This is a genomic window from Brevibacterium sp. SIMBA_078, from assembly GCF_046534565.1.
GTDB lineage: Bacteria > Actinomycetota > Actinomycetes > Actinomycetales > Brevibacteriaceae > Brevibacterium.
In genome coordinates, this window is the sequence record NZ_JAWRYQ010000003.1 from 230,687 (window position 1) to 287,034 (window position 56,348).

Annotated in this window: 55 protein-coding genes, 1 tRNA gene and 1 riboswitch (2 of these 57 running past the window's edge); of the genes, 15 read left to right on the forward strand and 41 right to left on the reverse strand. The window is 64.6% G+C overall.

Translation table 11 applies throughout. The features are described 5' to 3' along the window. The 5 genes from hemA to SB749_RS12925 form a co-directional block, all read right to left on the reverse strand. Positions 1-1,019: the beginning of a glutamyl-tRNA reductase gene (gene hemA / locus SB749_RS12905; protein ID WP_410710652.1), read on the reverse strand. The gene continues 1,459 nt to the left of window position 1, outside the view; 1,019 of the gene's 2,478 nt are visible here — the first part of the coding sequence; the start codon lies at positions 1,017-1,019; the stop codon falls past the left edge of the window. After that, the gene (locus tag SB749_RS12910) at positions 1,016-1,711 is read right to left on the reverse strand and encodes a redox-sensing transcriptional repressor Rex (protein ID WP_410710653.1); all 696 of its coding nucleotides are present in this window, start codon (positions 1,709-1,711) and stop codon (positions 1,016-1,018) included. Before SB749_RS12910 ends, hemA begins: the two co-directional genes overlap by 4 nt. A 27-nt stretch (positions 1,712-1,738) precedes the next feature. Beyond that, positions 1,739-1,984, reverse strand: coding sequence for a glutaredoxin family protein (locus SB749_RS12915; RefSeq protein WP_410710654.1), 246 nt, complete (start codon positions 1,982-1,984; stop codon positions 1,739-1,741). Positions 1,985-2,056: 72 nt separating this feature from the next. Next, complete coding sequence (locus SB749_RS12920) at positions 2,057-2,155, reverse strand: 30S ribosomal protein bS22 (protein WP_009882927.1); 99 nt, start codon at positions 2,153-2,155, stop codon at positions 2,057-2,059. 230 nt (positions 2,156-2,385) lie between these two features. After that, positions 2,386-3,582, reverse strand: a complete 1,197-nt coding sequence (locus tag SB749_RS12925; RefSeq protein ID WP_410710655.1) for an acetoin utilization protein AcuC — start codon at positions 3,580-3,582, stop codon at positions 2,386-2,388. 59 nt (positions 3,583-3,641) lie between these two features. Here SB749_RS12925 and SB749_RS12930 point away from each other — a divergent pair, with 59 nt between their 5' ends. After that, a complete protein-coding gene (locus tag SB749_RS12930) occupies positions 3,642-5,060 on the forward strand; it encodes a TrkH family potassium uptake protein (RefSeq protein ID WP_410710978.1) in 1,419 nt (472 codons plus the stop codon). Continuing rightward, positions 5,053-5,715 (forward strand): potassium channel family protein, encoded by a 663-nt coding sequence (locus SB749_RS12935; RefSeq protein WP_169251660.1) that lies wholly within the window; start codon positions 5,053-5,055, stop codon positions 5,713-5,715. Before SB749_RS12930 ends, SB749_RS12935 begins: the two co-directional genes overlap by 8 nt. Before the next feature lie 197 nt (positions 5,716-5,912). Here SB749_RS12935 and SB749_RS12940 read toward each other — a convergent pair. The 5 genes from SB749_RS12940 to SB749_RS12960 all read right to left on the reverse strand — a co-directional run bounded on the left by SB749_RS12940 (position 5,913) and on the right by SB749_RS12960 (position 9,549). After that, a tRNA-Gly gene (locus SB749_RS12940) sits at positions 5,913-5,983 on the reverse strand. A 192-nt stretch (positions 5,984-6,175) separates the two neighbouring features. Beyond that, a complete protein-coding gene (locus SB749_RS12945) occupies positions 6,176-6,706 on the reverse strand; it encodes a hypothetical protein (protein WP_410710656.1) in 531 nt (176 codons plus the stop codon). A gap of 3 nt (positions 6,707-6,709) precedes the next feature. Further along, positions 6,710-7,144, reverse strand: coding sequence for a hypothetical protein (locus tag SB749_RS12950; RefSeq protein WP_410710657.1), 435 nt, complete (start codon positions 7,142-7,144; stop codon positions 6,710-6,712). Positions 7,145-7,558: 414 nt separating this feature from the next. Continuing rightward, complete coding sequence (locus SB749_RS12955; protein ID WP_410710658.1) at positions 7,559-9,211, reverse strand: cation acetate symporter; 1,653 nt, start codon at positions 9,209-9,211, stop codon at positions 7,559-7,561. Beyond that, the gene (locus SB749_RS12960) at positions 9,208-9,549 is read right to left on the reverse strand and encodes a DUF485 domain-containing protein (protein ID WP_173156295.1); all 342 of its coding nucleotides are present in this window, start codon (positions 9,547-9,549) and stop codon (positions 9,208-9,210) included. Before SB749_RS12960 ends, SB749_RS12955 begins: the two co-directional genes overlap by 4 nt. A gap of 107 nt (positions 9,550-9,656) precedes the next feature. Here SB749_RS12960 and SB749_RS12965 point away from each other — a divergent pair, with 107 nt between their 5' ends. Beyond that, entirely contained in the window at positions 9,657-10,538 is an 882-nt protein-coding gene (locus SB749_RS12965) for a LuxR C-terminal-related transcriptional regulator (RefSeq protein WP_410710659.1), read from the forward strand. A gap of 15 nt (positions 10,539-10,553) precedes the next feature. Here the strand turns inward: SB749_RS12965 and proC are convergent, their stop codons facing one another. The 10 genes from proC to SB749_RS13015 form a co-directional block, all read right to left on the reverse strand. After that, positions 10,554-11,390, reverse strand: coding sequence for a pyrroline-5-carboxylate reductase (gene proC, locus SB749_RS12970; RefSeq protein ID WP_410710660.1), 837 nt, complete (start codon positions 11,388-11,390; stop codon positions 10,554-10,556). 134 nt (positions 11,391-11,524) lie between these two features. Beyond that, positions 11,525-12,526, reverse strand: a complete 1,002-nt coding sequence (locus tag SB749_RS12975; RefSeq protein ID WP_410710661.1) for a sugar phosphate isomerase/epimerase family protein — start codon at positions 12,524-12,526, stop codon at positions 11,525-11,527. 95 nt (positions 12,527-12,621) lie between these two features. Continuing rightward, on the reverse strand, positions 12,622-14,154 hold the full coding sequence (gene glpK, locus SB749_RS12980) for a glycerol kinase GlpK (protein ID WP_410710662.1): 1,533 nt from the start codon (positions 14,152-14,154) through the stop codon (positions 12,622-12,624). 80 nt (positions 14,155-14,234) lie between these two features. Next, positions 14,235-14,957: an MIP/aquaporin family protein gene (locus SB749_RS12985; RefSeq protein ID WP_410710663.1), complete on the reverse strand. Its 723-nt coding sequence runs from the start codon at positions 14,955-14,957 to the stop codon at positions 14,235-14,237. Positions 14,958-15,088: 131 nt separating this feature from the next. Beyond that, the gene (locus SB749_RS12990; RefSeq protein ID WP_410710664.1) at positions 15,089-16,807 is read right to left on the reverse strand and encodes a glycerol-3-phosphate dehydrogenase/oxidase; all 1,719 of its coding nucleotides are present in this window, start codon (positions 16,805-16,807) and stop codon (positions 15,089-15,091) included. A 146-nt stretch (positions 16,808-16,953) separates the two neighbouring features. Beyond that, positions 16,954-17,931 (reverse strand): Ppx/GppA phosphatase family protein, encoded by a 978-nt coding sequence (locus tag SB749_RS12995; RefSeq protein WP_410710665.1) that lies wholly within the window; start codon positions 17,929-17,931, stop codon positions 16,954-16,956. A gap of 9 nt (positions 17,932-17,940) precedes the next feature. Then, positions 17,941-18,768, reverse strand: a complete 828-nt coding sequence (locus SB749_RS13000; RefSeq protein WP_410710666.1) for an enoyl-CoA hydratase/isomerase family protein — start codon at positions 18,766-18,768, stop codon at positions 17,941-17,943. A gap of 22 nt (positions 18,769-18,790) precedes the next feature. After that, on the reverse strand, positions 18,791-19,912 hold the full coding sequence (locus SB749_RS13005) for a bifunctional 2-methylcitrate synthase/citrate synthase (protein WP_259357103.1): 1,122 nt from the start codon (positions 19,910-19,912) through the stop codon (positions 18,791-18,793). After that, a complete protein-coding gene (gene prpB, locus SB749_RS13010; protein ID WP_410710667.1) occupies positions 19,909-20,814 on the reverse strand; it encodes a methylisocitrate lyase in 906 nt (301 codons plus the stop codon). Before prpB ends, SB749_RS13005 begins: the two co-directional genes overlap by 4 nt. Next, positions 20,814-22,310, reverse strand: a complete 1,497-nt coding sequence (locus SB749_RS13015; RefSeq protein ID WP_410710668.1) for an MmgE/PrpD family protein — start codon at positions 22,308-22,310, stop codon at positions 20,814-20,816. Before SB749_RS13015 ends, prpB begins: the two co-directional genes overlap by 1 nt. A 195-nt stretch (positions 22,311-22,505) precedes the next feature. Here SB749_RS13015 and SB749_RS13020 point away from each other — a divergent pair, with 195 nt between their 5' ends. Next, entirely contained in the window at positions 22,506-23,045 is a 540-nt protein-coding gene (locus SB749_RS13020; RefSeq protein ID WP_025777997.1) for a DUF4916 domain-containing protein, read from the forward strand. A 157-nt stretch (positions 23,046-23,202) separates the two neighbouring features. Continuing rightward, positions 23,203-24,120 carry a universal stress protein gene (locus tag SB749_RS13025; RefSeq protein ID WP_410710669.1) on the forward strand — a complete coding sequence of 306 codons (918 nt, stop codon included), beginning with the start codon at positions 23,203-23,205 and terminating at the stop codon, positions 24,118-24,120. A 36-nt stretch (positions 24,121-24,156) separates the two neighbouring features. Here SB749_RS13025 and SB749_RS13030 read toward each other — a convergent pair whose 3' ends face one another. Next, complete coding sequence (locus SB749_RS13030; RefSeq protein ID WP_410710670.1) at positions 24,157-26,097, reverse strand: fibronectin type III domain-containing protein; 1,941 nt, start codon at positions 26,095-26,097, stop codon at positions 24,157-24,159. A gap of 146 nt (positions 26,098-26,243) precedes the next feature. Next, a riboswitch (TPP riboswitch) is annotated at positions 26,244-26,352 on the forward strand. 22 nt (positions 26,353-26,374) lie between these two features. On the opposite strand from SB749_RS13030, the gene SB749_RS13035 reads away from it, so the two are divergent. From SB749_RS13035 to SB749_RS13045, 3 genes are read left to right on the forward strand one after another with little or no spacing between them, the layout of a single operon-like run. Then, entirely contained in the window at positions 26,375-27,004 is a 630-nt protein-coding gene (locus SB749_RS13035) for an ECF transporter S component (protein ID WP_410710671.1), read from the forward strand. Further along, positions 27,004-28,536 carry an ABC transporter ATP-binding protein gene (locus SB749_RS13040; RefSeq protein WP_410710672.1) on the forward strand — a complete coding sequence of 511 codons (1,533 nt, stop codon included), beginning with the start codon at positions 27,004-27,006 and terminating at the stop codon, positions 28,534-28,536. Before SB749_RS13035 ends, SB749_RS13040 begins: the two co-directional genes overlap by 1 nt. Then, the gene (locus SB749_RS13045; RefSeq protein WP_410710673.1) at positions 28,529-29,374 is read left to right on the forward strand and encodes an energy-coupling factor transporter transmembrane component T family protein; all 846 of its coding nucleotides are present in this window, start codon (positions 28,529-28,531) and stop codon (positions 29,372-29,374) included. Before SB749_RS13040 ends, SB749_RS13045 begins: the two co-directional genes overlap by 8 nt. Positions 29,375-29,446: 72 nt before the next feature. Here the strand turns inward: SB749_RS13045 and SB749_RS13050 are convergent, their stop codons facing one another. The 4 genes from SB749_RS13050 to SB749_RS13065 all read right to left on the reverse strand — a co-directional run bounded on the left by SB749_RS13050 (position 29,447) and on the right by SB749_RS13065 (position 31,936). Further along, positions 29,447-29,989 carry a hypothetical protein gene (locus tag SB749_RS13050; protein ID WP_410710674.1) on the reverse strand — a complete coding sequence of 181 codons (543 nt, stop codon included), beginning with the start codon at positions 29,987-29,989 and terminating at the stop codon, positions 29,447-29,449. 50 nt (positions 29,990-30,039) lie between these two features. Continuing rightward, positions 30,040-30,360, reverse strand: coding sequence for a putative quinol monooxygenase (locus tag SB749_RS13055; protein ID WP_039206485.1), 321 nt, complete (start codon positions 30,358-30,360; stop codon positions 30,040-30,042). 75 nt (positions 30,361-30,435) lie between these two features. Beyond that, positions 30,436-31,038: a class I SAM-dependent methyltransferase gene (locus SB749_RS13060; RefSeq protein ID WP_139468637.1), complete on the reverse strand. Its 603-nt coding sequence runs from the start codon at positions 31,036-31,038 to the stop codon at positions 30,436-30,438. Positions 31,039-31,060: 22 nt separating this feature from the next. Next, complete coding sequence (locus tag SB749_RS13065) at positions 31,061-31,936, reverse strand: LysR family transcriptional regulator (RefSeq protein WP_410710675.1); 876 nt, start codon at positions 31,934-31,936, stop codon at positions 31,061-31,063. 178 nt (positions 31,937-32,114) lie between these two features. On the opposite strand from SB749_RS13065, the gene SB749_RS13070 reads away from it, so the two are divergent. Together SB749_RS13070 and SB749_RS13075 are read left to right on the forward strand one after the other, a co-directional pair. Continuing rightward, positions 32,115-33,335 (forward strand): NAD(P)/FAD-dependent oxidoreductase, encoded by a 1,221-nt coding sequence (locus SB749_RS13070; RefSeq protein WP_410710676.1) that lies wholly within the window; start codon positions 32,115-32,117, stop codon positions 33,333-33,335. Positions 33,336-33,437: 102 nt separating this feature from the next. Beyond that, on the forward strand, positions 33,438-34,973 hold the full coding sequence (locus SB749_RS13075) for an aldehyde dehydrogenase family protein (RefSeq protein ID WP_410710677.1): 1,536 nt from the start codon (positions 33,438-33,440) through the stop codon (positions 34,971-34,973). Positions 34,974-35,148: 175 nt separating this feature from the next. Here the strand turns inward: SB749_RS13075 and SB749_RS13080 are convergent, their stop codons facing one another. Continuing rightward, a complete protein-coding gene (locus tag SB749_RS13080) occupies positions 35,149-35,382 on the reverse strand; it encodes a hypothetical protein (protein ID WP_410710678.1) in 234 nt (77 codons plus the stop codon). Positions 35,383-35,795: 413 nt separating this feature from the next. Between SB749_RS13080 and map the strand changes: the two genes are divergently transcribed. From map to SB749_RS13095, 3 genes are read left to right on the forward strand one after another with little or no spacing between them, the layout of a single operon-like run. Next, a complete protein-coding gene (map, locus tag SB749_RS13085) occupies positions 35,796-36,563 on the forward strand; it encodes a type I methionyl aminopeptidase (RefSeq protein WP_410710679.1) in 768 nt (255 codons plus the stop codon). Positions 36,564-36,609: 46 nt separating this feature from the next. Then, on the forward strand, positions 36,610-37,977 hold the full coding sequence (radA, locus tag SB749_RS13090; RefSeq protein WP_410710680.1) for a DNA repair protein RadA: 1,368 nt from the start codon (positions 36,610-36,612) through the stop codon (positions 37,975-37,977). 43 nt (positions 37,978-38,020) lie between these two features. Next, complete coding sequence (locus tag SB749_RS13095; RefSeq protein WP_410710681.1) at positions 38,021-38,413, forward strand: VOC family protein; 393 nt, start codon at positions 38,021-38,023, stop codon at positions 38,411-38,413. A gap of 4 nt (positions 38,414-38,417) precedes the next feature. On the opposite strand, the gene SB749_RS13100 is transcribed toward SB749_RS13095, so the two are convergent. Beyond that, positions 38,418-39,221 (reverse strand): hypothetical protein, encoded by an 804-nt coding sequence (locus SB749_RS13100; RefSeq protein ID WP_410710682.1) that lies wholly within the window; start codon positions 39,219-39,221, stop codon positions 38,418-38,420. Between the two features lie 36 nt (positions 39,222-39,257). Here SB749_RS13100 and SB749_RS13105 point away from each other — a divergent pair, with 36 nt between their 5' ends. Then, positions 39,258-40,289: an A/G-specific adenine glycosylase gene (locus SB749_RS13105; protein ID WP_410710683.1), complete on the forward strand. Its 1,032-nt coding sequence runs from the start codon at positions 39,258-39,260 to the stop codon at positions 40,287-40,289. Positions 40,290-40,413: 124 nt separating this feature from the next. On the opposite strand, the gene SB749_RS13110 is transcribed toward SB749_RS13105, so the two are convergent. Both SB749_RS13110 and SB749_RS13115 read right to left on the reverse strand, forming a co-directional pair. Continuing rightward, a complete protein-coding gene (locus SB749_RS13110) occupies positions 40,414-40,998 on the reverse strand; it encodes an amino-acid N-acetyltransferase (RefSeq protein WP_410710684.1) in 585 nt (194 codons plus the stop codon). A gap of 106 nt (positions 40,999-41,104) precedes the next feature. Then, on the reverse strand, positions 41,105-43,645 hold the full coding sequence (locus tag SB749_RS13115) for an ATP-dependent Clp protease ATP-binding subunit (RefSeq protein ID WP_139468746.1): 2,541 nt from the start codon (positions 43,643-43,645) through the stop codon (positions 41,105-41,107). 150 nt (positions 43,646-43,795) lie between these two features. Here SB749_RS13115 and SB749_RS13120 point away from each other — a divergent pair, with 150 nt between their 5' ends. Then, positions 43,796-44,686 carry a macrolide 2'-phosphotransferase gene (locus tag SB749_RS13120; protein ID WP_410710685.1) on the forward strand — a complete coding sequence of 297 codons (891 nt, stop codon included), beginning with the start codon at positions 43,796-43,798 and terminating at the stop codon, positions 44,684-44,686. A 294-nt stretch (positions 44,687-44,980) separates the two neighbouring features. On the opposite strand, the gene SB749_RS13125 is transcribed toward SB749_RS13120, so the two are convergent. From SB749_RS13125 to SB749_RS13180, 12 genes are all read right to left on the reverse strand, one after another. After that, the gene (locus SB749_RS13125; RefSeq protein WP_092015973.1) at positions 44,981-45,310 is read right to left on the reverse strand and encodes a histone-like nucleoid-structuring protein Lsr2; all 330 of its coding nucleotides are present in this window, start codon (positions 45,308-45,310) and stop codon (positions 44,981-44,983) included. 218 nt (positions 45,311-45,528) lie between these two features. Next, positions 45,529-47,088, reverse strand: a complete 1,560-nt coding sequence (gene lysS, locus SB749_RS13130) for a lysine--tRNA ligase (protein ID WP_410710686.1) — start codon at positions 47,086-47,088, stop codon at positions 45,529-45,531. A 44-nt stretch (positions 47,089-47,132) separates the two neighbouring features. Continuing rightward, positions 47,133-48,023, reverse strand: coding sequence for a Rossmann-like and DUF2520 domain-containing protein (locus SB749_RS13135; RefSeq protein ID WP_410710687.1), 891 nt, complete (start codon positions 48,021-48,023; stop codon positions 47,133-47,135). Continuing rightward, positions 48,020-49,864 carry a PH domain-containing protein gene (locus SB749_RS13140; protein WP_410710688.1) on the reverse strand — a complete coding sequence of 615 codons (1,845 nt, stop codon included), beginning with the start codon at positions 49,862-49,864 and terminating at the stop codon, positions 48,020-48,022. Before SB749_RS13140 ends, SB749_RS13135 begins: the two co-directional genes overlap by 4 nt. Before the next feature lie 2 nt (positions 49,865-49,866). Then, on the reverse strand, positions 49,867-50,367 hold the full coding sequence (locus SB749_RS13145; RefSeq protein WP_410710689.1) for a PH domain-containing protein: 501 nt from the start codon (positions 50,365-50,367) through the stop codon (positions 49,867-49,869). Further along, positions 50,364-50,825, reverse strand: a complete 462-nt coding sequence (locus SB749_RS13150; RefSeq protein ID WP_410710690.1) for a DUF3180 domain-containing protein — start codon at positions 50,823-50,825, stop codon at positions 50,364-50,366. Before SB749_RS13150 ends, SB749_RS13145 begins: the two co-directional genes overlap by 4 nt. Before the next feature lie 28 nt (positions 50,826-50,853). Continuing rightward, on the reverse strand, positions 50,854-51,810 hold the full coding sequence (folK, locus tag SB749_RS13155; protein ID WP_410710691.1) for a 2-amino-4-hydroxy-6-hydroxymethyldihydropteridine diphosphokinase: 957 nt from the start codon (positions 51,808-51,810) through the stop codon (positions 50,854-50,856). Beyond that, positions 51,807-52,688 carry a dihydropteroate synthase gene (folP, locus tag SB749_RS13160; RefSeq protein WP_410710692.1) on the reverse strand — a complete coding sequence of 294 codons (882 nt, stop codon included), beginning with the start codon at positions 52,686-52,688 and terminating at the stop codon, positions 51,807-51,809. Before folP ends, folK begins: the two co-directional genes overlap by 4 nt. A 23-nt stretch (positions 52,689-52,711) precedes the next feature. Next, the gene (folE, locus tag SB749_RS13165; RefSeq protein WP_172173815.1) at positions 52,712-53,335 is read right to left on the reverse strand and encodes a GTP cyclohydrolase I FolE; all 624 of its coding nucleotides are present in this window, start codon (positions 53,333-53,335) and stop codon (positions 52,712-52,714) included. After that, a complete protein-coding gene (gene ftsH, locus SB749_RS13170; RefSeq protein ID WP_410710693.1) occupies positions 53,335-55,521 on the reverse strand; it encodes an ATP-dependent zinc metalloprotease FtsH in 2,187 nt (728 codons plus the stop codon). Before ftsH ends, folE begins: the two co-directional genes overlap by 1 nt. A 179-nt stretch (positions 55,522-55,700) precedes the next feature. Further along, positions 55,701-56,252: a hypoxanthine phosphoribosyltransferase gene (gene hpt / locus SB749_RS13175; protein ID WP_025778026.1), complete on the reverse strand. Its 552-nt coding sequence runs from the start codon at positions 56,250-56,252 to the stop codon at positions 55,701-55,703. 47 nt (positions 56,253-56,299) lie between these two features. Next, positions 56,300-56,348: the end of a CynX/NimT family MFS transporter gene (locus SB749_RS13180; RefSeq protein ID WP_410710694.1), read on the reverse strand. The gene runs 1,223 nt beyond the window's last position; only the last 49 of its 1,272 coding nucleotides appear in the window; the start codon falls outside the window, past its right edge — the gene reads right to left on this strand; the stop codon is at positions 56,300-56,302.

The following is a 56,348-nucleotide window of genomic DNA, read 5'->3' on the forward strand; positions in this document are numbered from 1 at the left end:
ATGTTCTCCAGCTCGGCGGCGATGATGGAGCGCACCTCTTCGACAGTGCTCACGACCTTCGCGTCGCGTTCCTTGTCGGAGCCGCGCAGGAGTTCGCGGATCTCGCCGAGGCCGAAGAGGGCGACATGTTCGAACTCGCGGACGCTGGGGTCGATGTCGTGCGGCAGGGCGAGGTCGATGAAGGCCTTGTTCGCTGCGCCCTTCGGGTTCTGCGAGAGTCCGGCGACGATGTCGTCGCGGCTGACGACGACTCCGCGGGCGCCGGTGCAGGAGACGATGAGGTCGGCGTCGGCGATCTCCTCGGCCATGATGCGCGGAGTGAGTTCACGGGCACGTCCGCCCACCTCGGCGACGAGGCGTTCGGCCTTGTCGAGCGTCCGGTTGAGCACGGTGATGTGGGCGACGCCTTCCTTGTGCAGTCCGGACACGACGAGGCCCGACATGGCTCCGGCGCCGATGACCAGTGCATTCGCGGCACGCAGGGACCCGATGTGCGCGGCCGATGCTTCGATGCCTGCACCGAACAGGGACCGGGCGACGTCACCGAGGTCGGTCTCCGAATGCGCGCGCTTGCCCACACGCAGCGCCTGCTGCAGCGCCTGGGAGAGTTCGGAGGTCAGCGCCTTGTCCGACTGCGATTCCGTGAACGCCGTCCGGAGCTGACCGAGGATCTGGGCTTCGCCGATAGCCATGGAGTCGAGTCCGCAGGCGACCTTGAGCAGGTGCTCCATCGCCTGGTGGTCGTAGTGGGCGTAGAAGTGCCCGGCGATATCGGACCATTCTTTGTCGATCGACGACACGAGCGCGTTGCCGAGGTCGGCCAGTCCTCCGTGGAAGGCGGAGACGTCGGCGATGAGTTCGAGACGATTGCACGTCGAGAGCACGGCGAGTCCCTCGATGTTCTCTCCGGCCAAGGCGTCCCGTCGCAGAGTGCCGACCTCACCGGCGCCGAAGGCCATTCGATCGAGCATGTCGATCGGAGCCGACTGATGTGAAATGCCGAGAACCAAGAGAGTCAATTCCTGTGCTCCTCAAAACCAGGGTTGAGCGGTGCCGTGTCCAGCGCCGAATAGTATGCGAGTACTTGCAGCTCACTGGCCAAGTCGACTTGATGGACACGCACGGTATCCGGTGCGTCGAGCACGGTGGGTGAGAAGTTGAGAATGCCGCGCACACCTGCTTCGACGGCCTTCTGGGCCGCCGCGGGTGCCGCGGCCGCGGGGACGGCCATGACCACCAGGTCGATGTCTTCGGACCAGGCGGGAAGGTCGTCCAGGGAAGAGACGGTCAGGGCGCCGATGGAGGTGCCGATCTTCTCCTCGTCGATGTCGAAGACGGCGGTCAGGCGCAGGCCGCGCCGACGGAATCCGGCGTAGTCGGCCAGTGCCGAGCCGAGCCGTCCGGCGCCGATGATGGCGACGCGGCGGTCGAGGTCGAGGCCGAGGAACGTCCGCAGGGTCGCGGCCAGCTCCGGACAGGAGTAGCCGACCCCGCGGGTTCCCGATCGTCCCAGCTGGGACAGGTCTTTGCGCAGAATAGACGGGGACACACCGCTGCGGGCGGCAAGGTCCTCCGACGAAACTGTGTCCTGGCCGGTGGCGGCAATCGTCTCGACGGTCTGCAGATAGATCGGGAGTCGGGATATCACGCGCTCGGGTACGTCCTTGCGAACGACACCCTCAATCCTGTTGGCGGACAGAATCTCGCCCACGAATCCGCCTCACTCCTTCAATCGATCTCATGCGCCCAAGGCGTCGAGCGCCTTGGACAGCCGATCCCTATCGACTCGATGAAAACTGTGTTGTCGCCCGTTGAGGAGAACGACCGGAACGTCCCAGCCGTACTGCGCAGCCAGATCGTCATCCGTATCGATGTCGATCTCGGTCACGGCCACATCTCTGCCCGCAGCCACCTCGGTGACGGCCTGCAGCGCATCAGCGCACAGATGGCAGTCGACACGTGTGAGAAAGGTCAGATCGACCATGGCTCACTCCTCATCGGGTGCAACAAACCCCGCCGAGAAATCACTCGAGCGGGGGCGTAGGACCGTTGGGCCTTACTTCTTGTTGCGACGCTGGTGACGTGTCTTGCGAAGCTGCTTGCGGTGCTTCTTCTTCGACATACGCTTGCGGCGCTTCTTGATGACTGAGCCCACTCGGGTACCCCTTGTGCTTGTCGGTGGAGGGTGAACATCAGGTGCCCGCCCATTGAACTAACCGTGCAATTCTATCGCTTGGCCGCCTGCTTTCCCAAAACTGTGTCCAGATCCACAACGGCGGTGCCAGGCGATCCGCGCGGACGCGGGGATCGGGTTCGGCCCGGGTGGCGTGCACGGCAGGGCCGGACTCGCGTTCGGCTGGGTCGACGGGCGTCGACCGATATCGATCAGTCGAAGTAAGGGTCGAGTGCGAAGAAGGGGAAGATGTTCTTCCGGGTGCCCATCACGGCACGGTCGAGTTCGACTTCGGGGTCGAATCCCTTCGACCAGGGTTCGAAGGCCCCGTCGAAGCCGTCGGTCATCGACAGCGGCGCTTCCCGCCCGGTCTTCGTCTGCGCATAGGAGGCCCAGCGTCCGGGAATCCGGGCTCCGGGATCGATATCGCGGCCGGCGGCGACGGCCAGCAGGTTCGTCCAGGCGCGGGGCACGACGTCGATGATCGCGTATCCCCCTCCCCCGACCGACAGCCAGCGTCCATCGGCGTGATCGACGGCGAGATCGCGGATGCGTTCGGCAGCGGTGCGCATGGCGTCGACGCTCAGGCGCATATGGGTCAGCGGGTCGGCCCGGTGTCCGTCGCATCCGTGCTGGGAGACGATGACCTGGGGTTCGAATGCGGCGACGACCTGCGGGACGGTGGCGTCGAAGGCGCGCAGCCAGTCCGCGTCGCCCGTGCGTGGGGGCAGTGCGATATTCACCGCCGAGGCGGCCGCCTTGAGTCCCCCGATATCGGCGGGGAATCCGGTGCCGGGGAAGAGGAATTTACCCGATTCGTGGATCGAGATCGTGAGCACTCGCGGGTCGTCCCAGAAGAATGTCTCGACGCCGTCACCGTGGTGGGCGTCGATGTCGAGGTAGACGATGCGCTCGTACCCGGCGTCGAGGAATTCGGTGATCGCGCCGGCCGCGTCGTTGTAGACGCAGAACCCGCTGGCCTTGCCCGGCATCGCGTGGTGCATTCCGCCGCAGAAGTTCACCGCGCGCCGAAAGTCCCCGGAGATGATCGCGTTCGCGGCGTTGACGCTGCCTTGGAACAGCAGCGCCGAGGCGGTGTGCATATTCTCGAACCCGGGAACATCCTCGGTGCCGATTCCGTATCTGTTCGCGTCCTGCTCCTCGAGGCCCTCCTCGGTGCCGGCCTGCTTGACCGCGGCGATGTAGTCGGGGTCGTGGAGGCGGGCGAGCTTCGCCTCATCGATCTCACCGATGGGATCGACGTGGACGTTGTCTGCGTCGAAGAGTCCGAAGTCCTCGGCGAGCTTCGCTGTCAGGTCGAGCCTGAGAGGGTGCATGGGGTGGCTGGGACCGAAATTGTAACCGGTCACTTCGTCGTCCCAAACGACATACACATCATTTTCGGCCATGCCCACCATGCTATATGGCACAGCTCACTTGCGCCGATTCCGGGGCGACCGGCTCTACCATGGTGCTTGTGTCCAAGAATTCCTCGCCGCGCTTCGATCGGCTGCTGAAGCCGGGTCGGTGGGTCCGTGACTTCGTCGACGACCTCGCCGTGGCCTCACCGGCACGATTGGCGATCGGGTCCTTCGTCGCCGTCGTCGCAGCGTTCGCGATCCTGCTGATGCTGCCGGCGAGCATGCGCGACCCCGGTTCGGTCGATCAGGCCACGCACTTCGCGAACTCGGTGTTCGTGGCGGTCTCCGCCGTATGCGTGACCGGGCTGACCCCGGTCGTCACGGAGGAGTACTGGTCGGACTTCGGGATCTCGGTCATCACCGCCGGCATCCAGGTCGGCGGTCTCGGAATCCTCACCCTCGCCTCGGTGCTGGGTATGGCGGTCTCCAGGAGGCTGGGAGTCCGGCAGCGCCTGATCGCTCAGCAGGCCACCTCGGCGCTCAATCTGGGTCAGGTCGGCTCGCTGCTCAAGACAGTGGTCATCACCATCTTCACCGCCGAGTCGATCCTCGCGGTGCTGCTGTTCCCCCGGTTCCTCATCCGCGGGGAATCGCTCGGCGACTCCATCTGGTACTCGGTGTTCTATTCGATCTCGGCGTTCAACAACGCCGGATTCACCATCCACGAAGGCGGGGCGGCGTATTTCGCCTCGGATCCGTGGATTCTGTCACTGCTCATGGCGGGGGTGTTCGTCGGGTCGCTGGGGTTCCCCGTCGTGCTCATGGTCGCGATGTTCTGGAACCGGCCCAGCCGTTGGGATCTGCATACGAAGCTGACGTTGACGACCACGACGACGGTGCTGGCGATCGGACTGCTGCTGTTGGCGCTGTTCGAGTCGGCGAACCCGGCCACCCTGGGCGATAAGAACGCCGGCCACACCTTCGTCGAAGTGCTGTTCATGGCGGTCATGCCCCGGTCGGGCGGCTTCTCGACGATGGAGGTCGCGGACATGAGCCAAGCGTCGCATCTGCTCATGGATCTCATGATGTTCATCGGCGGCGGTTCGTCGTCGACAGCAGGCGGAATCAAGGTGACGACGGTGGCCGTACTCGTCCTCGCTGCGTATGCCGAGGCCAGGGGTCTGCAGGACGTGAATGTGTTCGGTCGGCGGCTGACGTCGTCGACGATCAAACTGTCGATCTCGATCCTGCTCACCGGTGCGATGATCGTCTTCATCGGCACCCTGACGATGCTGCAGATCAGTGCGGAACCGCTCGATCGGGTGCTGTTCGAGGTGATCTCCGCCTTCGGCACCGTGGGCCTGAGCTCCGGGGTGTCGGCGACCTCGCCGAACTCGGGACTCTACGTTCTGTCGGTGATCATGCTCATCGGTCGACTCGGTACGATTACACTGGCGGCTGCACTGTCCATGCAGGATTCGGTGCGCCTCTACCGCTACCCCGAGGAAAGGCCGGTCGTTGGCTAACGAACACACTTCAATCCTGGTCATCGGACTGGGGCGTTTCGGGTCCTCGACCGCGGCGACTCTGGCCAAACTCGGTCGCGAGGTCATGGCCATCGAGCACAATCCCGAGCTCGTCAAGGACTGGAGCGGCAAACTCACCCACGTCGTCGAAGCCGATTCGACGAACATCGACGCACTGCGGCAGGTCGGTGCCGGTGACTTCTCGACTGCCGTCGTCGGGATCGGCACTTCGATCGAAGACAGCGTGCTCACGACCGCCAACCTCGTCGACCTGGGCGTTTCGCAGGTGTGGGCGAAGGCGATCTCGCCGTCGCACGGCAAGATCCTCCACCGCATCGGCGCCCATCATGTGCTCTACCCGGAGTCGGATGCCGGTCGCCGCGTCGCCCACCTGGTCAGTTCGCGGATGATGGAGTACATCGAGTTCGATGAAGGCCATTTCGCCGTGGTGAAGATGCGGCCGCCGCGGGAGATCCAAGGCTTCACTCTCAGCGAGTCCGGTGTCCGCGACAAGTACGGTGTGACGATCGTGGGCATCAAAAGCCCCGGCCGCGACTTCACCTACGCCGATCCGACGACCCGCGTGGGCAAACAGGATCTGCTCATCGTCGCCGGACACGTCGAGCTGCTTGGCCGCTTCGCCGGCCGCCCGTAGGCTGCGAAGCGGTGCCAGAGGTAACCGCGGGTTCAAAGCGTGAATGCAGTGACTTCGATCGGGGCATCTGCATTTCGAAGCAGTTGGTGCACCGGTCAGGTCCGACACCACCGTGGCGGCACACGCTGCGAGCGGCGATCACCCCGCATCGTGGGTCTCGGATCGCTGGCATAGCCAGTGTGGGTGCGCGGTATGAGAGCGGGCGACGGGAATCGAACCCGCGTCGTCGGCTTGGGAAGCCGAAGCTTTACCATTAAGCTACGCCCGCGCGTCGCCACCGAATTCGAACTGTTCGCCCAGGCAGGGCCCGGTGCGATCATGCCGTGGTCAGCGACTCGGACCAGTCTACAGCGTCTGGCCCGAGGTACATCCGACATTCGCGGGTTCAAAGTGTAAAAGCAGTGACTTCGGTCGGGGCATCTGCATTTTCAAGCAGTTGGTGCCGTGGTTGGGTGCGAGCTCAGGAACGCACCCGTGGGGCGATGAACTCCCTCAGGTGCGGTGCCTGCCCTAAGAGTTTGGTCGCGCATTCTTCAAGGTGAGTCACGTCGGTGAAGTTGAGACGAACGATTCGGTAGCCCAGCTCCAGCAACCGGTTGTACTGACGAACCTCTTTGCGCATCAGCCCGACTCCGTTGTCGGCATATTTGGAGAAGCCGTCAACGAGAACGATCGTCCGCGATTCTCTGTGCAGAAAGTCCACACGAGCGATGACTGCGCGCCCATCCCAGACCCTGGCCTGCTGACTGAATCCGGTCAGCCTCAGCTGCGTGAGGTTGTACGCGAAGCGACTCTCTCCGTAACTCTCCGACAGCGGACCGATCGCCGACAGCAAGCGCTGCGCTCTCACCTGGCCTTTCGACAGTCGGCCCAGCACGGGCAGGAAATCCTCGGCGATTCGGCGCTCGGCCAATGCCAGCGTGTCCGGTGGGTAACCGAACCTGGCCGCGGCGTCCGCTCCTGCGTCGGAACCGAATACCGATCTGCGCAAACACTACTCCAGCACGGCGAAGCCCTCCGGTTCACCGAGTTGGCCGAAGAGGTCGAACGCGGTGCGGATGGGCGAGGTGAGCGCCATTTTGCCGATACGGACGACGTCCTCATCAGGAATGGTCTTGGAGGTCCTCGACACATCGGCACTGCTGTGCCGCCTCGTCGGATGAGCGATGAAGACCTTCCCCCGAGGCGGTCGATGCAGTGGAAGGTCATGGACGAATGCGGCGGAGACTCCCCAGATCACGTCGTCAAATCGGTAGTGCGGGTACGAAGCCACTCGCAGCTTCTCGAACATGTCGAGGAGTTCGAAACGAGGCCTCCCCGACTCCGGGTCGGTCTGCTCGACGACTCTGTGCATCCACGCTTCGTCCGTGATGAACTCCGCTATCGCACCATGTCTGGGATTCGAGCAGCGGGCGATGACAGAATACATCCCTTGAGTGAGTGCCAAAAGGCAGCAGTCTTTGGCGTCACGGATGCATCTGCTCTGCACCCCACGCGCCCTGAGTTCACTGGTGCGGACCACGTTGTACATGCGGCAAGACTGTCGCTGCGAATGAGACTCCGACAAGGCCTCCTCAACCGCCTGTGGAATCGCCCTCGGCATCCACACCCATAAGACGTCCGAGTCCGCATGCTGTCAACAGTCCACGGCGTTTGAGTCAGCGGCGCCTCCGCACCCGCGTGGTACTCGATTGCAGCCGAGTTCTCAGCGCAAGGGTGCGTGCGCCGAGATGGTCACGACGCGGCCATAACGCTGCGGTATCCACAACCGCGTGTCCGAAGTGCATGTGTGCTGACCGGAATCGGGTCGTCTGCACTTCGAACACGCGGATGGCGGATGGGATCAGTGCTCGACCGCCTCCTCGGCGCCGAATCCGGTATGGGCACGGACGTCCATTTCGGCGGCCAGCTCGGGACTCTCCACGGTCTTATCCGTCACCGAGGCGATCCAGCCGAGGATGAAGCCGAGCGGAATCGAGATGATGCCGGGGTTCGACAGCGGGAAGATCGCGAAGTCGGCACCGGGGATCATTGCGGTCTCGGAGCCGGAGACAACCGGCGAGAACGCGATGAGCACCATCGCCGAGATCAGTCCGCCGTAGATCGACCACACCGCACCGCGAGTGGTGAAGCGCTTCCAGAACAGCGAATACACGATCGTGGGCAGGTTCGCACTGGCGGCGACGGCGAAGGCGAGGGCCACGAGGAATGCGATGTTCTGTCCCTGCACTCCGATGCCGCCGATGATCGCGACCGCACCGATGACGACGACGGTGCGGCGGGCGATCTTGACCTCCGCCTCGGAGTCCTCGACGTGGCCCTTCTTGATGACGTTGGCGTAGATATCGTGAGCGAACGAGGCCGCCGCGGTGATCGCCAGACCCGCCACCACCGCGAGGATCGTGGCGAACGCGACCGCAGAGATGAAGCCCATGAGCAGGGGCCCTCCGAGCTGCAGCGCCAGGAGCGGCGCAGCGGAGTTCACGCCGCCAGGAGCGTTCTTGATCGCGTCGGCGCCGACGAGTGCGGCCGCACCATAGCCGAGCACGAGGGTGAAGAGGTAGAACGCACCGATGAGCCAGATCGCCCACACCACGGATCGGCGAGCTTCCTTGGCAGTGGGGACGGTGTAGAAGCGCATGAGCACGTGGGGCAGACCCGCCGTGCCCAGCACGAGCGCCAGTGCCAGGGAGATGAAGTCGAGCGGATTCTCGCCGTACTGCAGACCCGGGTTGAGGACGCCTTCCCCGACTCCTTCGGCTGCGTTGTCCACGGCCGAGGCCAGCAGGGTCGAGAGGTTGAAGCCATTGAGTGCGAGCACCCAGATGGTCATGGCGAAGGCGCCGGCGATGAGCAGGATCGCCTTGACGATCTGCACCCAGGTAGTGCCTTTCATTCCGCCGACGAGGACGTAGATGATCATCAGCGCGCCGACGACGGCGATGACCAGCGACTGGCCGACCTTGCCGTCGATGCCCATGAGCAGAGACACGAGTCCGCCGGCACCGGCCATCTGCGCGAGCAGGTAGAAGAAGCAGACCGCCAGGGTCGACAGGGCTGCTGCCATGCGCACGGGGCGCTGCTTGAGGCGGAAGGACAGCACATCGGCCATGGTGAACTTGCCGGTGTTGCGCATGAGCTCGGCGACGATGAGCAGGGCGACGAGCCAGGCGACGAGGAAGCCGATCGAGTAGAGGAATCCGTCGTAGCCGTTGACGGCGATCGCGCCGCAGATGCCGAGGAAGGATGCGGCGGAGAGGTAGTCACCGGCGATGGCGAAGCCGTTCTGCGGTCCGGTGAACGACCGGCCGCCGGCATAGTAGTCCGAAGCGGATCTGTTGTTGCGGCTGGCCCGCAGAACGATGAACATCGTGACCGCGACGAATGCGGCGAAGATCGTGATGTTGAGGACCGGGTTGTTCTCCACCTCGGTGGTCGCTGCGCTGAGGAGGTCGACTCCGGAAGCGACGAAGTCTCCGATTGCCAGAGTGCTCATGAGCGGTGTCCTTCCGATTCGGCCTGCAGTCGTTCACGGATCGCTTCCGCGGGAGGGTCGAGCTTCTTGTTGGCGAACGAGACGTAGAACATCGTGATCGCGAAGGTCGTCACGAACTGCAGCAGTCCGAAGACGAGTCCGACGTTGATCTCCCCCACGACCTTCGTCGACATGAAATCGTGGGCGTACGTGCTGAGGATGACGTAGAGGAAGTACCAGACGAGGAACGCGATCGACAGCGGGATCACCACCGAGAAGCGTTTGCGTTTGAGGGCCTTGAACTCCGGCTTCTCCTCCTCTGCGAGGAAGTCAACACCGGTGTTGACAGGGTCAGTCATTCTTTCTCCTTTGAATGGACAGAACATCAGTGTCCTGAATCACATGGCCCAAAGGTAACGTTCAGCATGCGCTAGGGAATACCACCGAAAGTTGGTAGCTTGTTCACATGAATGCGCACGCCAAGGAAACGCGGGCTCTCAAGGCCGAGACCCGTCGCCTATTCGTCGAAGCCGTCGATTCCCTGCACCAGAGCGGCACCGGTGACGTCGTCTTCGGAGGCATGGTCGAAGAGGATTCGGTCGCGGTCGAAGCCGTCGCCGGCGCCGACAAGAACCTGCTCTCGACCCTCATCGTCAGCACCGGACGCGGCCTCGGCGGACGGGCCATGACCGAAGGCACTCCGCAGCTCACCCGGGACTACGAGATCGACCCTCTCATCACCCACCATTACGACGAGGAGGTCCTCGGCGAGGGCATCCGCGTCCTCATCGCCGTCCCCACTCTGCACGGCGGTGAGGTCACCGGTATGGTCTACTGCGGCCACCGCGCGGACTACAACGCCGCCGCCCCGCAGACGGGAGACCTCGTCAGACGGGTACGACAGCTCTCGGTCGATCTCGCTCGCCTCGGATACCGGCAGGAACCGCGCGGCCCCGTCAAGGAGGAACCGCTCTACCCGGATCTGGATCCCTCGGGACGCGAAGCTCTCCGGCACACCTATGCCGAGCTGAGGGCCATCCGCTCCGGGATCGTCGATGAGGAGACCCGAGAGAAGCTCACCGGCATCGAGGCGCGCCTGGCCGATATTCTCTCCGGACACAATCCGGAGAACTTCCAGACGCCGGTGCCCGCAGTCAGGCTGTCGCCGAGGGAGACCGACATCCTCTCGCATGTCGCCTTGGGCTGGCCGAATGCCCGCATCGCCGAGGCGCTGTCGCTGCGCGAGTCGACTGTGAAGTCCTATCTCAATACGGCGATGGTCAAGCTCTCGGCACGGACCCGTCATGAGGCCGTGTCGATCGCCCGCTCATCCCACGTCCTCCCCTGAGCGGGGAGGATCCGCTCAGCCGTTGATGACCTCCGAGTTCTCCCGTTCCATCTCCAGGGAACGGTCCGCCGCCGCCTGCGCGGCCGCCTCGGCGATATCGAAGATCCCCGAGTCGAGGAACTGCTGGAGACCGGCCAAGGTCGTCCCGCCCTTGCTGCTCACGGCCTGACGCTGCGCGGCGGGGTCGGGCTTCTCGGTCAGGAGTCGACCGGCGCCGTCGGCGGTGGCCACGACCATCTGACGGGCGACGTCCTCGCTCAGGCCCTGCTTGACGCCGGCGGCGATCATGGCTTCGGCGAGGAGGAAGAAGTACGCGACTCCGGACCCGGAGATTCCGGTCATGGCCGGGATCTGGGATTCGTCGAGATCGACGACGAGGCCGGCGCCCGACAGCAGTGACTTCAGTGTATCCACGCTGGCGGCGGTCACCTCGGCGGTCGGGGCCAGCGCGATGACGCCGTGGCCGATGGCGCTCGGCGTGTTCGGCATGATCCGCACGATCGGATTCCCGGGGGCGAGCTTCGCAAGGTCTGCGGCGGCGACGCCGGCTGCCATGGACACGAGCACGGAGTCCCGGTCGAGGTCGTCGGCGAGTTCACGCAGGGTCTCGGCCATCATCCACGGCTTCACGCCGAGGAAGACGAAATCGGCTCCGGACACGGCTTTCCGATTCGCTTGGGCATCGTTCTCCAACGCGGTGACCGTGGCGGTGGGCAGATCGGTGCGGAGCCGCTGCGCCGAGGCGGTCGAATTCGTCGTCGCGCGGACGGTGATGCTCGCGTCGGCGGTGAGGATTCCCTGGATGAGGGCCGTGCCCATGTTGCCGGTTCCGATGGAGGCGATGGTGGTCAAAATGCGTCAGCCTTTCGATATCTGATGTGTGGTGGTCGGTGGGTGTCCATGCGCCGAAGCGTGCCGGTGCCAGGTCGGGCGAGTCGAAGCGAAGACGAGCAGGGTGATGTGCGACGTCGCGGTCGCTCGCAGCGTCAGCTCTCGGCGCCGGCTTTTCCGGATCGCGAGGGTTTGTGCTCGGAGGTGCGGGTGTGACTGTAGGCGTTGCGTCGCGGAGTGTCCGCGTCGAGGCCGAGGTGCTCACGGGCGAAGGCGATGGAGTCGGCGAGCATCTTCTCGCGCGCTGACTGTCTGCGGACGAATCGGGTGTTGACCTCGACGACGACGTCGCCCTGCCAATTGTGTTTGGCGAGGTACTGCAGGGTCTCGGCGACGGGCATGGTGCCTTCACCCGGAACGAGGTGTTCGTCCTTGAGTGAGCCGGCACCGTCGGTGAGATGGACGTGGCGGAGCTGGTCGAAGATCTCGCCCACCGTCTCCAGGGCGTTCATTCCGGCGGTGGAGGCGTGGGAGAAGTCGAAGGTGAGGTCGTCGTAGTCCTCGTCCAGGGGGTTCCAGTCGGGGTAGTAGACCTGGATCTCGCGCAGGCCGGCCCGCCAGGGGTACATGTTCTCCACGGCCAGTCTCACACCGGTCTCCTGGGCGACCTGGCGGACGCCGTCGACGAAGCCGAGGGCGTATTCTCCCTGCCAGCGGAACGGCGGGTGGAGGACAACCGTGTCGGCGCCGACTTCCTTGGCGAGGTTCGCGGTGATCCGCAGCTTCTCCCAATGGTCTTTGTGCAGCACCCGGGGCAGGAACAGCAGGGTCGGCGCGTGCAGGGAGATGACGTCGAGTCCAGTGTCGCCGGCGAGTCCGTTGATGAGGTCGACGTCGCGGGTCTCGGTGTTATGGGTGACCATGATCTCGACACCGTCGTAGCCGTGTTTGGCCGCTTGGGTGAAGGTCTCCTCGACGGTCATGGGTGAGACGGAGGAGCTGGAGAGGCCGAGCCTGATCCGGTTGTCGGAGACGTGGTGAGCGTCTTGCTCATACACGTCGTGTTTGTCGAAGTACTCCTTGTGGCGCTTCGAATTCGAGCGCGCAGAATTCTTGGTGGTCAACACCTTCCGCTGGGACTTCGACTTCTTGCTCATCTCTTCCAGTCTAACGCGGCTCCCCCTCCCCAGAACTACCTGACGGCGGCCCAGCAACCTCGCGCGAGGTTGCTGGGCCGCCGTCAGGTAGTAATTCAGGCGTAGAGGGCTTCGGTGTCGTCGTCGACCCAGTTCTTCGACTTCTCGACCGCCTTGTTCCAGAGGCGGTAGACGCGGGCGACCTTCTCCTCGTCCATCGACGGCAGCCAGCGCTTGTCCTCGCGCCAGTTGTTCTTCACATCTTCCTCACCGTTCCAGAACTTCACGGCGATACCGGCCGCATAGGCAGCACCCAGGGCCGTGGTCTCGACGACCTCGGGACGGATGACGGGCACGCCGAGGAGGTCGGCCTGGAACTGCATGAGCGTCTCGTTGGCGACCATGCCGCCATCGACCTTGAGTTCGGTGAGTTCGACACCCGAGTCGAGGTTCATCGCATCGAGGACCTCGCGGGACTGGAATGCCACCGATTCGAGAGCCGCACGTGCAATGTGGCTCTTGTTGACGTACCGAGTCAGCCCCACCATCACACCGCGGGCATCCGACTCCCAGTGCGGAGCGAAGAGACCCGAGAACGCGGGGACGATGTAGCAGCCGCCGTTGTCATCGACGTTCTTCGCCAGGGTCTCCACCTCTGGAGCCTCGGAGATGATTCCGAAGTTGTCGCGCAGCCACTGCACAAGCGAACCCGTGACCGCCACTGATCCCTCGAGGGCGTAGACTGCCTCGTCGTCGCCGATCTTGTAGGCCACGGTGGTCAGCAGGCCGTTCTTGCTCGCCACCGGCTCCGTGCCGGTGTTGATGAGCATGAAGTTGCCGGTGCCGTAGGTGTTCTTCGCCTGGCCCTTCTCGAAGCAGGCCTGACCGAAGGTCGCCGCCTGCTGGTCACCGACGATGCCGCAGATCGGGGTGTCGATGATGAGGCCGTTCTTGGCACCGTAGCCGTAGACCTCCGAACAGGACTTGATCTCCGGCAGCATCGAGACGGGGATGCCCATCTCACCGGCGATCTCCTCGTTCCAGTCAAGGGACTTGATGTTCATGAGCATCGTCCGGGAGGCATTCGTGACGTCGGTGACGTGGATTCCGCCGTTGACGCCGCCTGTGAGATTCCAGATCACCCAGGTGTCCATGGTGCCGAAGAGGAGCTCGCCTGCCTCGGCGGCCTCCTTGACCCCGTCGACGTTGTCGAAGATCCACTTGGCCTTCGGACCCGCGAAGTACGTGGCAAGGGGCAGCCCGACCCGTTCCTTGTACTTATCCGGACCTTCGTCCCCTGCCAGTTCGTCGCAGATCTTCTGGGTTCTTGTGTCCTGCCAGACGATCGCGTTGTAAACGGGCTTGCCCGTGTTCTTGTTCCAGATCACCGTGGTCTCACGCTGGTTGGTGATGCCAACGCCCTCGAGCTGGTGGCGGTTGATGCCTGCCCTGGTCAGGGCCTGGCCGATCGCCTCGTTGGTGTTCCTGATGATCTCTTCTGCATCGTGTTCGACCCAGCCGGCACGCGGGAAGATCTGTTCGTGCTCGAGTTGGCCCGAGGACACGATCTGACCGTCATGGTCAAAGACGATGGCCCTCGACGAGGTGGTCCCCTGGTCGATGGCGAGGATGTACTTTTCCTGGCTCATTCTTCACTCCTGTGTCTCGATGACGCTATGTCCAGATGGTGCTGTGTCTCGATGGTGAGGTGCTGTTGCCGCTGACCGACTCAGAGGAAGGCTTGGGAGGCCAGACCGGCAAGCACGCCGCCCACGAGGGGGCCGGCGATCGGCACCCACGAGTACGACCAGTCGGAGCTTCCCTTGTTCGGGATCGGCAGCAGCGCGTGGACGATACGGGGTCCGAGGTCACGGGCAGGGTTGATCGCGTAGCCCGTGGGTCCGCCGAGTGAGGCGCCGATGGCGACGACGAGGAGGCCGACTGCCAATGGTCCCAACTTGTCCGGGGTACCTCCGAAGAGCAGGATGACGAACACGAGGACGAAGGTTGCGATGACCTCGGTGATGAAGTTCCATCCGTAGCTGCGGATCTCCGGACCGGTCGAGAAGGTGCCGAGGATGTTGCCGGCTTCCTTCTCTTCGTCATAGTGCTTCTTGTAGACGGCCCAGGCCAGGAAGGCACCGATCATGGCACCGATCATCTCGGCGGCGAGATAGGCGATGGTATTGCCGAAGGTGACCGGAATTCCGTCCGCGTATTCCGAGGCTCCACTGGCGAGGATGCCGAAGGTGACGGCCGGGTTGAGGTGTGCGCCGGTCTTGAAGGCGACGAAGACACCGGCGAAGACCGCGAGGCCCCAACCGAACGAGATGAGGAGCCAACCGCCCCCGTTGCCCTTCGTCTTGCCGAGTACGACGTTGGCAACGACGCCGACGCCGAGCAGCATGAGCATCGCTGTACCGGCGATCTCATAGAGGAAAATGGTGCCCATATCTCACAAACTCCTATTGTTTGCATTTCCGGTGGGTGTTCCGGCCGATGGTCGACCCGGAGGGTGCTCCGGGTCGGTCGATATTCAGTTGTCGGTATTCCGTTGTGGTTCCGCACTTCGCTGTGCACGGTTCAGTGGAGAGTCTCCCCGACCAGGGCCGCCGCCGAGGCGTCGTCGTCGATGGCCTCGGCCGCGACCTGAGCGTCGACGTGAGCGTTGAATTTCTCAACCTCGGCCGACTGCCGATCGGCGCCCCATCCGAGGACGGGCGCGACGATGGCCGCGACCGCCTCGGCGGCGTTCTTGCCTCGGTCCGGGGCTTCGTAGTTCAGCCGCATCCGCCTCTCGAGGATGTCGCCGAGGTGGACGGCCCCCTCTGCTGCGGCCGCGTAGTGGGCCTCGACGCGCAGGTAGCGTTCGGCGCCTTCCAGCGGCTGACCGAGCTCGGGATCGTCATCAACGAGGTCGAGCAGATCCTCGATGAGGGTGCCGTAACGGCGGATGAGCCGCTTGACGCGGTCTTCGTCCCAGCCGTACTTCTCCGCGATCCCGGATTGGCCGCGCCGCAGCGCACCCACTCCCTGGGCGCCGAGCAGCGGCACGGATTCGGTGAGCGACCGGCGGTCCTTCGCATCGTCGCCGAGGACGAAGTCGACGGCGTCTTCGGCCATCACCCGGTAGGTGGTGAACTTGCCTCCGGCGATCGCGGCGAGGGCCGGTTCGACCTCCATCACGGTGTGCTCGCGGGAGACCTTCGTCGAAGCCTGCCCCTCCTTGACGACCGGCTGGAGCAGCGGCCGCAGTCCGGAGTAGACGCCGATGACGTCGTCGCGGGTGAGTTTGTCGGCGAGGATGGCGTTGGCGTGTTCGAGCAGGTAGTCGATGTCCTGCGAGGTCGCCACCGGGGCGTCGACGTCTTCGTTCCACGGGGTATCGGTGGTGCCGATGACCCAATAGCCTTCCCAGGGGATGACGAAGAGGACGGACTTCTCCGTCTTCGAGATGATTCCGGTGTTCGGGTCGGCCTTGATCTTGTCCTCGGCCACCGTGATGTGCACGCCCTTGGAGGCGAGCACCTTGAGCCCGGCGTCGGCCTTCGCCAGATCCTGCTGCTCTTCGGTCCAGACTCCTCCGGCGAGGATGGTGCGGCGGGCATGGATGTCGAACTCTTCACCGGTGATCTCGTCCCGGGCGTGGACGCCGGTGACCTGATCCCCGTCGTGGAGGTAGCCGATGACGGAGACGTGGTTGGCGGCTGCGGCCCCGTAGCTCACGGCCGAGCGGACCAGGGTCATGACGAAGCGGGCGTCATCGACCTTCGCGTCATAGTATTCGAGGGCTCCGACGGCGGCGTCGTCGGCCAGGCCCGGGAAGTGGGAGCTCAGTGCCTTCTTCCCCAGGTGGCGGTGCATCGGCACGGCCCGTTTGCGGCCCGGCCGAGTGGCCATCGTGTCGTAGAGGAGCACGCCGGAGCCGATGAAAGCGCGGTCGATGAGGCGGTGTTCGAAGGGGAAAACGAAGGCGACGGGTTCGACGAGATGGGGTGCGGTGTGCTGGAGCAGCAGGTCGCGTTCCTTGAGAGCCTCGGCAACGAGTTTGAAGTCGAGCATCTCGAGGTAGCGCAGTCCGCCGTGCATGAGCTTCGAGGATCGGGACGAGGTTCCCGAGGCCCAGTCCTTGGCATCGACGACGCCGACCTTGAGTCCGCGCGTGGCTGCGTCGAAGGCCGATCCTGCTCCGGTCACTCCCCCGCCGACGACGAAGACGTCGAGCGGGTCGGTCGCGCTCGTCTTCTTCAGAGTCTCCAGCGCCTGGTCGCGGAAGTTCGGGGACAGCTCACCATTTCGCATCAGCAGATTAGTACTTTCCGTAAGAAGATTCGGGCTTTCACCGATATCGGCACGGGCAGATCAGTGCGGGTGCTTCCTCGGCGACTAATCAAAAACTAGCAGGCGAACCTGAATTCCGGTAGCAAACCGACAGATGCGAAGGCTGCTCAGTCGAGGGCGGCGACGGGCTCGACGCGCATCGCCGATGACTGTTCGGCAGAGTCGAGGAGGTCGAGTTTGCGCATGATGATGCCTTCGCGCAGCGCCCATGGGGAGATGTTCATCACGCCGATGTCGAAGATCGTGAAGGCCGCCTCGGCGACGATCGCTCCGGCCAGCACCTGACCGGCACGCGCCTCGGACACGCCGGGCAGGGTCGCCCGCTCTTCGGGGGTGCGGGATGCGAGGGTGTCGATGATGCCTTCGAGGTCGCGGCGGAAGAGCTTCCTGGGAGCATAGATTCCATCGCCGCTCGGAGCGGCACCGGCGATGCGCGCCAGGGAGCGGAAGGTCTTCGACGAACCGACGACCTGGTCGGGCACTCCGACCCGATTGATGTCGCCGGCGATGCGTCCGATCTGCGCCCGGGCATGTTTGCGCAGGCGGTGGATGTCCTCGGCGGTGGGCATCGGGTCCGGGAGGAAGTCCGAAAAGGTGCGTCCGGCGCCGAGGGGAATCGACACGGCCGCCTGCGGGTATTCGTCCTGACCTGCCGCGATCTCCAGTGATCCGCCGCCGATGTCGAGCAGCAGGATCTTTCCGGCCGACCACCCGAACCAGCGACGGGCGGCGAGGAAGGTCACGCGGGCTTCGTCGCGGCCCGACATGACGTTGAGGGTGACCCCGAGCTGAGCGTTGATCGATTCGATGAGACCGATCCCGTTCGGAGCTTCCCTGACCGCCGAGGTGGCGAATGCGAGGATCTGCTCCGCTCCCTGATCCTCGGCGATCTCGACGGCATCGGTGATGAAGGAACGCAGCCGGTCCTGCCCTTCGGCATCGATCGATCCGTCATCGCCCAAGTACTCCGCGAGTCGGAGCACCTCCTTGTGCGAGGTGGCCGGCAGGGGCGGTGCTCCGACGTGGGCGTCGACGACCAGGAGGTGGACGCTGTTGGAGCCGATATCGAGGACTGCTAGGCGCATTCGCTCAGTTTATCCTCTCCGTGGGCCTCCGTGAGAACGAACCTGGGGACCGTTCTGCCAGGCGGATTTGGCGAAGCCGAATTCCGGCGGTTCCTTGGCGAAGAAGGCTTCCTGACCGCGGATGATCTCGTCCCGGTAGGCATCATCGAGCCACCGAGGCGGCTCCGTGTCCTCGGTCAGTTCACCGTCGAGAACTGCTTTGGCTCCGACCTGGCTGAGCCGGGACAGTCCCACGATCCGCTCCCCCAGGGCCTGCGCCGTTTCGAGTGGGGTGTCGGAGACTTCGTGGAAGAACCCGAGTTCGGCCATCTTCTCGAACTTCACGATCGAGGCCGTGATGAGCAGGTAGCGTGCCCAGGCGTCGCCGAGGATCTGCGCCAGCCGCTTCGTGGGTCCGGCCGGGTACACGAGTCCGAGCTTGGCTGCGGTGACGCCGAAGATCGATCCGGGGGCGGCGATGCGGATATCGCAGGCCGCGGCGATCTCCGTTCCCCCGCCCACGCAGTTGCCGGTGATCGCGGCGATCGTCGGGGTCCGGGAGTTCGCCAGTGCCGCCTCGGCGGTGGAGTTGAGTTCCCAGAAATCATCGAGCGGCACATTGAGGTCGGCGATGTCCGAACCGGCGGAGAAGTGCCCGCCGGCCCCGGTGATCACCAGCGCGCCGATCGAATCGTCGGCATCGACGTTCGCGATGATCTCCGGCAGCGCCCGCCACATGGGTCGGGAGATCGCATTGCGTTTTTCGGTCCGATCAATGACGAGGGTTCCGACCCCACCGGTGACGGTGAAGTCGAAACCCTCGAGATCGACCGGACGGTAGGAGCCGTCTGGTCTCATGTGTGTTCTGCCTTTCGAGAGGTCAGCCCCGGTTGTCGGGAACCTCGCGCTGGTCCTCACCGTCGTAGGCGCTCAGGGGACGGATGAGGGCGTTGTTCGCCTGCTGCTCGAAGATATGAGCGGTCCAGCCGGTGATGCGGGCCATCACGAAGATCGGGGTGAACTGCTCGGTGTCAAAGCCCATGAGGTGGTAAGCCGGGCCCGAGGGGTAGTCGAGGTTCGGGTAGATGCCCTTGCGCCCGACGAAGTCCTCTTCGAAAGTGTTGTACAGATCCAGCAGATCGTTCGCACCCTTGACGGCGACCATGTCCTCGAAGGCCTTGCGCATGGTGGGAACGCGCGAATCGCCGTTTTTGTACACGCGGTGGCCGAAGCCCATGATCTTCGCCTTCTTGGCCAGCGCCTCGTCGATCCAGGCCGAAGCCTTGTCGGCGGTGCCGACCTCTTCGAGCATCGCCATGACGGCTTCGTTCGCTCCGCCGTGCAGCGGGCCCTTGAGCGCACCGACGGCACCGGCGACGGCCGAGTACAGGTCCGATGTGGTCGAGGTGATGACGCGACCGGTGAAGGTCGAGGCGTTGAACGAGTGCTCGGCGTAGAGGATCATCGACACGTCGAAGCAGCGCACGACCTCCTCGGCGGGAACTTCGTCGAAGACCATCTTGAAGAAGTTCGCGGCGTAGCCGAGATCCTTCGTCGGGGCGACGGGGTCGAGGCCGTGACGGCGACGGTGGTCGATGGCCACGATCGTCGGCAGCTGGGCGTAGAGACGCTCGGCCTTCGCGAGGTTCGCCTCGGCACCCTCGGTGTCGGCCTCGGGGTCGACGGCGCCCAGGTAGGCCACAGCCGTCTGCACGACGTGCATCGGGTGGCAGTCCTTGGGCAGGCCGAGGATGAGGTCGACGAGCTTGTCATCGATCTCACGCTGGGAGCGTTCGCGTTCCTGGAATTCTGCCAGCTGCGCCTCGGTGGGCAGTTCGCCGTTCCAGATGAGGTAGGCGACGTCCTCGAAGCTGCGCTTGGCGGCGAGCTCCTGCACGGGGTAGCCGCGGTAGGTCAGCGAGTTGGTCTCCTGGACCACTTTGGACACTGCGGTGGTGTCGACCACGACACCGGCGAGGCCCTTCTTGATTTCTTCGGTCACTGGTGACCCTCCTGTGAGAAGTTGAAGACTGCGGCATCGAACTCGTTGTACGCCGCGTAGTCGATCGTGTCATACAGGTCCGCACGGGTCTGCATGCCCTCGAGCAGGTCCACCTGAGTGCCCTTGTCCCGAATGGTCTGCAGGCCCGATCTGATCGCACCCATGGCGATGCGCAGAGTCGTGACCGGGTAGATCACAAGCTTGACTCCGACATTCGCCAACTGTTCGGTGGTGAACAGTTCGCTCTTTCCGAATTCCGTCATGTTCGCCAGGATCGGCACATCGACGCTGGAGGCGAATCTCTCGAACTCTCCGAGATTTCGCATCGCCTCGGGGAAGATCATGTCCGCTCCCGCATCGGCGTAGGCCTTCGCCCGGTCGATGGCGGCGTCGAGGCCTTCCCCGGCGCGGGAGTCGGTGCGGGCGCAGATGACGAAGTTCTCGTCTCGGCGCCCCTTGACGGCGGCCTTGATGCGCTTGGACATCTCGGCCGCGGTCACGACCTCCTTGCCGTCGAGGTGGCCGCAGCGCTTCGGGTTGACCTGGTCCTCCAGGTGCATGCCCGAGATTCCGGCGTCCTCGAACTCCTGGACGGTGCGGGCCACGTTCATGGCTTCGCCCCATCCGGTGTCGGCGTCGATGAAGGTCGGCAGATTCGTCACTCGGGCGATATTGCGTCCGTGGTCGGCCACCTCGGTGAGGGTGGTCAGCCCGATGTCGGGCAGACCCATGGCCGCGGAGAACGCGCCACCGGAGATGTAGACGCCTTCGAAGCCGGTCTGCTCGATGATCTGAGCATTGATCGGGTTGATGGCGCCGGGGAACTGGACGATCTCGTCGCCTGCGAGCAGCTCGCGGAACTTGGCGCGGCGCTCGGCGGGGGTTGCCTGTGCGCCGAGCATCAGAAGATGCCCTTCGATCCGCTGTGCTCGAGTCCGTCGACCGTGAAGCTCAGTTCCGCAACGCCCTTGGCGTCGAGGCTCTCGAGATTCTCGGCGAGATCGAGGAAGCGGGTCTGCTCCGAATCGGAGACGATGCCCTCGGCCAGGGTCTTGAACTTCTCGATGTAGTTCGCACGGGCGAAGGGACGCGCACCGAAGGGGTGGGCGTCGGCGACGGCGATCTCGTCGGTCAGCGTCGAGCCGTCCTCGAATTCGATCTCCACGCGTCCGCCGAAGGCCTTCTCGTTCGGGTCGATCGAGTGGTAGCGGCGGGTCCACTCGGGATCCTCGGTGGTCTCGATCTTGTGCCACAGCTCGACGGTGTCGGGACGGCCGGCGCGCTCGGGAGCATATGAGTGCTCGTGGTGCCAGCCCTGGTCCTGCATGGCCACGGCGAAGATGTACATGATCGAGTGATCGAGGGTCTCACGGCTGGCCTTCGGATCCATCTTCTGCGGATCGTTCGCACCGGTGCCGATGACGTTGTGGGTGTGGTGCGAGGTGTGGATGACGATGCGCTTGATCTTCGACAGGTCCTCGATCTGCCCGCCGAGCTTGCGGGCGAGGTCGATGAGCGCCTGAGCCTGGTACTCGGCCGAGTGCTCCTTGGTGTAGGTGTCGAGGATCGCACGCTTCGCTTCGCCCTTGCCCGGCAGCGGGATGGTGTAGCGGGCCTCGGGGCCGGAGAGGATCCAGGCGATGAAGCCGTCCTCACCTTCGTAGATCGGGTTCGGGGCACCTTCGCCGCGCATCGCACGGTCGACGGATTCGACGGCCATCTTGCCGGCGAACGCGGGAGCGTGGGCCTTCCAGGACGAGATCTCGCCCTTGCGCGACTGACGGGTCGCGGTGGTCACATGCAGGGCCTGCTGGACGGCCTGGAAGGTGACCTCGGTGGGCAGGTGGAGCAGGGCGCCGATGCCGGCTGCGGCCGAGGGGCCGAGGTGGGCGACGTGGTCGATCTTGTGCTCGTGCAGGCACATTCCCTTGACGAGGTCGACCTGGATCTCGTAGCCGGTGGCGATGCCGTTGATGAGGTCCTTGCCGCCGATGCCCTTGTGCTGGGCGACTGCGAGCACTGCCGGGATGTTGTCACCGGGGTGTGAGTACTCTGCGGCGAGGAAGGTGTCGTGGAAATCGAGTTCGCGCACGGCCACACCGTTGGCCCAAGCGGCCCATTCCGGTGAGAAGCGGTCGGTCACCGGCAGGCCGAAGATGTTGGCACCGGGATTGAACGGGTGGGCCTGAGCCTGCTCGCGAGCGTGGGTCGGAGCGGAGCGGCGCACGGATGCGGCAGCGACGGAAGCGTTGTCGATGACGCGGTTGATGACCATTTCGGTAACTTCGGAATCGACCGGCGTCGGGTCGGATGCGACCTCGGCGATCTTCCATGCGAGCTGATCTTCGCGAGCCAGGTTCTCTGAGCTCTTGTAGGTGCGGACTTCATGATTGATCATGGATACCCCTTCATAGTCCTTGACCGGAAATGGTCACATAGTGCTGACACAACTGTAGGCCACGTCACTTGGCAGGTCCGTGCCGGTCGGAAATTTATCTCGACATCAAGATATTTTACCCGAAGCGTGTCCCAGTTCACCAACAGGGTCTCCATGGTCTTCTGCCGCGAGGGATGGTTGTGGGAATATTGGGTCATGACTCGGACTGCCCTGGACTTCGACGAGAACTGGTTCGACGACGCGGAATACGCTCGCCTGCGCAGACGCATGCCGATCCCCTACGTCAACGCCATCCCGGTGCGGGTGGGCGAGACCGGCAATGTCGAACGCATCGGCCTGCTGCTGCGCAGCCTCGAAGACGGCACCCTCGGACGGGAGGTCGTGGGCGGGCGGATCCGCTTCCACGAGACCATCCGCACCGCACTGGTGCGTCACGCCGAGAACGACCTCGGCCCGATGGCGCTGCCGGTGATTCCGCCTGCGATCAGCCCGTTCCACATCGCCGAATACTTCCCCACCGAGGGTTCGGCTCTCCTCCACGATCCGCGCCAGCATGCGATCGCCATGTGCTTCATCATGGAGGTCCGCGGCGAATGCACCCCACGGGCCGATGCCCTCAGCCTCGATTGGCTGACCCCCGAGGAGACCCTGCGTCCCGATATCGTCGGCGAGCTCTGCTACGGCCAGGACCATATCCTGCGCATCGCACTGGCCCATCTGGGCTTCCGGGTCTGAGCCAGATGCACGCCCGGGTGAGACGAACCCTCTCACCCCACGTTTTTTCTACATCTTGTAGAACCGACTTGGTAGACTGAAAGCGACGCGGACGATACCGCCAGTCGGGGCCGTCGTCGGCGTCTGGGTTGGACAGGCCCCGATCGAGAGGTGCGAGATGTCTGCTCAAACCAGTTCGTCCGAATCCGGCCTCAACCTCGAACTCGGCGTCCTCGTCGGCTTCGACGGCTCCGAACTCGCCGCTCAGGCCGTCCGCTACGGCGCAGTCGAGGCCGAACGCCGCAGAACCGTTCTCACCGTCGTCACTGCCTATGAGCTGCCGACGATGATCTACCCCAATATGGCCTCCATCCCCAGCGAACCCGAGGATGACAAGGCGAAGAAGGAAGCAGAGAAGACCCTCGCCGAGGCGGTCGAACTTCTGCACGCCTACCCCGGTGAGAAGTCCTTCCGCACCGCACCCGGCAATTCCGCCGGTGCGCTCGTCACGCTCAGCGCCGATGCCGAGGTCGTCATCGTCGGCGCCCGCGGCCGCGGCGGTTTCATGGGCCGAGTCCTCGGGTCCGTATCCACGGCTCTGCCTGCCCACGCTCACTGCCCGACGATCGTCGTTTCCGAACGGTCGATGTCAGCATCCGCGGACACAGGCCCGGTCGTCGTCGCCGTCGACGGCTCCGACACCGGTCGGGTCGCCATGTTCACGGCAGCCGCCGAGGCCGCCTTACGCGGCACAGAACTCGAACTCGTCGTGGTGCTGCCTGCCGGTGAGGAATGGCTCTACTGGTACCCCGACCTCGAGCTCAGCTCCGAGGTCACCTCGCGTCGGCAGAAACAGCTGACCGAAGGTCTGGAGAAGGAAGCCGCAACCCTGTCCGAGCAGTTCCCGGATCTGACGGTGACCACCTCGGTGCCGGTCGGCGATCCCACGGAGACCCTCGTCGAGATCAGCTCGCGCGCACAGCTGACGGTGCTGGGCACCCGCGGGCGCGGACGGATCCGCAGCGCTCTGCTGGGATCCGTCTCGCGCGGGGTCCTCAACCACGCCGAAGGTCCGGTCATGGTGGTGCCGAGCTGATCGGCGGCGCCGTGCTGATCAGGAAGGCTGTGCTGATCAGCTGAGCCCGGCATCTCGGCGGCGACGGCTCACAACGAGGAGCGTCGCGCCGAGTGCCAGCGCCCCCGCCCCGACGGCCAAGGGCAGTGCAAGCCCACCGCCGGTGCGGGGCAGGTCTCCGTCCCCACCCGCCGAGGCGGTCCCAGAGGAGTCCGAATCATCATCCGTTCCTGCGGCGTTCGCCTCGGTCGCATCTGCCTCGGCGCCGGAGTCGGCGGTGCCGGCAGTTTCCGCACCTTCGTCCGAACCGTCCGAATCGCTCTCCGAACCGTCGGCTTCGGCTCCCGCCGCGCCGGCGTCTGCGTCTTCTCCCGCGCCATCTGCATCGACTCCGGCGCCGGCCTCTGGTCCGGCATCGGAACCATCCGCTTCAGCCCCGACCCCCGCACCGGCGTCTGATTCGGCGTCCGAACCATCCGCCTCGGCGTCGGCTTCTGTTCCAGCCCCGCCATCCGCGTCTGCACCGGCGTCGTCATCCGGGGCTGGATCTTCCGCCTCGGCGCGCCTGAGTTCGACATCGTCGATCTGCTCGGCTGCGGCCTGCGCTTCCGCGCGTTCACCATCGGCCGGCGCTCCGCCTGCCGGCACCTCATAGGTCGTCGCTCGCAGCGCTTCGTCGCTGACTCGAACCCGGGTGAAGGCGGGCACGTCGTTGTGGACGCTCTTGCCTTCCCAGTCGAGGCCGGGAACGTAGCCATAGAACTTCGACCCCGATGACGAGGTCAGCGTGAGGTAGAGCGTCTGCCCGTCTTCCTTCTCCTCCTCGGCTCCCGCTTCGGAGCCCTCAACGGGCTTGCCTTCGCCGTCCATGAGGAAGGTGCGGTTGTAGATGTGGTCGTGGCCGGAGACGACGAGGTCGATGTCATTGCGGGCCGCGACCGGAGGGATCTCCTTCCGCAGCCGCTTCACATCGAGGTCATCCCAGTGCGTGGCCGTCGAATAGATCGAGTGGTGGAATCCGAGAACCGTCCAGCGTGCCTGGTCACCGTGCTCGGCGACGACTTCGTCGATGAAATCGGCGTGGGCGTCCATGTCCGAACTGTTCGAATTGATGTTGAGGAACAGGACTCCGTCCTCGATGAACCAGTAGTCGCCGCCGGAGGTGATGACGCCGCCACCGCCGTGGTCCTGGCTGACATTGGGTCGGTTGAAGTGCTGTTCGTAGGCTTTCGATGACACATCGTGGTTGCCGATCGTCGTCGCCTGCGGGATCGTCCGGGTGGCTTCCGGTGCCAGGTACTGTGCGTACTGCTCCTGGTTGCCGGCGGAGTTGACCTGGTCTCCCAGCGAGTAGAAGAAGCTCGGGTCGTCGGCGGTGGCCACGGCCGAACTCAGGGTCCGGTCCCAACCGGCGGCGTCGTCGGGGTCTCCGCCTCCGGCGCCGACCTGGGGGTCGCCGAAGACGAGGAATTCGTCGTCTCCTCCGGACGATCCTGTGGTGAACTGCTGCACCTCGGTGAATCCGTCCTCTTCGTTGCCGACCTGGTAGGCGTATTCGGTGTCGGGCTCGAGGTCGGTCATGTTCGCATGGTTGAAGTGACGCTTGAGGTCGGTGGCAAGGCCGGAGTCCGTGGTCACAGCCCTGTCAGCATCGGCGGGGAGCTTTCCGCCGTCGACCTCACTGGCCGGCGCCCACCGGACCTCTCCCCCACCGGAGCTCTCACTCATCCACGAGAGGTTGCGCGCAGTGGGGTCGGCGCCGACCTGCAGCACCGCATCGGTGATCGCTTCGCTTCCCGCATCCGCCTCGGCGGGCGAATCCGTCCGGTCCGGGCTGGGAGTCTGAGCAGTGTCGGCATTCGTGCCCTGGGTCGCGGTCGACCCTCCGGAACCGAGAGATGGTTCGGCACGCACGGGCACCGGGGCCGCCACCAGAGCGGCGAGCAGGGTAGCGGCGGACAGGGCACTGAGCGGTCTCTTCAGTCGATGCGTATTCACCCGCCTATTCCTACTGACCAGTAGTGTCCGGTCGTTCGAGGACCGTCGACGGGAAGGGAAACGGGAAGTGAATCCTCGATGACCGACCCCGGACTCCGCGTCGTTTCCGATCCCAGCCTCCGCGTCGCTCCCCTGTTGTACAGTGGTGGCTACGACAGGGGAGCGCCGTCAGGGGCGCTGAGAGTGCAGAAGAAGCTGCAGACCCTCGAACCTGATGTGGTTAGCACCGCCGAAGGAAGTCGAGACTCTTCACCCCTCCTTGAAATGAGGAGGCACGATGCCGAATACCACCACGCCGAACACCACCCCCACCTCTTCACGCGCCCTCACCGCGGCGCCGAAATCCAAACAGTGGCGGGTGGTCGACTATGTCACCACCGCCGTTCTCGGCATTGCCGTGGGGCTCGTGTTCTGGGTGTTGGCGCTGAGCTGGAAGGTCCTCGAACTCGCCTTCCAGGCATTCCCGCCGTCGATCGGTCTCATCGCAGGACTCTGGGTCCTTGCTGGCCCGCTGGCCGGGGCGATCATCCGCAAACCCGGTGCCGCGCTCCTGTGCGAACTCATCGCCGCCATCGTCGAAGCCGTCCTCGGCTCCCACTTCGGAGCGACAGTTCTGCTCTCGGGTCTCCTGCAGGGCCTCGGTGCCGAACTCGTCTTCGCCGCCTTCGGCTACAAGCGCTTCACCCTGTGGGTCACCGCGGCCTCGGGGATGCTGGCCGCGGCGTTCATGGCCGTGAGCGAGAACATCATGTACAACGCGGAATGGCAGTTCGGCTTCCAGGCGATCTACGCCGTCTGCGCGATCGTCTCCGGTCTCGGCATCTCCGGAATCGGCGCTTGGTTCGCCTACCGGGCGATCGCGGCCACCGGAGCGCTCAGCTCCTTCGCTTCCGGCCGTCTGCGCTGATGGCACTGCCGATCACGGCTTCCGGCTTCTCGTGGACGCACACCGACCGTGACGTGCCTGCGGTCGGTCCACTCGATCTGCAGATCGCCGCCGGTGAGAAAGTGCTGCTGCTCGGTGCCTCCGGGGCCGGCAAATCGACGTTCCTCCACGCCGTCGCCGGCGTCCTGCCCGAGGAATCGGGTGAGGCCACCGGTGAACTCCTCGTCGGCGGTGAGGAACCGAACCCTCGCCGAGACAGCACCGGGCTGGTCCTCCAAGATCCCGATTCGCAGGTGATCTTCTCCCGCATCGGTGATGACGTGGCGTTCGGGATGGAGAACCTCGGATTCCCGGCCGAGGCAATCGAGGCTCAGGTGCCCAGATCTCTGCAGGCGTTGGGGCTCGATCTGCCGCCGGAGCATCCGAGTGCTGCGCTGTCCGGTGGGCAGAAGCAGCGGCTGGCTCTGGCCGGGGTCCACGCGATGGCCCCCGAGGTCATCGTCCTCGACGAGCCGACGGCCAATATCGATCCCGCCTCGGCGACCGAGGTCCGCGATGCCGTGCTCACCGTGCAGGCCGCGACCGCGGCGACAATGCTCGTCGTCGAGCACCGGGTCGAACTGTGGATCGATCACGTCGACCGGGTCATCGTGCTCGGCCGCGAAGGCATCGCAGCCCAAGGTCCGCCCGCGCAGGTCTTCTCCGATCCCGACCTGACCGAAACACTCGTCAACTGCGGAATCTGGATGCCGCAGCACTCCCCCGCCCCGCGCCGAGGCGGAACCGCAGGAATCGGCGGAACGTCGGGCCGCCTCGGCGAGGTTCTGCTGCGCACAGATCGGCTCAGCGTTGCCCGACCGCGCATGGCCACCCCCGCTGCGACCGACCTGGACCTGAGTCTGCGCGCTGGTCAGGCGCTCGGAATCGTCGGTGCGAACGGGGCGGGCAAATCGACCACGGCCCTGACCTTGGCGGGCCTGCTGCCCGAATTCTCCGGGCAGGTCCTCGCCGAGGCGGCCCTGCGAGAAGGAGCCAAACGACCCCGGCCGTTCGCCTGGCCGTCGAAGCAGCTGGCGGCGCGTATCGGCATGGTCTTCCAGGAACCGGCCCACCAGTTCCTCACCTCGAGCGTGGCGGCCGAACTCGAGCTGGGTCCGCGGCTGGCCGGGTGGTCTGCCGCCGAGTCTCGAGCTCGGGTGGATGAGCTTCTTGAGGGACTCGGGCTCACCGGGTTGGCGCAAGCTCATCCGCAGAGTCTCTCCGGCGGGGAGAAGCGTCGCCTGTCGGTGGCGGCGATGCTGGCTCCCCGGCCCCGGGTGCTCATCGTCGATGAGCCGACTTTCGGTCAGGATGCGCTGACGTGGGCGGGGCTGGTGGAAATGTTCGTCGATGCCTTGGAACACGGTTCTGCGGTGGTCGCGGTCAGTCATGATCACGCGTTCCTCGAAGCCATCAGTGCCGATCTCCTCGAGCTCGGCGACCGCAGCAGCGCAGAACGTTTCAGCGACAGTGAGTCGGATTCGCATGTCAGGGCGGGTGATCGCGGTGAGTAAGGGCCTGGACCAACACGTTCACTCGTCCCCCGAGGTCGCCGTACAGGATCCGGGGCAGCTCATCCCCGTGGTGCGTTCGACCGCTTTGGGTCGGTGCAATCCGCTGACGAAGATCGCAGTGGCTCTCATCCTCATGGTCGGGGCGCTGCTGAGCATCGATCTCGTCTCTGCTGGAGTGGTGCTGCTGGCAGCATTGCTGGCTCTGCCGGCGACGGGACTCGATCTGGTGGCCGCGGCCAAGCGCCTGTGGTTCCTTCCGGCGGGCGCCCTGCTTGCGGCCTGGGGCACGGCGCTGTTGGCGGAGAAGACCGGGGATGTGGTCGTCGATGTCGGCCCCGTCCTGTTCACCACGGGATCACTGGCCGCGGCCGCGGCGATCTTCGTCCGTGCCCTGGCGTTGGCGATCCCACTCATTGTGCTCGCGTCGACGATCGATCCGCGTGACCTCGCCGATGCGCTCATTCAGCACCTGCGGCTGCCGGAGGTCGTCGTGATCTCCGTTCTGGCGGCTTCTCGCCTGCTCGGACTGCTCGTCAGTGAGTGGCAGATTCTGGCGATGGCCAGGCGGGCCAGAGGCGTCGCCGGCGGTTCGCTTCTGCGGCGCACGGGCAGCCTCTTCAGCGGGGTGTTCGTTCTGCTCGTGGTCTCGATTCGCCGGGCAACGACCTTGGCGATGGCGATGGAGGGACGGGCTTTCGGTCGTCCGGGCCGCACCTGGCGCCGGCGATCGAGTTTCGCGACCCGAGATGTCGTGGCGGTGTTTCTCAGTCTGGCTGTCTGCGGGATCGCGATCGGTGCGGCTCACATGCTCGGAGTCTGGAACCCGATCATCGGCTGAGGCGGATCGGGTGTCTCGGAGCTGCCGTGCTCACGAGAAGTCGGAGCCGTTCCGCTGCCGGTCGGTCAGAGCTCAGAGCTGTTTGAGGAGGTCCTTGCCGAAGGCCCGCCATTCCTCCAGGGCTTCGGGGCTGGGAAGCTTCGACGTGGTGAGGACGAAGAGGGTTTTGTCTTCGCTCTTCGTCTCAGCGGCGGCTTCGACCTTGATGCCGCCGTCGAGGTTGGCTCGCCAGAAGGAGCGCTTCGCCGTCTCCGAGGTGCGGGGATCACCGTCGAGGGCCACCTCGTTGAGGGTGTCGCCGACGAGGGACGCGAATTTTTCGATGAGTGCGGAACGATCGCCGGGGATGGTGCGGGACACGGCGACATCGAAGGTGCCGTCGGCCCGCTGGCCGGGGACGCGGCGTCCGATCTCCTGCTCATAGGCGACGACGGCTCCTTGGACCCACCAACCGTGGTTGTCGACCTTGCCGTCGAACTGGGGATAGAGAGCGTCGGCGAGTTCCTTGTGACTCGCCGACGCTCCTCCGGCCGCTTCCAAGCGAGCACGGGTGTCGGCCCATGGTTCGTCGAGGGCCTTTTCGATCGATGCGATGTTCTGCGCTTTGGTCGCCATGGCAGAAGTCTATGTGCTCGATCGACCCGTGATGAAGGTGTGGAAGGCGATCAGTCGATCTTGAGTTCGCCCATCTCGTCCCAGCCTTCACCGTCGATCTTGCGGGAGATGATCTTCGGGGTCGTGGCCAGGTGCGGGCGCATCGATTCGAGACCGGCGGCGAAATGGTCGCTCTTGACATGAGGTTCGGCACCTTCGTCGGTGAACGCTTCGACGAGCACGAACTCGTTCGGGTTCTCCAAGCTCTTCGACCATTCGAACCACAGGTTGCCGGGCTCTTCCCGCACGGCCTCGGTGAAGGCGCGCACCGCCTCGGGGAACTTCTCGACGCTTTCGGGTTTCACGTCATATTTCACGACGATGAAGATCATGATCATTCTCCTTCAGCTGATCAGCAGTACGGGTCGATCCCAGCTTAGTTCGGCCGCCATCGCGAATCGATCGGCTCACAGCCTTTCGGCGATGAGGACGAGGAAGTCGCTGTCAGCTTCGAAGGGACGGAGTTCCCAGGTGGAGAACTTCTGGTCGACGAACATCCCCGTGGCTTTGACGTCTTCGATGAAGTCGTCGAAATCGTACCCGCGTCCGGCACCGAAGCCGGACACGAATCGACCGCCGTGTTTGAGGGTCGATTTGATGTTGCCGAGGGTCTGCCGACGCGAGGCGGGATCGAGGAAGGACAGGACGTTTCCGGCGCAGAACGCCACGTCGATCTCGGTGATTCCGGCACCGGCGAAATCGAAGTCGGCGAGGTCGCCGGTGTGCCATTCCCCGCTGGGGAAGTCCTCCTCGGCGACGGAGATGAGGAACTCGTCGAGGTCGACGCCGAAGACGGTGTGCCCTTCGTCGATGAGCAGCCCGCCCGCCCGTCCGGTTCCGCAGCCGGCGTCGAGGATGCGCGATCCCCGCGGGGCCATGGCGTTGACGAACCTGGCCTCACCGCCGATGTCATGTCCAGCGGCCGCGAGATCACGCCACCGCTGCGCGTAGTTCGCCGAATGGTCGGGGTTGGCCCTGCGTACCTTGTTCCACTGATGGTCGAAGCTCATGCCCTCATCCTAGGCCGGAACCTCAGGCGAAGATGTCGGTGACCACCTTGGCGACGGCCCGGACCGGATCGCTGGGGTCCGGGGAGGTCAGCACGATGATCTCGCGTCCGCCCGCCTTCGCGACCGGGTGGAGGTCGACGTCGGACCCGCCCAACGACATCATGATCGGCGTCGCCAGGGTCAGGCCGAGCCCGGTTCCGGCGAGCGCCAACGCGACCGCGGTGTCCGTGACGATGTGGGTCTCCTTCGCATTGATTCCCAGCGCCGAGGTGGCCAACCGCATCGCGCGACCGAAGAGCTCCTCGGCCGGTGGGAGGATCCAGTCGGCCTCGGCCAGATCGTCGTCGCTCGGCCGGGACGTCCCCACGGGGACGACGATGCCGAAGTCCTCCTCGGCCACAGCCTCCCAGCGCAGCCCGCGCATCGGCGGCAGCGGCGCAGCTGGGTAGTTGATCCCGATGCCCAGATCGATGACCCCGTCGATGACGGCGGCCGACATGGTCTCGACATTGATCTCCCGCGCCCGGACTTCGATATGCGGATGGCGCTCGGCCAGCGCCCGCACCACCTTCGGCAGCGCCGTCGTCGATGCCGATCCGAAGACGCCGAGGGTGACGATGGCCTCGCTGCGGAAGTCCCGGCCGAGCATCGCCATCTCCGCCTGCTGCTGAGCGGCGAGGATGTTCCGTGCCCTGGGCAGCAGGGTGCGCCCGGCTTCGGCGAGGACGAGCCCGCGGCCGCGACGTCGGAACAGGTCGGAATCGACGACCCTGCTCAACGCTGAGATGTGCTGGGACACGGCCCCGACGCTGTAGCCGAGGTGGTCGGCCGCCCGCGTCATCGACCCGAGTTCGGCCACTGCGACGAACGTCCGCAGCTGTCCGAGCGTCCAGGTCATGGCGGCACTCCCCTGTCTTTAGGTTTCTTGAACACTATGTTCACAAACTCTCTCTTGTCCTTAAGTGTGATGGCAACCACAATGAAGTCAAGACGCAAACGCCGACATCGCCGTCGGCACTCTTCGTTTCCTGGGCGACCAACGACGGTCGCCCCGGCAGCAGACAGCGAGGTGAACCGTGGAATCCCCCACCGCATCAACCACCACCCCTGACACCGACGGGGTCCCCGACACGTCCAGAGCCTTGCCCACCGAAGCCTCCGTCGTCATCATCGGCGCCGGCGTCATGGGAGCGGCCATCGCCTACCACCTGGCCGAACGCGGAGTCCGCGACATCGTCATCGTCGAGCGCGACACCCCCGGAGCCGGATCGACGTCGAAGGCCGCCGGAGGTGTGCGCTGCCAATTCTCCGACGAGGTCAACATCGCCTTGGCCGCCCGCGGGCTCGAAGTGCTGCGGAACTTCGAGACCGATTTCGGCGTCGACATCGATCTGGTCAGCAACGGCTATCTGTTCCTCCTCGACAACGATGACGACGTGCGCGCGTTCACCGACAATGTGGCCCTGCAGCAGCGGATGGGCCTGGATTCGCGGATGCTCACCGTCGCCGAGGTGGCCGAACTAGCCCCATTCGTCAACACCGACGGGCTGATCGCCGGGGCGTTCAACCCCGGCGACGGCCACTGCACCCCCGAGGCCGTCGTCGCAGGCTTCGTCACCGCCGCCCGCGAGCGCGGGGTCACGGTGGTCAAGAACTGCGAGGTCACCGGATTCGACACCGACGGCGGGACGGATCGCAGAGCCACCTCGGTGATCACGAATCAGGGCACGATCAGCTGCGAACAGGTCGTCGTCGCGGCGGGAGCCTGGTCCGGCCCCATCGGCGACACGGCCGGGGTCGACCTGCCCGTGAAGCCGCTGCGGCGGGAGATCATGGTCTCCGAACCCGTCGATTTCGACACCTCGCGGATGCCCTTCACGATCGACTTCTCCACCAGCTACTACGTCCACCCGGAAGGGTCCGGGCTGCTGTTCGGCTGCCCCGATGAGGTCGATGACTGGTCCTTCAACGACAAACGCGACCCGAACTGGCTGGCCGCCCTGGCCGAGCACATCGAAGCCCGCACCCCGGAACTCGGCGATGTCGAAGCAAAACACGGGTGGGCGGGACTGTATGAGATGACGCCTGACCACAATGCCCTCATCGGCGAGGCCGAGGAGAGGCCGGGATTCTTCTACGCCTGCGGGTTCTCCGGTCACGGCTTCCTCATGGGCCCGGCCGTCGGGGAGGTCGTCGCCGACCTCATGACCGGCCGCACCCCCTTCGTCGACGTGACCCCCATGGACAAACGACGCTTCACCACCACCGGACTGCGTAAGGAGCTCAACGTGATCTGAGTCCTCGCACACCCGCCCCTCACATCCCGCCTCCCCACAACGACTGAACACCGCCGACCGGCCAAGCCGCCGATCGACACAGCGGAAGACGAAAGGACAGCAATGACCGCACTGCCCACCGATCAGACCATCACCGACCTCCTCACCTCAGGACTGAGCGCCTGCGGAGTGGACGCATCCGTCCTCAAGGGGTCGGCCGCCTCGGCGAGCCTGCCTGCTCGCTCCCCCATCACGGGACAGGATCTCGGCACGATCGCCGCGGACACCGCGCAGACGGCGGCGGACAAGATCGCCGCGGCCCAGACCGCGTTCGAGACCTGGCGGGACGTGCCCGCTCCGGTCCGCGGTCAGCTGGTGCAGCGGTGGGGACAGCTGCTCGGCGAGCACAAGGAGGATCTGGCCAAGATCATCACCGTCGAAGCCGGCAAGACCCCCTCCGAGGCAGCCGGCGAAGTCCAGGAGATGATCGACATCTGCGAGTTCGCGCTCGGTCAGTCCCGGCAGCTGTGGGGCAAGACCATGCCCAGCGAACGGCCGGGTCACCGACTCATGGAGACGTGGCATCCCCTCGGCATCGTCGGCGTCATCTCCGCCTTCAACTTCCCCGTGGCCGTGTATTCCTGGAACACTGCCCTGGCCCTGGTCGCCGGTGACGCGGTCGTGTGGAAGCCTTCGGAGAACGCCGTGCTCGCAGCGCTGGGGGCGCAGTCCCTGCTGGCCCGGGCCGCCGCCGAGGTGGGGGCACCGGAGAACCTCGCGCCTGTCCTCGTCGGCGGCCGGGACGTCGGCGATGCCATGGTCCGGGATGAACGCGTGGCCTTGGTCTCGGCGACGGGATCGGTGCGGATGGGTCGCGAGGTCGGTCCCGTCGTGGCCGAGCGCTTCGGCAAGATCCTGCTCGAGCTCGGCGGCAACAACGCCGCCATCGTCGCCCCGAGCGCCGACATCGACCTGGCGCTGCGCGGAGTGGTCTTCGCGGCCGCCGGAACCGCCGGCCAGAGGTGCACGACGCTGCGGCGGCTCATCGTGCACGAGTCCATCGCGGACGAGTTCGTCGACAAGGTCGTCGCCGCGTACAAGACGCTGAGCATCGGCTCGCCGACTGATGAAGGAGTGCTCGTGGGACCGCTCATCAATTCGGGTTCGTACGAGGCAATGCAGGCGGCCCTCAAGCAGGCAGAGGCAGAGGGCGGCGAGATCCTCTGCGGAGGCGGTCGAGTGCTCGCCGATGAACGCCCGGATGCTCACTATGTCGAACCCGCCGTGGTGCGGATGCCCAGTCAGACCGCAGTGGTCAAGGAAGAAACTTTCGCACCGATCCTCTACGTCGTCACGTATTCGGATCTCGATGAGGCGCTCGAGATTCACAACGGGGTGCCGCAGGGGCTGTCTTCGGCGATCTTCACTGCCGAACTCGCCGAGTCCGAGAAGTTCCTGTCCCGTTCCGACTGCGGAATCGCCAACGTCAACATCGGTACCTCCGGTGCAGAGATCGGCGGTGCCTTCGGTGGTGAGAAGGAGACCGGCGGCGGACGCGAGTCGGGTTCGGATTCGTGGAAGGCCTATATGCGTCCGGCCACGAACACGATCAACTACTCCGGCGAGCTGCCACTGGCGCAGGGAGTCGAGTTCCTCTGAGAGAGCTGTGTCCCCTGAGCGCGGTGAGATCCTCGTCCGGTGGGTTGCTCGAAGCGCGGACGGGCCCACCGGCGACTCTTCACGTCGTTCAAGGGCCAGCGCTGATATCACGTGGTACACGACGCGATATCCGCGCTGGCTCTTGAACGATCGACTCTCGTGCAGGACTGTGTCCTCAGCGTTCGCTGCTCACGCTCTCGCCTGTCTCTGCAGTCGAGGATGCAGAATCATGCTCACGCTGGCCGTCCGCACGCTCCCGTCGCCGGTGGTTGCGGAGAATGAAAGCGAGGCAGAGCAGTGAGCAGGCGGGAAAGACTACGAGCGAGAGAACCCAGGGCCCGCCCGAGCGGAGGTCCTCTTCACCCGACAGCGCCGAGGTTGCCAAGGCGATGCCTGCCCTGAAAGCCATGATGATGTTCCTCATGCTGCGCACCCTACGTTTCAAGGTCACAAAACACAAGACTCCTTACCTGCAAGACAGCACTTTAAGCGTCGATCAAGGCTAGGCGCGGATATCGTTCCGTACACGAGGCGATATTCGCGCTCAGCCTTGAACGACGGAGTTTCTTGAGCGAAATGCCGAGCCAGCGATCGGGCCGGCAAGAAGCGCACATTGCCTGGCACCGGTACGACCTCAGGAACCGGACGGCTCTCGACTCAGCTGTCCGGTAGACCGAACCGAGTGACGCTGAGCTCGGCTCGGGCCTGTCTGCTTGACCACAGATCCGGGTGCGGCCGCGACTTCACAACCGCCGAGGACTAAAATCGAGTCTGGACCAGTGAACGCCGACGAAACCCTGCACCCCGCCTAAGGAGACCCCTGTGATTGAGCTGAAGACGCCCGCCGAGATCGACAAGATGGCGGTGACCGGCCGTTTCGTCGCGAAGACCTTGGCCGAGCTGACCTCGATCGCAGAACCGGGCATGGACATCATGCACCTGGAGAAGACCGCGCGGAAGCTCATTGAGGATGCCGGAGCGAAGTCCTGCTACTGGGACTACGCCCCCTCTTTCGGCTCCGGCCCCTTCCGCAACGTCATCTGCCTGTCCGTCAATGACGGCGTCCTCCACGGCAAACCGCACAGCTATGTCCTCAAGGACGGCGACCTGCTCACACTCGACTTCGCCGTATCCATCGACGGCTGGGTCGCCGACGCCGCCCGCTCCGTCGTCGTCGGCAACGGCAGCGACGAGGACCAGCGCCTCATCGACACCACCTGGGCCGGTCTCGAAGCCGGAATCGGTGCCGCCCAAGCAGGCAACCGCCTCGGCGATATCTCGAAGGCCATCGGTGACGTCGCCGATGCCCACCGCATCCCCGTCAACCTCGACTTCGGCGGCCACGGCCTCGGCCACACGATGCACGAGGATCCGCACGTGCCCAACCGCGGCAAGGGCGGTCGCGGGCTGGTCCTCAAACCAGGCCTGACCCTGGCGATCGAACCCTGGTGGTCGTTCACCTCGAAGAAGCTCTCCGTCGACAAAGACGGTTGGACCCTGCGTCTGGCCGATGGTTCGAATGGTGCCCATTCGGAGAACACGATCGCCATCACCGAGGATGGTCCCCGAATCCTCACCGCGCTCGACTGATCGAGCTCCGGGCTCCCATGTCAGCGGCCCGTGCCAGAATTGCGGTATGTCTTTCACATGCTCGGAATGCGGCTATTCGACGGTCAAATGGTTGGGACGCTGCCCCGAATGCCAGGCCTGGGGCACCCTTGAGGAAAAGGGCGCGAACTCGTCGAAGGTGAAGACTAAGGTCAAGAAGTCCAATGCGGCGAAGCCGATCAGCGAGATCGACTCGACCCTCGCGCAGGCGAGATCGACGTTCGTCCCCGAGTTCGATCGGGTGCTCGGCGGTGGCATCGTGCCCGGCGCCGTTGTCCTGCTCTCCGGCGAGCCGGGGGTCGGCAAGTCGACGCTGCTGCTCGACGTCGCCGCGAAGATCGCCATGTTCGGGGTCAAGGTCCTCTATGTCACCGGTGAGGAATCCGCCGGTCAGGTGCGACTGCGCGCCGAACGGATCAATGCCCTGGCCGACTCACTGCTCCTCGCTGCTGAGACCGATCTGGGTTCGGTCCTGGGAATGATCGAATCCGAACAGCCGGAGCTGCTCGTCGTCGACTCGATCCAGACGTTGGCATCGTCCGAGGTCGAAGGCATCCCCGGCGGGGTCACCCAGGTCCGCGAAGTCGCGTCCGCCCTCATCAGGGAAGCCAAGGCCCGGTCTCTGCCGACTGTGCTCGTCGGCCACATCACGAAGGACGGCACGATCGCCGGTCCTCGCCTTCTCGAGCATCTCGTCGATGTCGTGTGCACCTTCGAAGGTGAGAGGCATTCGCGTCTGCGCATGCTGCGAGCGGTGAAGAATCGTTTCGGCCCCACCGACGATGTGGGCTGCTTCGATATGGAGGAGAACGGGATCAAGAGTCTCGAGGACCCTTCGGGGCTGTTCCTCTCGCGCAGCGGTGCGAACCCGCCCGGCACGTGCCTGACGGTGACGCAGGAGGGCAAGCGTCCGCTCCTCGTCGAAGTCCAATCACTCATCACAGAATCCGCCGGCGGCCAGTCCCGTCGTTCGGTCTCCGGAGTCGATTCCTCCCGGGTGGCGATGATGCTGGCTGTGCTCAGCCAGAACGTCGCGCAGGCGAACCTTGCCAAGAGCGATGTCTTCACCGCCACCGTCGGCGGAGCGAAGCTCTCCGAGCCGGCCAGCGACCTCGCGATCTGTATGTCCCTGGCCTCGGCACTGCTCGGCAAGCCGCTGGCCCGCCACCTCGTCGCGATCGGCGAGGTCAGCCTGTCAGGGGAGATTCGCAATGTCCCCAATCTCGGCCAACGCCTCAACGAGGCCAAACGGCTGGGCATCACTCACGCTGTCGTCGCCAAGGGAGCGATGACCAATGTGGCGGCGCCGGACAAGATGGAAGTCGAGGAGTGCGAACACATCGCCGGAGCGGTCGAACTCATGCTGACGAAGAAGGCTCTTCGGGGTCAGAAGTGAGAAAGTCCGGGACTTTCGCTTGGTTTTGGAGCATCCTGGTGTCATGACCACGACAGTTTTTCCAGCCTTCCGGACCACCGATGCCGCAGCGACGATCGACCTGCTGGTCACGCTCGGGTTCACCGAAAGACTGATCGTGCGCAATGAGCACGATCCGGCGCTCGTCGAGCATGCCGAGTTCGCGTTCGGTGACAACGGCGGCATCATGTTCGGTTCGGTTCGCAACGACGGGTCGGCCCTCGATTCGGTGGGCGGCAGCTCGATCTACGTCGTCGTCGACACCGAACGCGAAGTCGACCAACTCTACCAGGAGATCGTCGACATGGGGCATGCGATCGTGCGACCTGTGGCGACTCAGGTTCACGGCGGCCGCGAATTCGACTTCCGCGACCACGATGGAAACTCGTGGGGAGTCGGCTCCTACCGCGGTGCCTGAGGACTCAGTCCTGCGGTTCCTCTGACTGCTTCTCATCCGAGGAGTCCTTCTCGCCGGATTCCTTTTCCGACTTCTTCTCCTCGTCGGCTTTCTTCTTCTCCTCCGCGGCCTTCTTCTCCTCGGCCTTTTCGGCGGCGCTCTTCTCGAGCGTGAACTTCGTCGGTTCGCTCTTCTTGTCATCGAGCTTCACAATGAGCTCATAGTCACCGGGGGCGAAGTCATCGTCTTCGCGGTTGCAGTTCTTGTCGACCTTGATCCGGTTCCACTTGAGCTTCGCGGTCTTCTCCGACTGCGGTGCGAACTCCGTGGAAGCTTCGGCATTCTCGTCTTTCGCCGCCGCGCAGTACTCCGACGACCACACGACGTCACCGTTCTTCTCGACGATGAATTCCTGCTTGTCGGTGCCGACTTCGATGAGGCAGGTGGCGGTGTGCCCGTTCTCGATGACCATGCCGAATTCGGGTTCTTTCCCGTCCTTCACCTTTTTCGGATCGACCTTCGCCTTCAGTGAGACCTTGTCCTCCGGGCACTTTCCGCTCGCTGCCTTCTTATCCGGCACGGGTGCCGCGGTCGTCGATTCGGCCGGGGTCGTCTCTTCGGCAGCGACCTTGTCCGATCCTTCGCTACGGCCGCCGATGGCTTTGACGATTCCGACGATTCCGAGGACGAGAAGCCCCAGGACGAGGAGGCTGGCCACAGCAAGCGTGATGCGGCGTCGACGGTACACGTGAGCAGGCAGCTTCCCGCTAGACTGGCGAGGCTGTCCGGCAGCTCTGTTCGGCTGCGAACCACGATTGGAAGGAGTCATCGCTTTGAGCCTAGGCCGAAGCGAATGAGCATCCAAATGACACACCGAGCCGGTCCCGAATCGAATCCCTCCGGGTCGACCTCCACCTTCCCCGAGGTGTCCGAACCTGTGCTCAGACGAGTCCAGGACACCATCATCGCCTGGTTCGAGGACACCGCCAGGGACCTGCCGTGGAGGCACCCGAAGACGAGTGCCTGGGCAATCCTCGTCAGTGAGATCATGTCCCAGCAGACCCCTGTCGCCCGAGTCGAACCGCGATGGCGTGCGTGGATGGACAAATGGCCGACACCAGCCGACCTCGCCGCCGCCCCGACCGCCGAAGTCCTCCACTCCTGGGATCGCTTGGGCTATCCGCGCAGAGCGCTGCGACTGCAGGAAGCCGCCGAAGTCATCGCCGCGGACCTGGACAACCGGGTTCCCGAAACCACCGAAGAGCTCGAACGACTGCCGGGCATCGGGTCCTATACCGCCGCCGCGGTCTCCTCCTTCGCTTTCGGTCGAAAGACGACCGTGCTCGACACGAACGTGCGTCGGGTCCTCATCCGCCTCTTCGCGGGCCGAGAACGCCCCACCACCTCACCCGGCCGGAAAGAGACCGCTTGGGCGGCGGCCCTCGTACCCGAGGATAAGCACGTTGAGTGGAACGCCGGAGTCATGGAATTCGGGGCTCTCGTCTGCACGGCACGCAATCCCGACTGTCCCGCCTGCCCGCTCCAGGACATCTGCACATGGAACCGATTGGGAAGACCCGCCTCGGCGACGAAACCGAAGACTCAGAAGTGGGCAGGCACCGATCGACAGCTGCGCGGTGCGATCATGGATGCCCTCAAGGCAGCGCACGTCGCCGGAGACGACCGACACGGTGTCCGGCTCGACGTCTTCACCGCTTCGGTGACCGACTTCGACCCGGTGCTTCTCGACTCACTGGCCGAATCGACGGCCACGGCGGTGGCGCGAGTGCGTGAACTCAGTGCGGACCCGGACAGGATCAGTCGGCTCATCTCCGACCTCGTCGACGACGGTCTGGCACAACAGGTCGATGGCCGATTGGCACTGCCGAACAGCTGAATCAGGACCCGAACGCGGCAAACGTCGCCACTGGACGGTGCGTGTGCGGCAGTCGCCTACACCGACCGGTGAGAGCGTGGCCAAGACCGACGCCCGCCTGTGACGGGCAGGATCAGGGTCTGGCTCAGAGGTATTTGATCATCCGTGAGTTGCCCAGGGTGTTCGGTTTGACCCTGGCCAGGTCGAGAAACTCTGCGACGCCCTCGTCGGTGGAGTGAAGCAGCTCGACGTAGACCTCGGGTGAGACGGGGATGCCCTTGATCGGTTCGAAGCCGAGCGAACCGAAGAAGCCGGTCTCGAAGGTCAGGCAGAACACCCGGTCGACTCCGATCTCACGGGCATCGGCGAGCAGCTGCCTGATGATCGCCTTGCCCACTCCCCTGCCGCGGTAGTCCGGTGACGTGGCGACCGTGCGCGCCTCGGCGAGATCCGCCCAGATGATGTGCAGGGCGCCGCAGCCGGCGAGGATCTCGGAACCATCGGGCTGTGGGTCGACGACCAGCCAGAACTCCTGCAGCGACTCGAAGTAGGTCACCGTGTCCTTGGCGAGCAGGATCCGCTCACCGGCCAGTGGGGCGACCAGGGCTTCGATGCCTTTGACGTCGCCGGTCCTCGCTCGTCGCAGGTACAGACCTCCGCGGAGTTCGTGCTTGGAATGGTGGTCCTCGGAGATCCGTCCGTGATCGAAGTCGCCTGCGTGTGAGCTCATACCGACATTCAACACCATCACCGGAGGCGAACACGAAAGAGTCCGGGGAGCCGGCTGCTGCCGACTACCCGGACTCTCACGCGTTATCCGAGAAGGTGATGAACGATCAGGCCGAGGTCTCCGAGGATCCGCTCGAACCTGACGAACCCAGACCTGCGAGTTCGCCTTCGTCATCCTCAGCGGGCTTCAGGCTCTCGGTCTCGATGCCTTCGAAGGTGAACTCAGCGTCCTTTCCTTCGCCCTTGACGTCGACCTTGATGGTCTGACCGCGGCCGATCTCCTTGAACAGGATCTTCTCCGACAGAGTGTCCTCGATCTCGAGCTGGATGGTCCGACGCAGCGGACGGGCACCCAGGACGGGATCGTAGCCGCGCTCGGCGAGCAGATCCTTCGCCTTGGCCGTGACGTCGACCTTCATGCCCTGATCGGCCAGACGGACGTCGAGACGCTCGAGGAAGAGATCGACGATCTTGATGATCTCGACCATGCTCAGCTGCGGGAACACGATCGTGTCATCGACACGGTTGAGGAACTCGGGACGGAAGTGCTGCTTGAGCTCTTCGTTGACCCGCTGCTTCATCCGGTCGTAGTTGGTCTTCGTGTCACCCTCGACTTGGAATCCGAGCTGGAGTCCGCTCGAGACATCACGCGTACCGAGGTTGGTTGTCATGATGATGATGGTGTTCTTGAAGTCCACCTCACGACCCTGCGAGTCGGTCAGTCGACCATCTTCGAGGATCTGCAGCAGCGAGTTGAAGATGTCCGAGTGGGCCTTCTCCACCTCGTCGAAGAGGACGACCGAGAACGGCTTCCGGCGGACCTTCTCCGTGAGCTGACCGCCCTCTTCGTATCCGACATATCCCGGAGGTGAACCGAACAGTCGCGAAACTGTGTGCTTCTCCGAGTATTCGGACATGTCGAGGCTGATGAGCGAGTCCTCATCGCCGAAGAGGAACTCCGAGAGAGCCTTGGCCAGCTCGGTCTTGCCGACGCCGGTGGGGCCGGCGAAGATGAACGAGCCGGAGGGGCGCTTCGGATCCTTCAGCCCGGCGCGGGTACGACGGATCGCCCGCGAGATCGCCTTGACCGCATCGTCCTGACCGATGACGCGCTTGTGCAGCTCGTCTTCCATCCGCAGCAGACGCGAGGACTCTTCCTCGGTGAGCTTGAAGATCGGAATGCCGGTGGCAGAGGCGAGCACTTCGGCGATGAGATCGGCGTCGACGACCTTCGAGGTGTCGGTGCCGGACTTGCGCCACGCCTCGGTCTGCTCTTCCTTCTCCTTCTGCAGCTTCATCTCGGAATCGCGTTCCGAGGCCGCCAGTTCGAAGTCCTGAGCATCGATGGCGGCTTCCTTGCGGTGGCGGGCCTCGAGGATCTTCTCCTCCAGGTCACGCACCTCCTGGGGAACCGACAGACGCGAGATGCGCAGCTTGGCACCGGCTTCGTCGATGAGGTCGATCGCCTTGTCCGGCAGGTACCGGTCATTGATGTAGCGATCGGACATGTTGACAGCCGCAGCCAGAGCTCCGTCGGTGACGGTGACCTTGTGGTGCGCTTCGTACTTGTCACGCAGACCCTTGAGGATCTCGATCGAATGCGCCAGCGACGGTTCGGGAACCTGGATCGGCTGGAACCGGCGCTCGAGAGCGGCATCCTTCTCGATGTGCTTGCGGTACTCGTCCAGCGTGGTCGCACCGATGGTCTGCAGCTCTCCGCGAGCCAGCATGGGCTTGAGGATCGAAGCGGCATCGATCGCACCTTCGGCGGCTCCGGCACCCACCAGGGTGTGGATCTCGTCGATGAAGAGGATGATGTCGCCGCGGGTGCGGATCTCCTTGAGCACCTTCTTCAGACGTTCCTCGAAGTCACCGCGGTAGCGGGAGCCCGCGACCAGCGAACCGAGGTCGAGTGTGTAGAGCTGCTTGTCGGCGAGGATCTCGGGGACATCGCCGTTGACGATGGCCTGTGCGAGTCCCTCGACGACAGCCGTCTTGCCGACACCGGGTTCGCCGATGAGGACCGGGTTGTTCTTCGTCCGGCGCGAGAGGATCTGCATCACGCGCTGCATCTGCTCGTGCCGGCCGATGACCGGGTCGAGCTTGGCCTCGCGGGCCGCAGCGGTGAGGTTGGTGCCGAACTGGTCGAGCACGAGCGACCCCGAGGGAGTTCCCTCTTCGCGGCCGCCGGCGGACACGGGTTCCTTGCCCTGGTAGCCCGACAGCAGCTTGATGACTTCCTGGCGGACGCGTCCGAGGTCCGCGCCGAGCTTGACGAGCACCTGCGCAGCAACGCCTTCGCCCTCACGGATGAGGCCGAGCAGAATGTGCTCGGTGCCGATGTAGCTGTGACCCAGCTGCAGTGCTTCACGGAGGCTGAGCTCGAGGACCTTCTTCGCCCGCGGGGTGAAGGGGATATGGCCGCTCGGAGCCTGCTGTCCCTGACCGATGATCTCCTGGACCTGGTCGCGCACCTGCTCGAGGGAGATGTCCATGCCCTCGAGTGCCTTCGCTGCCAGACCTTCACCCTCATGGATGAGGCCGAGCAGAATGTGCTCGGTGCCGATGTAGTTGTGTTTGAGAAGTTTCGCTTCTTCCTGCGCGAGCACCACGACGCGTCGTGCTCGGTCGGTGAACCGCTCGAACATATTCATCCTCCTCGGTCTTCTGATTCTTCTGAGCCTAACCACCACGACCGCGGTTCTATTGCAGTTTTCGCCATCAGCCGAAACCGTTTGGCTGTGGGCGAAATTCTCTAGACTCGAGACCCACACAGCAACGTCAGAGAGGATGCAGACATGCCCACCGATCCCACGATCATCCGGGACCTGGCCCGGGCCCACGGTCTCGACATCATCACCGATTCCATCGTCATCAACGAGCTCGGCCTCGACTTCCAGGTCGCCATCGCCGAGGCGGTCGACGGTCGATCCTGGGTGCTCCGGATACCCCGACGTCCGGATGTCTCCGCCCGAGCCGCCGTCGAGGGCCGGTTCCTGGGCGCCGTCGCACCGCATCTGAGCGTCGCGGTCCCCGATTGGCAGATCCACTCGAATGACCTCATCGCCTACCCGCTGCTGCCGGGTACACCCGGACTGACGATCGATGACAGTGGTCAGCCGCAGTGGCATTTCGATGTCGAATCCCCCGAGTATGCCGCATCTCTGGGATCGGTCCTCGCCGAACTTCACACCGTCGACCCGGCTGTCGTTCGGGACACGGGCATTCCGGAGTTCTCCCCCACGCAGATCCGACGGCGCAAGCGCGAAGACATCGAGCACGTCGCCGCCGAGTTCGAGGTGGCGCCGTCTCTGCTCCGGCGGTGGACCGCATGGCTCGACGATGACAGCTATTGGCCGTCGTTCTCAACCGTGACTCATGGCGAGGTGTATCCGGCGCATCAGCTCATGGACGGACCCGTCAATCTGAGCATCCTCGACTGGACGACCGCTGCAATCGGCGATCCGGCCAGAGATTTCATGTTCCACCACGCCAGCGTCTCGGCCTCAGCGTTCGAGAACACGACAGCGCGATACGTGGAAGCCGGCGGTCGGATCTGGCCCCGGTTCGCCGAGCACTGCGGCGAGCTCTACTCGACTTCGCCCGTCGAATTGGGGCTGTACGCTCTGCAGACCGGAGTCCCGGAGCATATGAGTGCGGCACGAATTCAGTTGAACCCGCAGATCTGAACCGACTTCAATTGCCGTGCGATGAGCACAGGCATTTCATCGGCCACAGTGCAGGTTCCCTTGATTCGTGAGCCACTTCATCGAATCATTTGGCTGCGCCATCGTTCGATATGATTTTCAACTACTCTCCACCTGGCAATTGTCTGTGATGTTTCATCACTGTTGTGTTGCCGCATCGCCGGAAGAGGGCAATTGATATTACCGAGGCCGAGCGCAAAAAGTCCGAGGGGCCAGCGAATCAATTCGCTGGCCCCTCGGACCTAATCGGAAGTTATCGGCTTTCGAATGAGCCTCTTACTTCTCCGCTGCTTCGTATGCTTCGACGATCTCCAGCGGGATCCGTCCACGATCACCGAGCTGGTACCCGTTGTTCTGAGCCCACTCGCGGATCTTCGCCGTGTCCCGCTTGGGGCCCGACGAACCCGCACGGCGGCCACGGCCACCGGTGTTGGCTACACGACGTGCTTTGGCGATGAATGGGGCGAACGTCTCACGGAGCTTGTCTGCATTCTCGGTTGAGAGCTCGAGTTCGTACGTTGCCTGGTCGAGGCTGAAACGAACGGTTTCCGCCGCTTCGCTTCCGTCGAAATCATCCGTGAGAACGAGGCGCATTTCCCTTGCCATGTTCACTCTTTTCGTAATCAGAGGATTTTGTCGCTGTCATCTTAACATCCGTTCGGGGATTATCGTCGACTTCGCTAACTTCAATCTCTGAATAGTATTTATCTACCTGTTCGCGTTCATTGCGATCTGCGCGGACGATATTCCGGAACACATACCAGAACAGCAATCCCACACAGATCGACGGGAGCAGTGCTTTGAGGATATCCAACATAATCAGATCAGCCCTCCTGAGCCGAGTCCTCCTGCGAAGAAGCCAACGGCTTGGTGAATGGGAACAGAATGGTTTCACGAATTCCCAAACCGGTCAGCGCCATGAGCAGACGGTCGAGTCCCATGCCCATTCCGCCGGTCGGCGGCATTCCGTGCTCCATCGCCATGAGGAAGTCCTCGTCGAGGCCCATCGCCTCGTCGTCACCGCGAGCGGCGTCCGCGGCCTGAGCCTCGAAACGCTGACGCTGGATGATCGGGTCGACGAGCTCCGAGTAGCCGGTGGCCAGCTCGAAGCCGCGCACGTACAGATCCCACTTCTCCACGACGCCCTTCTTCGTCCGGTGCTCACGCACCAGCGGTGAGGTGTCGACCGGGAAGTCGGTGACGAAGGTCGGAGCCCACAGCTTGTCCTGGTAGAAGTGCTCCCACAGCTCTTCGACGTACTTTCCGTGTGAGCGGAAGACTCCGCCCATGTCGACGCCGTTGTCGGCGGCGATCTTGTCGAGGACGTCCAGCCCGGTCTCCGGGGTCACCTCGACGCCGGACAGCTCGGACAGGGAGTCGTACATGCTCACGACCGGCCAGTCTCCGCCGAAGTCGTAATCCGTGCCGTCGTCGAGAGTCACGACGAGCGATCCGGTGGCCTCCTGGGCGGCATTCTGGATGAGGGTCTTCGTGAGATCGGCGATCGAATGGTAATCGCCGAAGGACTGGTAGGCCTCGAGCATCGCGAATTCCGGGGAGTGAGTGGAGTCAGCGCCCTCGTTGCGGAAGTTGCGATTGATCTCGAAGACGTTCTCGATTCCGCCGACGATCGCCCGCTTGAGGAACAGCTCCGGGGCGATGCGCAGGTACATGTCGATGTCGTAGGCGTTCATATGCGTCTTGAACGGGCGCGCCGAGGCACCGCCGTGCATGGTCTGCAGCATCGGCGTCTCGATCTCGACGAAGTCCTGGTCCGCGAACGTCTTCCGCAGCGACGACATCACCTTGGCGCGGGTGAGCATCGTCTCCCGAGCCTGCTCGCGGGTGATGAGGTCGAGGTAGCGCTGGCGGACGCGGGTGTCCTCGGCGAGTTCGGTGTGCAGTCCGGGCAGCGGACGGAGGGCCTTCGACGCCATGGTCCAGGAGTCCGCGAGGACGGAGAGCTCACCGCGCTTGGACTTAATGACCTTGCCGTGCAGGAACAGGAAGTCACCGAGGTCGACGTCGGTCTTGAAGTCATCCAGACGCTCCTGGCCGACTTCGCGCAGCGAGAGCATACCCTGCAGACGGGTGCCGTCACCGGACTGCAGTGTGACGAAGCAGAGTTTGCCGGTGGTGCGGACGAAGACAACGCGGCCGATGACGCCGACGATGGCCTCGGTCTCCTCCCCCGCCTCGAGTCCGTCGTGGGCGGCGTGGACCTCGGCGAGGCTGTGGGTGCGGGGCACCGTCACCGGGTAGGCATCGGTTCCGTCGTCGAGGAGACGCTGGCGCTTGTCCTTTCGAATCCGGATCTGTTCCGGATCGAGGTGTTCGGGTGAAAGGTCTGCGTTCTCAGGTGTCTTCGAGTCGGTATTCGCCATGCATCAAGGCTACCGTGGACGGGCCGTACGGGGGAATTCGGCGGTCAGTCCAGAGCGCTCAGAATCTGCTGTGCCTGGGCCTCTGTGATGCGTCCCATCGCCAGCGCTTTCGCGGCCGTCGATCGGGCGAGTGCGATGTAGCTGTTGCGCACGGTCGGGTTCGATCGGCTGAGGCTGAACTCGCTCAGTGCCGCCAGGTGGGCTTCGACGGTTCCGACGTCACCACGGCTGATCGGACCGGTCAGTGCCTTCGGCCCGTTCTGCATGGTGTTGGCGACGCTGGCGTCGACGAGGGTGTGGAGGACGGCCGACGGATCGGCGACCCCTGCCTCGGTGAGCAGCTCCATGGCCTCGGCGAGGATCGTGATCGAATGGTTCGACGCGTGGGTGATGGCCGCGTGGTAGAGGGAACGGTCCGCCTCGGCGATGTCGATCGGTTCGGCACCGAGTTCGACGACGAGGGCCTCGCCAACCGGACGGATCGGCGCGGGCGCGGTGACCGCGATCGTCGCCTGCCGCAGACGGCTGAGATCGACATCTGTGCCGGTGAATGTCAGGGATGGGTGCAGAGCGATGGGCAGAGCGCCGAGGCGGGTCCCGGCGTCGAGGGCGTCCGTTCCGTATCGGCCGGAGCAATGTACGAGGATCTGCCCGGCGTGGATGTGGCCGAGGTCGGCCAGGCCCGTGACCAAGGGAGCGATCTCGTCGTCGGGGACGGCGATGAGCACGAGTTCGGCGCGTTCGGTGATCGCGTCGGGGTCGAGGATCGGCACTCCGGGCAGCATGTCCTCCGCGCGTTCGAGGCTGGCCGTCGAGGTGGCGCTGACTCCGATGATCGCGTGACCGGCCTGCCGCCAGGCCGCTCCGATGCTGGCTCCGACTCGACCGCAGCCGATGATTCCGATGCCCAGCCGTGGTGCGTCATCCTGGCTCATCCTTCGTCTTCCTCGTGGGTCTCGATGGGGCCGGTGCGTGCCGTCTTCGCGGCGGCGTCGAAGCGTTGGCGGGCGATCCGAGTGCGTTCGGCATGTTCGGTGAAGAAGCGTTTGGCAGCTTCGGCGTCCTGATGCTTCACGAGCGGGGTGATGGGTCCGGCGGTCGAGTGCACGGCCACGGTGCCCAGATTCAGCGACCTCATCAGCGGTCCTTGGTAGTAGCGCAGGGACTGGACCCTGACGTGGGGCACGAAGTCGACCCGGCGATCGAGGACTCCCAGGCGCAGCACGAGCAGGGACTCGGTGAGGGCATAGGCCCGTCGTTTCCAGACGAGGGGATCGAGGATCCGTGAGGAGCGCGGCTGCGTGTGGAACAGCTCCTCGGCCGCCGCTGCATCGGGGTGTGTGGATTTCCTGTCGTACATGGCCGACCGGACGAGGCCGTCGGCCGAGATGCCTTCGGGCAGCTGTGGGTCGGGCAGGGCGAGACCCACCATGAGCAGGGCCTGGTCGATATCGCCGACCGGCAGGAGCAGATTCTCGTCGTTCTTTCCACCGTCGCTGGCGATGTTGTATTCGGCTCTCCACCAGCCGGCCCAGCGCCACAGCAGCGGCTGGTGGAGGCAGACGGCCTGGAGCCGGTCGAGCGGGATGACTTTGCGGGACGTGGAGAAGAGTCCGTGGCTGACGGCCAGACCGTCTTCGCTGATGCGGACGACGAAGTTGGCATTGTCGAGGTTCTTCTTGAACGCGGTGAATGCGGCGAAGATGCCGGGCAGTCCACCGATGAGGATCGGGAGGAAGGCCTCTTCGACTCCGACGAGCAGGAACACGACGGCAATGACGACGAGGGCGATGATCACGCCGACGGAGATCAATGTTCCCGTGCTGAGCAGGGAGGACACGATGACCCGGTGAGCGGGCACACGGATGATCTCTCCCTCTTCGCCGACATCGGCCGAGAGGTTGTACGGGGCCAGCAGGTCGTTGAGGCTCCGTTCCGCTTCGTGGGAGACGTCGTCGGCCAGGACGCCCAGACGCTTGCTCAGTCGCACTCCGATGCTGTCGGCGCTGCGTTCGGGCACCGAGCGGTCGATGCCCGGCTGTGCTCCGTCCGCACCTGGGTCCAGACTGCCGTGGTCACCGGCATCAAAGCGTGCTGCACCGGCTCCTGCCGCACCACCTGTTCCTGCATGGGGCTCGGTTCCATCGTGCTCGGCTGCGGCTCCGGACACTGCATCGGCAGATGTCGCAGACGTCGCAGATGCGTTCTTCTTCGCTTTCACCGCTGCGAGAAGTTCATCGCGCAGCTCTTCGGCGCGCTTCTTCGACAGGTACTTCAGAGAGATGTTCGAGTCAGTGCCGCCGGCGACATCGAAGACGAGTTCGGCCATGCCGAGCATGCGCGGCAGCAGCTTCTGCTGCAGATCGATCGACTGGACGCGGTCGAGTCGGGCCTTGCGCAGCTTCTTCGACAGCAGTCCCCGACGGTAGTAGATCGCCTCGGCGTCGACCCGATATCCCATGACTCGCCACGCCAGCCAGCTGAAGAAGGCGGTGAGGACCAGGATCAGGATGATTCCACCGACGACGGCGAGGATCACGAGCGGGTGGGCGCCCAGCCATTCGGCGAAGGTGAAGTTGACGGAACGGCCGGAGGCCAGGTCTTCGACTGCGCTCTGGAAGAAGTTCTGCAGACCGTAGGCTGCGGCGATGAAGATACCGACGAGGACACCGAGGCTCTCGAGGATCGGCGTCAGCGGATGGACGCGGTGCCAGACCTCCGGTGCGGCCGCCTCGGTCCCGGGGTTCGGAGAGTTGGGCGAGGTTTCGTCGCTCATGGTCACAGCCCGGCGAGATTGGCCTGGCCGAGTCCGGCGAGGCTGTCGCGCAGGCGATCGGCTTCGGCGCGGGGCAGACCGGGGATCGTCGCGTCGGTGGCTGCCGACGCAGTGTGCAGTTTGACGGTGGCCAGACCGAACATGCGGTCGATGGGGCCTGCGTCGACGTCGACGAATTGGAGTCGGCCGTAGGGCACGACGGTGGCGCGGTGGAACATGATGCCGCGGCGGACGAGCAGGTCGTCCTCCCGTTCGGCATAGCCGATGGCGCGAGCCTGGCGGAGGATGATGATCGTCGAGATGATGCCGTAGACCGCAACGGCGATCCAGATGAGGTGCAGCCAGGGCACCTCGGAGTTGAAGATGATTGCGAAGACCAGTCCGGCGATGAGCATCGGGACGAGCAGCGTCATTGAGGCGAGGACCTCTTTCAGCCCGTATTTCGGACTCACCCGGTTGAAGGGCACATCGGCTCCGATGGAGAAGGAGAGGTCGCGGTTCATGCTGTTTCAGCTCCAGGCGGGTCTTGGGGTGGGATCTCGCAGAATCCCTCGACGATCATACCGACGATCATGAGCACGGCGGCAGAGATCATTGCGACAAGCATACCTGCGGCCAGGTCGTTCCGGATTCCCGGAGTCGACAGGAAGTAGTACCCTGCGTTGCCGAGATACCAACCGGAGAGTCCGGCCCCGGTCAGGGCACTGGCCTTGGCCATGATCGCCACTCTCGCCGCTTGGATCGGGTCGATCTCCTTCGTCCGGTCCCCGTCGTTCCATTTCTTGATGGGCCAGCCGAGCAGGAACAGGATGGCTGCGAGAACGAGCATGCCGATGACGGCGAACCACGGCAGTCCCGGCAGTGAGAACCCCTGGCTTTCGAGCACCACGTCGACCACGATCGCGAGAATCGTGCCGATGACGGCCCAGACGGCGAGGGTGGACGAGGAGGTTCTCTGCATGGTTCCCAGTCTCTCAGATCGCGGGCGGTTATCCAGAGGTGATCCGGGCGATGTCCTGGTCGTCGAGTTCACCCAGAACCGCGCTGATGGGCCGTCGGCCCTGCGGGGTGTCGATGAGTGTGTCTCCGGCGAGTTCCGCCCATGGAGCGAGGACGAAGGCGCGTTCGTGGGCGCGTGGGTGCGGCAGCGTCAGTCGCGGGCTCCGGCGGTACTGCTCGGCGTCCTCGCTGCCGAAGCGGATGAGGTCGATGTCGAGGGTGCGCGGTCCCCACCTGAGTTCGCGTGTCCGCCCGCAGGCGACTTCGATGCCCTGTGCCACCGAGAGCAGTTCGAGAGCCGACAGCGTGGTCGTCACGAGCACTCCGAGGTTGAGGAAGTCGGCCTGTTCGACTCCGCCCCAGGGTGCGGTGCGGAAGAGTGAGGACCGGCGGGTGACGGTGATGTCCGGATGCCGGTCGAGGGCGGCCACCGCCTGGTCGAGGGTGTCCGCGGCATCGCCGAGGTTCGCCCCGAGATTGAGATACGCTTCGGTTTCGTCCTCGGCTGTGCCGCCTGAAGCGGGCGCGGCGTCTGCGTCCGTTGCGGGCTCCCCCACCGAGGCGCCGGCAGAGTCGGCGCGGCTGCGTTCAACGCGGATGCGCACATCGTCGAAGGCTCGTTGGATCGGTGCCGAGGGTTTGTGGACGACGACTTCGACGTGCTCGCACAGGCTCAGGCAGTGGTCGGCGATGCGTTCGGCCAGCGTTTCGATGAGGTCGAAGGTGTTGTTCTCGACGATTCCGGCGACGTCTTCGGCGAGTTCGCCGTAGTGGATCGTCTCGGCGAGGTCGTCGGTGGCCGCGGCGCGTGCGACGGTGGTGTGCAGAGTGACGTCGATGACGAAGTCCTGGCCCTCGCGCTTCTCGAAGTCGAAGACGCCGTGGTTGCCATGCACCGTCAGTCCGCGCAGCTCGATGCGGTCGGGAGTCGCCTCGGTGCCGGTCATCGCCCGGCTCCGTCGATCCCGGAGTCCGCTACGGGGTCTGCCGCCGCTGCGGAGTGTTCCCTGACCGCGGCGATGACCTTGCAGGCGACCGCCGAGGTGGCCGGATCGTGGACGCGGACCGCCCAGGCACCGGCCTGTGCAGAGATCGCGGAGATCGTGGCCGTGGCCTGATCCTTCGCCGCCTGTTCGGCCTGTTTCGGGTCGTCGGGGCTGAGCAGGGAGGCGATGAAGCGCTTCCGGCTGGCGGCGACGAGGAGTCGGTGGTCGAGCGCGGCGAATTCGTCGAGCGCGGAGAGCAGCTGCCAGTTGTGTTCGGCATTCTTCGAGAACCCGAGGCCGGGGTCGACGATGATGTTCGCAGGCTTCACGCCGACGTCGATGGCTTCGTCGATGCGGGTGCGCAGTTCGGAGATCACCTCGGCGACGACATCGTCGTAGTGGAACGTCGCCGAAGCCTGATCGAGGTAGCCGCGCCAGTGCATGAGCACGATGGGAGCTCCGGACTCGGCGGCGACGCTGAGCATGGTGGGATCCGACTGTCCGGCGGAGACGTCGTTGATGATGTGCGCCCCGGCTGCCAGGGATTCCGCGGCGACACGGGCACGCATCGTGTCGACGCTGATGACGGCTCCGGCCGCAGCGAGCTCACGGACGACCGGAACGACTCGACGCAGCTCTTCGGATTCGTCGACGCGGGCCGATCCCGGACGCGTCGATTCGCCTCCGACGTCGATGATGTCGGCGCCGTTGGCCATGAGTTCGAGTCCGTGGGCGACGGCCCGGTCATGGTCGAACCACAGTCCGCCGTCGGAGAAGGAGTCTGGGGTGACGTTGAGGACGCCCATGATCTGCGTCGTCTTCGCGGCTGTTTCGTCCATCGCTGTGTGATCCGTGTTCTGCCTCAGCGACCGAGGATGAGACTCATCGCTTCTGCTCGGGAGGCGCTTTCGCGCAGCTGCCCGCGCACGGCCGAGGTGATCGTCGAAGCGCCGGGCTTGCGGACGCCGCGCATGGTCATGCACAGGTGTTCGGCTTCGACGACGACGATGACGCCCTGCGGTTCGAGATGATCGACGAGCGCGTCGGCGATCTGCGAGGTCAGGCGTTCCTGCACCTGGGGGCGCCGCGCATAGATCTCGACGAGGCGAGCCAGCTTCGACAGTCCCGTGACCTTGCCGTTCTTGCTCGGGATGTAGCCGATGTGGGCGACTCCGTGGAAGGGCACGAGGTGGTGTTCGCAGGTCGAGTAGAGGTCGATATCGCGGACGAGGACGAGTTCCTCGTGGCTGATGTCGAAGGTGACGCCGAGGACTTCGGCCGGGTCGCGGTGGAGTCCCGCGAAGATCTCCTCGTAGGCTCGAGCCACTCGGCCGGGAGTCTCGACCAGACCTTCCCGGTCGGGGTCTTCGCCGACGGCGATGAGGATCTCACGCACGGCAGCGGCGATGCGCTCCTGGTCGACCTTGTTGTCCTGCCCTGCGGGGGCGGGGCCGAGACCGGCGGAGACCTCTTCGATATCGGCCATCAGTCGTTGTTCCCTCTGTCTTCGTTCGTGTCATTCGTCGCCGGTCCCCCGGTTCCCGGACCGCTCGTGCCGGGTCCTCCGGTCGGTCCCCCTGTGGGGCCTCCCGTCGGGCCGGTCGGGCCGTTCGGGTTCTCGGGCCCCGGCGGGTTGTGCGGGACGTGGGGTCCGCTGACGCCCGTGGGTCCGGCGCCGGGGATGTCGGTGGTGTCCACCTCGGCGCCGGTCGATCCTTCACCGTCGCTGCGTTCGCTCTGCGGTGCGGGCGGAACGATGGGGCCGCGTTCGGACACGGGACGATCGTCGTGGGCCAGCCACACTTCGCGGGTGGCGCGTTTGACGACGGGGGCGAAGATCTCTTCGAGGGCGGACTGGTCCAGCGTTTCGCGTTCGAGCAGCTGGTAGGCGAGGTTGTCGAGCACATCGCGGTTGTGCGTCAGCGCCCAGTAGGCGTCGGCGTGCGCGGAGTCGATGAGACCACGGACTTCGCGATCGATCGAGGACAGGGTCGAATCCCCGTATTCGTCGCCGCCGCCGTAACCGCGTCCGGCGAAGGGTTCGGACTGGTCGTCGCCGATCTTGACCATGCCCAGCTTCTCGCTCATTCCGAACTGGGTGACCATCTTGCGGGCGATGTTCGTCGCCTTCTCGATGTCATTGCTGGCGCCGGTGGTCGGGTCGTGGAAGACGATCTCCTCGGCCACGCGCCCGCCCATGGCGTAGGCGAGCTGGTCGAGCAGCTCGTTGCGGGTCGTCGAGTACTTGTCCTCGCTGGGCAGCACCATCGTGTAGCCGAGTGCGCGGCCGCGCGGGAGGATCGTCACCTTCGTCACCGGGTCTGTCTGGTTCATGGCCGCGGCGACCAGTGCGTGCCCGCCCTCGTGGTAGGCGGTGACGAGGCGTTCCTTGTCGTTCATCAGTCGGGTCCGCTTCTGCGGGCCGGCGATGACACGATCGATGGCCTCATCGAGGATCCGGTTGTCGATGACCTTCGCATTCTCACGGGCGGTGAGCAGGGCCGCCTCGTTGAGGACATTGGCCAGGTCCGCACCGGAGAATCCGGGGGTCCGCTTCGCCACCTGCCCGAGGTCGACCTCGTCGGCCAGCGGCTTGTCGGCGGCGTGGACCTCGAGGATGTGCTTGCGACCCTTCATATCAGGGGCTTCGACGGGGATCTGCCGGTCGAAGCGACCGGGGCGCAGCAGCGCCGGATCGAGGACATCGGGACGGTTGGTTGCCGCGATGAGGATAACGTTCGTCTTGACGTCGAATCCGTCCATCTCGACGAGCAGCTGGTTGAGCGTCTGTTCGCGCTCGTCATGTCCGCCGCCCATTCCGGCGCCGCGCTGGCGCCCGACGGCGTCGATCTCGTCGATGAAGATGATGCAGGGGGCATTCGACTTCGCCTGTTCAAACAGGTCACGCACTCGGGAGGCACCGACGCCGACGTACATCTCGACGAAGTCGGAACCGGAGATCGAGTAGAACGGAACTCCGGCCTCACCGGCGACGGCTTTGGCCAGCAGGGTCTTGCCCGTACCGGGCTGACCGTAGAGGAGCACGCCCTTGGGGATCTTCGCTCCCACGGCCTTGAACTTCTCCGGCTCGGCGAGGAACTCCTTGATCTCTTCGAGCTCTTCGAGGGCCTCGTCGACTCCGGCGACGTCCTTGAAGGTGACGTCCGGGTTCTCCTTGTTGACGAGCTTCGCCTTCGACTTGCCGAAGTTCATCATCTTCCCGCCCGACATCTGCGAGATGAGGAACCAGAAGACGACGAAGATGATGACGAACGGGATGAGCGTGCCCAGCAGCGACATCAGCCAGCTCTGCTTGGGTACCTCATCGGTGAAGCCCTTGTCCGGGCCGGCGGAGTCGACGGCCTTGACGACCTGCTCGCCGCGCTGTTCGACGTAGAAGAACTGGACCTTTTTGCCGAAGTCCTTGCCGTCGACCTTGTAGTCGTCCTTGAGAGTGAGGTCGACGCGCTGGTCCTTGTCGACGATCTTGGCCTGTTCGACCTTGTCGTCCTCCAGCAGCTGCAGACCCTGTTCGGTGTCGATTTGGCTGAACCCGGACTGGCTGAACAGCAGAGCACCGATCGATACGACGAGCAGCGCCAGGACGATCCAGACCAATGGGCCCTTCGTCGCCTTGTTCAGCAGGGGGCGACGTTTGTTCGACTCGGCCATAAGTCCTCTCAGGAAAAAGATGTGGGCAACCGTTTCAGGCTACCGAGGCTGCCTGGGAACATCCCCCACAGCCTAATACTTCGCACCCCTATAGCCCGAATGCGTGCCGAATCTATTCCGTCACAGGCCCCGGACCCGGCCCGGGTTCGCCGCGGGCGTAAAAAGCGGTGCCAGCGGGCTCAGCTGTAGACGTGCTGAGCCAGGGTCGCCACGAACGGCACGTTGCGGTACTTCTCCGCATAGTCGAGACCGTAGCCGATGACGAATTCGTTGGGCACGTCGAAGCCGACGTACTTGACGTCGATGTCGACCTTGACGGCTTCGGGTTTGCGCAGCATCGTGCAGATCTCGACGGTGGCGGCCCCGCGGGTGCGCAGGTTCTGGACCAGCCAGGACAAGGTGAGGCCGGAGTCGATGATGTCTTCGACGATGAGGACGTGACGATCGGTGAGGTCGGTGTCGAGGTCCTTGAGGATCCGCACGACGCCGGAGGATTTGGTGCCCGAACCGTAGGAGGAGACGGCCATCCAGTCCATCGTCACCGGTGAGTGCAGGGCCCGGGCGAGGTCGGCCATGACCATGACGGCGCCCTTGAGGACGCCGACGAGGAGGATGTCCTTGTCTTTGTAGTCTTCATCGATGGCGGCGGCCAGTTCAACGAGTCTTGCGGCTATCTGCTCTTCCGAGACGAGTACTTTTTCGATGTCATTGCCGAGATCGTTGATGTCCACGAGTGTCGATTCTCCTCAGATGCGGGTCCTGGAGATTCCATTATGGGTCACTTTGCCTCACCGGTGCCAGTGGGCCCGGATGGCGGCGCCAGTTCG

Coding starts and splice junctions, on each gene's coding strand:
- SB749_RS12915 (WP_410710654.1), bottom strand. CDS start 1,984: ATGGTCGATCTGACCTTTCTCACACGTGTCGACTGCCATCTGTGCGCT.
- SB749_RS12925 (WP_410710655.1), bottom strand. CDS start 3,582: ATGGCCGAAAATGATGTGTATGTCGTTTGGGACGACGAAGTGACCGGT.
- SB749_RS12930 (WP_410710978.1), top strand. CDS start 3,642: ATGGTGCTTGTGTCCAAGAATTCCTCGCCGCGCTTCGATCGGCTGCTG.
- SB749_RS12950 (WP_410710657.1), bottom strand. CDS start 7,144: ATGTATTCTGTCATCGCCCGCTGCTCGAATCCCAGACATGGTGCGATA.
- SB749_RS12955 (WP_410710658.1), bottom strand. CDS start 9,211: ATGAGCACTCTGGCAATCGGAGACTTCGTCGCTTCCGGAGTCGACCTC.
- SB749_RS12960 (WP_173156295.1), bottom strand. CDS start 9,549: ATGACTGACCCTGTCAACACCGGTGTTGACTTCCTCGCAGAGGAGGAG.
- SB749_RS12965 (WP_410710659.1), top strand. CDS start 9,657: ATGAATGCGCACGCCAAGGAAACGCGGGCTCTCAAGGCCGAGACCCGT.
- SB749_RS12975 (WP_410710661.1), bottom strand. CDS start 12,526: ATGAGCAAGAAGTCGAAGTCCCAGCGGAAGGTGTTGACCACCAAGAAT.
- glpK (WP_410710662.1), bottom strand. CDS start 14,154: ATGAGCCAGGAAAAGTACATCCTCGCCATCGACCAGGGGACCACCTCG.
- SB749_RS12985 (WP_410710663.1), bottom strand. CDS start 14,957: ATGGGCACCATTTTCCTCTATGAGATCGCCGGTACAGCGATGCTCATG.
- SB749_RS12990 (WP_410710664.1), bottom strand. CDS start 16,807: ATGCGAAATGGTGAGCTGTCCCCGAACTTCCGCGACCAGGCGCTGGAG.
- SB749_RS12995 (WP_410710665.1), bottom strand. CDS start 17,931: ATGCGCCTAGCAGTCCTCGATATCGGCTCCAACAGCGTCCACCTCCTG.
- SB749_RS13000 (WP_410710666.1), bottom strand. CDS start 18,768: ATGAGACCAGACGGCTCCTACCGTCCGGTCGATCTCGAGGGTTTCGAC.
- prpB (WP_410710667.1), bottom strand. CDS start 20,814: ATGCTCGGCGCACAGGCAACCCCCGCCGAGCGCCGCGCCAAGTTCCGC.
- SB749_RS13015 (WP_410710668.1), bottom strand. CDS start 22,310: ATGATCAATCATGAAGTCCGCACCTACAAGAGCTCAGAGAACCTGGCT.
- SB749_RS13020 (WP_025777997.1), top strand. CDS start 22,506: ATGACTCGGACTGCCCTGGACTTCGACGAGAACTGGTTCGACGACGCG.
- SB749_RS13025 (WP_410710669.1), top strand. CDS start 23,203: ATGTCTGCTCAAACCAGTTCGTCCGAATCCGGCCTCAACCTCGAACTC.
- SB749_RS13035 (WP_410710671.1), top strand. CDS start 26,375: ATGCCGAATACCACCACGCCGAACACCACCCCCACCTCTTCACGCGCC.
- SB749_RS13040 (WP_410710672.1), top strand. CDS start 27,004: ATGGCACTGCCGATCACGGCTTCCGGCTTCTCGTGGACGCACACCGAC.
- SB749_RS13050 (WP_410710674.1), bottom strand. CDS start 29,989: ATGGCGACCAAAGCGCAGAACATCGCATCGATCGAAAAGGCCCTCGAC.
- SB749_RS13055 (WP_039206485.1), bottom strand. CDS start 30,360: ATGATCTTCATCGTCGTGAAATATGACGTGAAACCCGAAAGCGTCGAG.
- SB749_RS13060 (WP_139468637.1), bottom strand. CDS start 31,038: ATGAGCTTCGACCATCAGTGGAACAAGGTACGCAGGGCCAACCCCGAC.
- SB749_RS13065 (WP_410710675.1), bottom strand. CDS start 31,936: ATGACCTGGACGCTCGGACAGCTGCGGACGTTCGTCGCAGTGGCCGAA.
- SB749_RS13075 (WP_410710677.1), top strand. CDS start 33,438: ATGACCGCACTGCCCACCGATCAGACCATCACCGACCTCCTCACCTCA.
- SB749_RS13080 (WP_410710678.1), bottom strand. CDS start 35,382: ATGGCTTTCAGGGCAGGCATCGCCTTGGCAACCTCGGCGCTGTCGGGT.
- radA (WP_410710680.1), top strand. CDS start 36,610: ATGTCTTTCACATGCTCGGAATGCGGCTATTCGACGGTCAAATGGTTG.
- SB749_RS13095 (WP_410710681.1), top strand. CDS start 38,021: ATGACCACGACAGTTTTTCCAGCCTTCCGGACCACCGATGCCGCAGCG.
- SB749_RS13100 (WP_410710682.1), bottom strand. CDS start 39,221: ATGACTCCTTCCAATCGTGGTTCGCAGCCGAACAGAGCTGCCGGACAG.
- SB749_RS13105 (WP_410710683.1), top strand. CDS start 39,258: ATGACACACCGAGCCGGTCCCGAATCGAATCCCTCCGGGTCGACCTCC.
- SB749_RS13110 (WP_410710684.1), bottom strand. CDS start 40,998: ATGAGCTCACACGCAGGCGACTTCGATCACGGACGGATCTCCGAGGAC.
- SB749_RS13115 (WP_139468746.1), bottom strand. CDS start 43,645: ATGTTCGAGCGGTTCACCGACCGAGCACGACGCGTCGTGGTGCTCGCG.
- SB749_RS13120 (WP_410710685.1), top strand. CDS start 43,796: ATGCCCACCGATCCCACGATCATCCGGGACCTGGCCCGGGCCCACGGT.
- SB749_RS13125 (WP_092015973.1), bottom strand. CDS start 45,310: ATGGCAAGGGAAATGCGCCTCGTTCTCACGGATGATTTCGACGGAAGC.
- lysS (WP_410710686.1), bottom strand. CDS start 47,088: ATGGCGAATACCGACTCGAAGACACCTGAGAACGCAGACCTTTCACCC.
- SB749_RS13135 (WP_410710687.1), bottom strand. CDS start 48,023: ATGAGCCAGGATGACGCACCACGGCTGGGCATCGGAATCATCGGCTGC.
- SB749_RS13140 (WP_410710688.1), bottom strand. CDS start 49,864: ATGAGCGACGAAACCTCGCCCAACTCTCCGAACCCCGGGACCGAGGCG.
- SB749_RS13145 (WP_410710689.1), bottom strand. CDS start 50,367: ATGAACCGCGACCTCTCCTTCTCCATCGGAGCCGATGTGCCCTTCAAC.
- SB749_RS13150 (WP_410710690.1), bottom strand. CDS start 50,825: ATGCAGAGAACCTCCTCGTCCACCCTCGCCGTCTGGGCCGTCATCGGC.
- folK (WP_410710691.1), bottom strand. CDS start 51,810: ATGACCGGCACCGAGGCGACTCCCGACCGCATCGAGCTGCGCGGACTG.
- folP (WP_410710692.1), bottom strand. CDS start 52,688: ATGGACGAAACAGCCGCGAAGACGACGCAGATCATGGGCGTCCTCAAC.
- folE (WP_172173815.1), bottom strand. CDS start 53,335: ATGGCCGATATCGAAGAGGTCTCCGCCGGTCTCGGCCCCGCCCCCGCA.
- ftsH (WP_410710693.1), bottom strand. CDS start 55,521: ATGGCCGAGTCGAACAAACGTCGCCCCCTGCTGAACAAGGCGACGAAG.